The sequence below is a fragment of the Tamlana crocina genome (assembly GCF_012037625.1).
This window is the reverse complement of the sequence record NZ_JAAVJS010000022.1, coordinates 1-57,152: the sequence shown is the minus strand read 5'-3', so window position 1 is coordinate 57,152 and position 57,152 is coordinate 1. Positions and strand designations below refer to the sequence as shown.

56 protein-coding genes, 1 tRNA gene and 1 pseudogene are annotated in these 57,152 nt (G+C 39.1%); 23 read left to right on the top strand and 35 right to left on the bottom strand.

Going from position 1 to position 57,152, the window contains the following annotated elements; translation table 11 throughout:
- Positions 1-150: 150 nt before the first annotated feature.
- The 5 genes from HC176_RS13715 to HC176_RS13695 form a co-directional block, all read right to left on the bottom strand.
- Positions 151-603 carry a hypothetical protein gene (locus HC176_RS13715; RefSeq protein ID WP_167919228.1) on the bottom strand — a complete coding sequence of 151 codons (453 nt, stop codon included), beginning with the start codon at positions 601-603 and terminating at the stop codon, positions 151-153.
- A 374-nt stretch (positions 604-977) separates the two neighbouring features.
- Positions 978-1,568, bottom strand: coding sequence for a porin family protein (locus HC176_RS13710; RefSeq protein WP_167919226.1), 591 nt, complete (start codon positions 1,566-1,568; stop codon positions 978-980).
- A gap of 30 nt (positions 1,569-1,598) precedes the next feature.
- Positions 1,599-2,381 (bottom strand): zinc metalloprotease, encoded by a 783-nt coding sequence (locus HC176_RS13705; protein WP_167919224.1) that lies wholly within the window; start codon positions 2,379-2,381, stop codon positions 1,599-1,601.
- Between the two features lie 109 nt (positions 2,382-2,490).
- Complete coding sequence (locus tag HC176_RS13700) at positions 2,491-3,549, bottom strand: hypothetical protein (protein ID WP_167919222.1); 1,059 nt, start codon at positions 3,547-3,549, stop codon at positions 2,491-2,493.
- 178 nt (positions 3,550-3,727) lie between these two features.
- A complete protein-coding gene (locus HC176_RS13695; protein ID WP_167919220.1) occupies positions 3,728-4,777 on the bottom strand; it encodes a hypothetical protein in 1,050 nt (349 codons plus the stop codon).
- A gap of 219 nt (positions 4,778-4,996) precedes the next feature.
- On the opposite strand from HC176_RS13695, the gene HC176_RS13690 reads away from it, so the two are divergent.
- From HC176_RS13690 to HC176_RS13650, 9 genes are all read left to right on the top strand, one after another.
- The gene (locus tag HC176_RS13690; RefSeq protein ID WP_167919218.1) at positions 4,997-5,512 is read left to right on the top strand and encodes an RNA polymerase sigma factor; all 516 of its coding nucleotides are present in this window, start codon (positions 4,997-4,999) and stop codon (positions 5,510-5,512) included.
- A 55-nt stretch (positions 5,513-5,567) separates the two neighbouring features.
- Positions 5,568-6,482: a FecR family protein gene (locus HC176_RS13685; RefSeq protein WP_167919216.1), complete on the top strand. Its 915-nt coding sequence runs from the start codon at positions 5,568-5,570 to the stop codon at positions 6,480-6,482.
- A 171-nt stretch (positions 6,483-6,653) separates the two neighbouring features.
- The gene (locus HC176_RS13680; RefSeq protein WP_342448697.1) at positions 6,654-9,116 is read left to right on the top strand and encodes a TonB-dependent receptor; all 2,463 of its coding nucleotides are present in this window, start codon (positions 6,654-6,656) and stop codon (positions 9,114-9,116) included.
- A gap of 89 nt (positions 9,117-9,205) precedes the next feature.
- Entirely contained in the window at positions 9,206-10,228 is a 1,023-nt protein-coding gene (locus HC176_RS13675; RefSeq protein ID WP_167919212.1) for a DUF6588 family protein, read from the top strand.
- A 208-nt stretch (positions 10,229-10,436) separates the two neighbouring features.
- Complete coding sequence (mdh, locus tag HC176_RS13670; RefSeq protein WP_167919211.1) at positions 10,437-11,363, top strand: malate dehydrogenase; 927 nt, start codon at positions 10,437-10,439, stop codon at positions 11,361-11,363.
- 74 nt (positions 11,364-11,437) lie between these two features.
- Positions 11,438-12,052, top strand: a complete 615-nt coding sequence (locus HC176_RS13665; RefSeq protein WP_167919209.1) for a hypothetical protein — start codon at positions 11,438-11,440, stop codon at positions 12,050-12,052.
- A gap of 172 nt (positions 12,053-12,224) precedes the next feature.
- Entirely contained in the window at positions 12,225-15,224 is a 3,000-nt protein-coding gene (gene secDF, locus HC176_RS13660) for a protein translocase subunit SecDF (RefSeq protein WP_167919207.1), read from the top strand.
- A 217-nt stretch (positions 15,225-15,441) separates the two neighbouring features.
- The gene (locus HC176_RS13655; protein WP_167919205.1) at positions 15,442-17,820 is read left to right on the top strand and encodes a TonB-dependent receptor; all 2,379 of its coding nucleotides are present in this window, start codon (positions 15,442-15,444) and stop codon (positions 17,818-17,820) included.
- 92 nt (positions 17,821-17,912) lie between these two features.
- The gene (locus tag HC176_RS13650; RefSeq protein ID WP_167919203.1) at positions 17,913-18,512 is read left to right on the top strand and encodes an MCP four helix bundle domain-containing protein; all 600 of its coding nucleotides are present in this window, start codon (positions 17,913-17,915) and stop codon (positions 18,510-18,512) included.
- Positions 18,513-18,569: 57 nt separating this feature from the next.
- On the opposite strand, the gene HC176_RS13645 is transcribed toward HC176_RS13650, so the two are convergent.
- The 8 genes from HC176_RS13645 to HC176_RS13610 all read right to left on the bottom strand — a co-directional run bounded on the left by HC176_RS13645 (position 18,570) and on the right by HC176_RS13610 (position 26,189).
- Entirely contained in the window at positions 18,570-19,958 is a 1,389-nt protein-coding gene (locus tag HC176_RS13645) for a TrkH family potassium uptake protein (RefSeq protein ID WP_167919201.1), read from the bottom strand.
- Between the two features lie 89 nt (positions 19,959-20,047).
- Positions 20,048-20,725 (bottom strand): response regulator, encoded by a 678-nt coding sequence (locus tag HC176_RS13640; RefSeq protein ID WP_167919199.1) that lies wholly within the window; start codon positions 20,723-20,725, stop codon positions 20,048-20,050.
- Positions 20,718-21,794, bottom strand: a complete 1,077-nt coding sequence (locus tag HC176_RS13635) for a sensor histidine kinase (RefSeq protein ID WP_245234899.1) — start codon at positions 21,792-21,794, stop codon at positions 20,718-20,720. Before HC176_RS13635 ends, HC176_RS13640 begins: the two co-directional genes overlap by 8 nt.
- Positions 21,795-22,033: 239 nt before the next feature.
- Complete coding sequence (locus tag HC176_RS13630; RefSeq protein ID WP_167919197.1) at positions 22,034-22,510, bottom strand: DUF192 domain-containing protein; 477 nt, start codon at positions 22,508-22,510, stop codon at positions 22,034-22,036.
- 1 nt (position 22,511) lies between these two features.
- Positions 22,512-23,435 (bottom strand): prolipoprotein diacylglyceryl transferase, encoded by a 924-nt coding sequence (gene lgt, locus HC176_RS13625; RefSeq protein ID WP_167919195.1) that lies wholly within the window; start codon positions 23,433-23,435, stop codon positions 22,512-22,514.
- A gap of 55 nt (positions 23,436-23,490) precedes the next feature.
- The gene (locus tag HC176_RS20275; protein WP_167919193.1) at positions 23,491-24,648 is read right to left on the bottom strand and encodes a peptidylprolyl isomerase; all 1,158 of its coding nucleotides are present in this window, start codon (positions 24,646-24,648) and stop codon (positions 23,491-23,493) included.
- Positions 24,635-25,177 (bottom strand): gliding motility-associated peptidyl-prolyl isomerase GldI, encoded by a 543-nt coding sequence (gldI, locus tag HC176_RS13615; protein ID WP_167919191.1) that lies wholly within the window; start codon positions 25,175-25,177, stop codon positions 24,635-24,637. Before gldI ends, HC176_RS20275 begins: the two co-directional genes overlap by 14 nt.
- Positions 25,170-26,189: a DHH family phosphoesterase gene (locus HC176_RS13610; protein ID WP_167919189.1), complete on the bottom strand. Its 1,020-nt coding sequence runs from the start codon at positions 26,187-26,189 to the stop codon at positions 25,170-25,172. The genes gldI and HC176_RS13610 overlap by 8 nt, the downstream gene beginning before the upstream one ends.
- 89 nt (positions 26,190-26,278) lie before the next feature.
- On the opposite strand from HC176_RS13610, the gene HC176_RS13605 reads away from it, so the two are divergent.
- The 5 genes from HC176_RS13605 (at position 26,279) to HC176_RS13585 (ending at position 30,160) form a co-directional block, all read left to right on the top strand.
- Entirely contained in the window at positions 26,279-26,698 is a 420-nt protein-coding gene (locus HC176_RS13605; RefSeq protein WP_167919187.1) for a nucleoside-diphosphate kinase, read from the top strand.
- A 217-nt stretch (positions 26,699-26,915) separates the two neighbouring features.
- The gene (locus tag HC176_RS13600) at positions 26,916-28,361 is read left to right on the top strand and encodes a phage tail sheath family protein (protein ID WP_167919185.1); all 1,446 of its coding nucleotides are present in this window, start codon (positions 26,916-26,918) and stop codon (positions 28,359-28,361) included.
- A 72-nt stretch (positions 28,362-28,433) separates the two neighbouring features.
- Positions 28,434-28,886: a hypothetical protein gene (locus HC176_RS13595; RefSeq protein WP_167919183.1), complete on the top strand. Its 453-nt coding sequence runs from the start codon at positions 28,434-28,436 to the stop codon at positions 28,884-28,886.
- Positions 28,887-28,890: 4 nt separating this feature from the next.
- Complete coding sequence (locus HC176_RS13590) at positions 28,891-29,214, top strand: hypothetical protein (protein WP_167919181.1); 324 nt, start codon at positions 28,891-28,893, stop codon at positions 29,212-29,214.
- A 253-nt stretch (positions 29,215-29,467) separates the two neighbouring features.
- Positions 29,468-30,160, top strand: coding sequence for a response regulator transcription factor (locus HC176_RS13585; protein WP_209309718.1), 693 nt, complete (start codon positions 29,468-29,470; stop codon positions 30,158-30,160).
- Between the two features lie 67 nt (positions 30,161-30,227).
- Here the strand turns inward: HC176_RS13585 and HC176_RS13580 are convergent, their stop codons facing one another.
- The 5 genes from HC176_RS13580 to recF form a co-directional block, all read right to left on the bottom strand.
- The gene (locus HC176_RS13580) at positions 30,228-30,419 is read right to left on the bottom strand and encodes a cold-shock protein (protein ID WP_167919179.1); all 192 of its coding nucleotides are present in this window, start codon (positions 30,417-30,419) and stop codon (positions 30,228-30,230) included.
- 98 nt (positions 30,420-30,517) lie between these two features.
- Entirely contained in the window at positions 30,518-30,814 is a 297-nt protein-coding gene (locus HC176_RS13575) for a DciA family protein (RefSeq protein ID WP_167919177.1), read from the bottom strand.
- Between the two features lie 14 nt (positions 30,815-30,828).
- Positions 30,829-31,353, bottom strand: coding sequence for a 2'-5' RNA ligase family protein (locus HC176_RS13570; RefSeq protein WP_342448698.1), 525 nt, complete (start codon positions 31,351-31,353; stop codon positions 30,829-30,831).
- A 278-nt stretch (positions 31,354-31,631) separates the two neighbouring features.
- On the bottom strand, positions 31,632-31,979 hold the full coding sequence (locus tag HC176_RS13565; RefSeq protein ID WP_167919175.1) for a hypothetical protein: 348 nt from the start codon (positions 31,977-31,979) through the stop codon (positions 31,632-31,634).
- 143 nt (positions 31,980-32,122) lie between these two features.
- The gene (gene recF / locus HC176_RS13560; RefSeq protein ID WP_167919173.1) at positions 32,123-33,202 is read right to left on the bottom strand and encodes a DNA replication/repair protein RecF; all 1,080 of its coding nucleotides are present in this window, start codon (positions 33,200-33,202) and stop codon (positions 32,123-32,125) included.
- Between the two features lie 137 nt (positions 33,203-33,339).
- Between recF and HC176_RS13555 the strand changes: the two genes are divergently transcribed.
- The 7 genes from HC176_RS13555 (at position 33,340) to HC176_RS13525 (ending at position 39,952) form a co-directional block, all read left to right on the top strand.
- Positions 33,340-34,116, top strand: a complete 777-nt coding sequence (locus HC176_RS13555; RefSeq protein WP_167919171.1) for a tetratricopeptide repeat protein — start codon at positions 33,340-33,342, stop codon at positions 34,114-34,116.
- Between the two features lie 6 nt (positions 34,117-34,122).
- Positions 34,123-34,608 (top strand): 6,7-dimethyl-8-ribityllumazine synthase, encoded by a 486-nt coding sequence (gene ribH / locus HC176_RS13550; RefSeq protein WP_167919169.1) that lies wholly within the window; start codon positions 34,123-34,125, stop codon positions 34,606-34,608.
- Positions 34,609-35,056: 448 nt separating this feature from the next.
- Positions 35,057-35,341 (top strand): riboflavin synthase subunit beta, encoded by a 285-nt coding sequence (locus HC176_RS13545; RefSeq protein ID WP_167919167.1) that lies wholly within the window; start codon positions 35,057-35,059, stop codon positions 35,339-35,341.
- Positions 35,342-35,345: 4 nt separating this feature from the next.
- Positions 35,346-37,217, top strand: a complete 1,872-nt coding sequence (mutL, locus tag HC176_RS13540) for a DNA mismatch repair endonuclease MutL (RefSeq protein WP_167919165.1) — start codon at positions 35,346-35,348, stop codon at positions 37,215-37,217.
- Positions 37,218-37,268: 51 nt separating this feature from the next.
- Positions 37,269-38,018 carry a rhomboid family intramembrane serine protease gene (locus HC176_RS13535; RefSeq protein WP_167919163.1) on the top strand — a complete coding sequence of 250 codons (750 nt, stop codon included), beginning with the start codon at positions 37,269-37,271 and terminating at the stop codon, positions 38,016-38,018.
- Positions 38,018-38,869 carry a rhomboid family intramembrane serine protease gene (locus HC176_RS13530; protein ID WP_167919161.1) on the top strand — a complete coding sequence of 284 codons (852 nt, stop codon included), beginning with the start codon at positions 38,018-38,020 and terminating at the stop codon, positions 38,867-38,869. The genes HC176_RS13535 and HC176_RS13530 overlap by 1 nt, the downstream gene beginning before the upstream one ends.
- A 60-nt stretch (positions 38,870-38,929) precedes the next feature.
- Entirely contained in the window at positions 38,930-39,952 is a 1,023-nt protein-coding gene (locus HC176_RS13525) for an endonuclease/exonuclease/phosphatase family protein (RefSeq protein ID WP_167919159.1), read from the top strand.
- Between the two features lie 35 nt (positions 39,953-39,987).
- Here HC176_RS13525 and HC176_RS13520 read toward each other — a convergent pair whose 3' ends face one another.
- The 8 genes from HC176_RS13520 to HC176_RS13485 all read right to left on the bottom strand — a co-directional run bounded on the left by HC176_RS13520 (position 39,988) and on the right by HC176_RS13485 (position 46,057).
- Positions 39,988-40,296 (bottom strand): DUF6122 family protein, encoded by a 309-nt coding sequence (locus tag HC176_RS13520; protein WP_167919157.1) that lies wholly within the window; start codon positions 40,294-40,296, stop codon positions 39,988-39,990.
- Positions 40,296-40,919: a WbqC family protein gene (locus HC176_RS13515; protein ID WP_167919156.1), complete on the bottom strand. Its 624-nt coding sequence runs from the start codon at positions 40,917-40,919 to the stop codon at positions 40,296-40,298. The genes HC176_RS13520 and HC176_RS13515 overlap by 1 nt, the downstream gene beginning before the upstream one ends.
- Positions 40,920-41,047: 128 nt before the next feature.
- On the bottom strand, positions 41,048-42,622 hold the full coding sequence (gene lepB, locus HC176_RS13510; RefSeq protein WP_167919154.1) for a signal peptidase I: 1,575 nt from the start codon (positions 42,620-42,622) through the stop codon (positions 41,048-41,050).
- A 35-nt stretch (positions 42,623-42,657) separates the two neighbouring features.
- Positions 42,658-43,014, bottom strand: a complete 357-nt coding sequence (locus HC176_RS13505) for a four helix bundle protein (protein ID WP_167919152.1) — start codon at positions 43,012-43,014, stop codon at positions 42,658-42,660.
- Between the two features lie 20 nt (positions 43,015-43,034).
- Complete coding sequence (gene dapB, locus HC176_RS13500) at positions 43,035-43,736, bottom strand: 4-hydroxy-tetrahydrodipicolinate reductase (protein WP_167919150.1); 702 nt, start codon at positions 43,734-43,736, stop codon at positions 43,035-43,037.
- Positions 43,737-43,767: 31 nt separating this feature from the next.
- Entirely contained in the window at positions 43,768-44,385 is a 618-nt protein-coding gene (locus tag HC176_RS13495; RefSeq protein WP_167919230.1) for a DUF5683 domain-containing protein, read from the bottom strand.
- Entirely contained in the window at positions 44,375-45,289 is a 915-nt protein-coding gene (locus tag HC176_RS13490; protein WP_167919149.1) for a ParB/RepB/Spo0J family partition protein, read from the bottom strand. The genes HC176_RS13495 and HC176_RS13490 overlap by 11 nt, the downstream gene beginning before the upstream one ends.
- Positions 45,290-45,292: 3 nt before the next feature.
- Complete coding sequence (locus tag HC176_RS13485; protein ID WP_167919147.1) at positions 45,293-46,057, bottom strand: ParA family protein; 765 nt, start codon at positions 46,055-46,057, stop codon at positions 45,293-45,295.
- A 184-nt stretch (positions 46,058-46,241) separates the two neighbouring features.
- Between HC176_RS13485 and HC176_RS13480 the strand changes: the two genes are divergently transcribed.
- Positions 46,242-47,588, top strand: coding sequence for a T9SS type A sorting domain-containing protein (locus tag HC176_RS13480; protein ID WP_167919145.1), 1,347 nt, complete (start codon positions 46,242-46,244; stop codon positions 47,586-47,588).
- Positions 47,589-47,611: 23 nt separating this feature from the next.
- Here the strand turns inward: HC176_RS13480 and scpA are convergent, their stop codons facing one another.
- Genes scpA through HC176_RS13440 form a run of 8 tightly spaced genes read right to left on the bottom strand, consistent with a single transcriptional unit; the run spans position 47,612 to position 56,733 of the window.
- Complete coding sequence (scpA, locus tag HC176_RS13475) at positions 47,612-49,774, bottom strand: methylmalonyl-CoA mutase (protein ID WP_167919143.1); 2,163 nt, start codon at positions 49,772-49,774, stop codon at positions 47,612-47,614.
- 3 nt (positions 49,775-49,777) lie between these two features.
- The gene (locus tag HC176_RS13470) at positions 49,778-50,458 is read right to left on the bottom strand and encodes a hypothetical protein (protein WP_167919141.1); all 681 of its coding nucleotides are present in this window, start codon (positions 50,456-50,458) and stop codon (positions 49,778-49,780) included.
- A gap of 2 nt (positions 50,459-50,460) precedes the next feature.
- The gene (locus HC176_RS13465; RefSeq protein WP_167919139.1) at positions 50,461-51,831 is read right to left on the bottom strand and encodes a methylmalonyl-CoA mutase subunit beta; all 1,371 of its coding nucleotides are present in this window, start codon (positions 51,829-51,831) and stop codon (positions 50,461-50,463) included.
- Positions 51,824-52,147 carry an FtsB family cell division protein gene (locus tag HC176_RS13460; protein ID WP_167919138.1) on the bottom strand — a complete coding sequence of 108 codons (324 nt, stop codon included), beginning with the start codon at positions 52,145-52,147 and terminating at the stop codon, positions 51,824-51,826. Before HC176_RS13460 ends, HC176_RS13465 begins: the two co-directional genes overlap by 8 nt.
- Before the next feature lie 2 nt (positions 52,148-52,149).
- Positions 52,150-52,755 carry a uridine kinase gene (gene udk, locus HC176_RS13455; RefSeq protein WP_167919136.1) on the bottom strand — a complete coding sequence of 202 codons (606 nt, stop codon included), beginning with the start codon at positions 52,753-52,755 and terminating at the stop codon, positions 52,150-52,152.
- Between the two features lie 57 nt (positions 52,756-52,812).
- The gene (locus HC176_RS13450) at positions 52,813-53,229 is read right to left on the bottom strand and encodes a c-type cytochrome (RefSeq protein ID WP_167919134.1); all 417 of its coding nucleotides are present in this window, start codon (positions 53,227-53,229) and stop codon (positions 52,813-52,815) included.
- Positions 53,230-53,288: 59 nt separating this feature from the next.
- Positions 53,289-54,413 (bottom strand): PQQ-dependent sugar dehydrogenase, encoded by a 1,125-nt coding sequence (locus HC176_RS13445; RefSeq protein ID WP_167919133.1) that lies wholly within the window; start codon positions 54,411-54,413, stop codon positions 53,289-53,291.
- Between the two features lie 28 nt (positions 54,414-54,441).
- Positions 54,442-56,733 (bottom strand): TonB-dependent receptor domain-containing protein, encoded by a 2,292-nt coding sequence (locus HC176_RS13440; RefSeq protein ID WP_167919131.1) that lies wholly within the window; start codon positions 56,731-56,733, stop codon positions 54,442-54,444.
- Between the two features lie 156 nt (positions 56,734-56,889).
- On the opposite strand from HC176_RS13440, the gene HC176_RS13435 reads away from it, so the two are divergent.
- Positions 56,890-56,964: transfer RNA gene (locus HC176_RS13435), tRNA-Pro, on the top strand.
- An 84-nt stretch (positions 56,965-57,048) separates the two neighbouring features.
- Here HC176_RS13435 and HC176_RS20015 read toward each other — a convergent pair.
- Positions 57,049-57,152: pseudogene (locus HC176_RS20015) on the bottom strand (ISAon1 family transposase); the annotation flags it as partial.

Here is a 57,152-nt window from a genome sequence, read left to right as displayed (position 1 = left end):
TTTGACCCTGTAAGAAAGACTGAAAACTTTTTACGGGCTACATTTAAATCAAAATATCCAACCTCTTATAAAACCAATGTTTTTATAAAAAAGAAAATCGCCTAAATATTACTTTTTAGACGACCTCATTCCGTTTTAAAAAACCTACGTTTAAAACGCCCCTAATCGTATACTGGGTGTGCCTATGCTTACCCGGGTGTTTATACCACTTCTGTAATGGGGGCGGTGGTAGTATCTGTCGTGCCTGTAATAGTAAAACGAAGCATGGTTATAATAATGGTCGCTGTGGTGACAGTGGTGGTTGCAGTGCTCGTAATGCTCGGCGTAGGCATCCCGCTTTCCTTTTATATAGGCTTTATAAGCTTGTCTGTCTTTTTTCTTTAGGTTTTTCTCGTATGCCTTCTGTTCTTTCCAAAATTGCTCTTCTTCGGTTTTGGTTTCTGCGTTGAACTGTTGCTCGAATTTGGCGTCTTCCTCAGCACGTTTTTGATAATAGGTTTTTTTATCCATTTTAGTTTCGGTGACTGCGGCTTGCTCTTGCGCAAAACCTCCAAACGAAAATAAAAGGGCTAGAGTGAATAATGATGTTTTAAATATATTCATGACTTTTAGTTTATAATTATGTTGCCTTTATTGGCTTTCATAATTAAAACAACCAAAAGTTGTTTTACCCTACCTTAAAAATTGTTAAAAGACCTGAGTTCGATATCATAATTTATTTAGATGTTTTATTATTAGCAAGTTAATGTGGCGTGTCAGGTTGAGCAGAGTCGAAACCCAATTGAAATCCTAGTTTCTCAATACCTTTCGACTTTAGTTTATCTTGAGCGAAGCCGAAAGGCTCAAGGTGATAACGGTCAATTTTATTGGAACTATTGTAAACACTGAATTATTAAATCGAACTCAAGTTTGTTTTAAAAAAAAAGGCTGGCTTAAATATTTAAATCAACCTCGATATTTTTTGCTTTCGGTGTTTTTTAAAAATCGAATCCTAAGGAGAATTGCCAGACTCTATTTTGTGGGCTGCCTTCGTCGTAAATATCGCCCATACCTAAATGGTAACGAACACCCAAAGACACACCAGATTCGGTTTTAAAACCGGCACCGAAATTGAATCCCCAATCGAAATTGTTGGGTTCAAATTCTTGGGAGGTGTCAAATAGGTTAAAGTTGCTATCGAACTCTTCCTTGTGGGAAATCGCCAAGCCAATTTGCGGACCCGCTTCTAGATAGAAGGTGTTGGCAGGGTAGATTTTTAAAGATAGTGGCATGTTAATGTAATCTAGCTTCTGTGTGAAGGTGCCGCTGCCATCTTCTAATTCGTAACCTTGTTGTGAGTATAAAACCTCTATTTGCAACGCAACGGCTTCGGCAAGGAACGATTCACCATAGAAGCCCACGTGGAATCCGTGGCGTTGGCCGGTTTCGGTGTCGCCATCAAAACTTACGGCGGCCAAGTTGTAACCAAATTTTAATCCGGCGTTTCCTGTATTGCTGTTGCCGTCTTGTGCCATAGCACTAAATGAAATGGTTAAAATCGATAAAATTGATAAAAAATAGGTTTGCATAATTTATAATATTTAGGGTTTTTGTAAATTTTATTTTCCACCGTTAGCTTTTAAATCAGCTATGCATTCGGGACCTAATTGCGGTGCTGACCCAGAATTGACCATATTGCTTACGGCTGCACCAGATTCGGCTTCCCAATACATTAGGCAATCGCTGTTGTCGCAATGTTTGGGGTGCTCGTCGTCTTCATGGTCACTTTGTAAAGGCGCACCTAAGTTGGTAAGCCCTAAAATGTGCCCGAATTCATGGTTTATCACTGTGGTTTCTGAGGCGCTTCGGCTGGGTTCAACGGGGCTGTTGCTAAATTCCCTTAGGGTTTCTTCGTATATAACGAACGATGTATTCCAATAAGCAGATCCTAGCACCACATTGTTGCCGTCGTTTTTATCCGATTCACCGTCTACAAAAAGCGCCCAAACAGCAATGGTGTTTCCGTTGTTATATTTGGTGCGGTAGGTGTTTTCAATATCGGCAATATCATCAATACTCAGTTGGTCTATTCCCGGAGAAGGAATCTCTATTTTTTCAACCGAAATACCATTTGGTTTATGGGTTCTGGCTTCTAAAAAGGATACAAAATTGTTGATGGCCGCTTGTGTGGGCTCGAAACCTTTTACGTAGGCCAGTTGAATTTCCATACGGCTAAAGGTGTTGCTCGACAACAAGTCGTTTGAAGAGCTTCCCGTAGCTTGCTTATTGGCATTAACATTAATGGTGTCTTCTTGGTTTTCAGAATTTTGGTCTTTAGTGCAACCTTGAAGGAAACCAATTAAGGTTAGCAGTATAAGTGATATTTTTAAGGTTCGTAACATCTATTTTACAATTTTTTCAGCCTAAAATAGGATTTTAATTTTTAAAACAGCCGCTTTTATTAAAAGCGGCTGTTTTTACCATAACATACGTAGCAAATGCAAATCTAGTTTATATTTGGGCTAAAACTAAAGTTATGGCTGCATTTGTTGTACTTTGTAATTCTATTGAGTTTTCAGAATAACTGGTTACCTTCCAAGTGTGGTTTAACAATTCGAAACTGGCATTGCTTGAAAAGTTCAGTGTTAAGAATACTTCTGTTTCTGAAGCCACTTGGTAAGTACCTTCTACATCTTCTATAGTTGTGTTCACTGTGTTTTCGGCGGTACAGCTTAAATCGTTTGCAAAATCAATCGTGTAATCGGCGTAGGCGTTAGCGGTATCTACTCCTGCAGATACAAACGACTGTACTTTAAAAGCACCTTCAACTAAAATAGTTTCCAGGTTTTCGGCGTTTTCTTCGGCCTCTTCTTCCATGTCTTCATTGGCCACACATTCGTTGATTTTGGTTTGTAAATCCATATCGCTGGTAATTTCAACAACTGTGTTGCTTTCTCCGTTTAATGTAGCGGTAATCGGGTAGTTAACGGCAAATAATTGGTCGTTTCCAAAGTTGTTCATGTAGGTGTAAAGCTCTTGCTCAGACTCAATCACCACGCTTCCGGTTTGCTCGGCATTTAAACTGTAGGTTAAAATAGAGATAGGGAAATCAATTTCGAAGCAGTTAATAGCATCTTCGGCGTTTTCTTCAGCTTCCTCGCAAGCGTTCATTAAAGCGTCCAATTCAGCTTGGTTCGAAACTTGAACTTCGGTGTAGTTGCTCAACTTTACGGTTAATGGGAATTCAAAACTAATTACATCGTCGTCGTTAACAATTTCTCCCAAAATATTTAAAACCAAACTGTAATCTAGTTTGCTTAAAAGCGTGATTTCTGTACCGTTGATAGTTGCGGTGTATGGGAATAAAATTGAAGAACACGACATGCCATCAATAAAATCGTCAAAACTACCATCGTACATTGCAGAACGCTCTAAGTTGCTTGCCGTTGGCGAAGTTGCAGAGTTGGTGTTTGGGTTTTGCCCGTTTTCGCTGTCTATTTCATCTTGGCAAGACGTGAAACTGAATATTGAGGTTAATAAGATTGCGGTTAATAATTTAAAATTTTTCATGATAATCATTTTAGGTTTGTTTTCTCTTTCTGTAGTTAAGACAACTCATTTTCTGTTTACCCTACCCAAAAACTTATTTTTTTTCGAAATATAGTTATAAAGGTTGTTTTTGGGAAACAAAAAAACCGGCAGACCTTAATTGGCCTACCGGTTTTGAGGAATTGATAATAGCTAAGTGTTAAACTCGGTTAAGTACCAAAGTTATTGCCGCATTGGCAGAACTTTGAAGGGTAATGGAGTTTTGGGTGTAACTGGTTACTTCCCAAGAATGGTTAAGCAACTGCAGGGTAGCATTGCTGCTAAAGTTTATGTTTAAACTAACCTCGGTTTCTGCAGCAACTTCATAAATACCTTGAATATCGTTTGCTGTAGAGTCTGCCGTGTTTTGTGCCAAACAAGACATGTCGCCAGCAAAAGTAATGGTGTAGTCGGCAAAAGTATTGGCTTTATCTACGCTCGCTTCGATGAACGATTCTACTTTAAAAGCGCCTTCAACTAAAATGGACTCCACTTCTTCGGCATCCTCTTCGGCTTCTTCCATTTCATCTTCGGTAGCTAAGCACTCTGTAATTTTTGTGCTCAAATCCATGTCACTGCTAATCGTAACTTGTGTGTCGTTACTCATGGTTGCAGTAATAGGGTAGTTTACGGCAAAATAAGCATCCTCAAAGTCGTTCATGTAAGCATAAAGTTCTTGGTCAGACTCTAATACCACACTTCCGGTTTGCTCTAAGTTTAGGTTAAAAGTGAAAATGCTAATAGGATAATTGATATCTAAACAATTAATGGCATCTTCGGTTGCGTTTTCAGCTTGCTCGCATGCTGTCATTAAAGCATTGTACTCAATTTGATTAGAAATAGTAACTTCGGTGTGGTTACTCAATTTAACCGTTAATGGGAAATGCAATACTACGGTATCGTCGTCGTTATTGTATTCAGCCAAAATATCGGTTACAGTTTCGTAATCAGATTCGCTGGCAACGGTAACTTCGGTGCCGTTTACGGTCGCAGTAACAGGCAATAGGATAGATGAACACGAGGTGCCGTCTAAAAAATCATCAAAGTTACCTTTGTGCATTGACGAACGCTTTAGGTTACTGGCTGTTGGCGAAGTGGCCGAATTAGAGTTATCTGGATTTGGGTTAACATTGTCGTCGTTGTCTTGACAAGAGGTTAAAGTGAAACCAACTAAAAGTAAGGTTGCGGTAATAAATTTTAAAGTTTTCATAATTATTAATTTGGGTTAAATTTTCATTTTAATAGCACGCTTTGTGCTTTGTGACCTTAAGACAACCAAAAGTTTTTTTACCCTACCCTTTTTTAATTTTTTTTTTTAAAATGGTTTTTTTAAGGCTGAAAAAGAGCCGGTTGTTAAACTAAACCATAACTAAATAATTTTACTATACTTTTGTAATTACAATTGAACTTGATTAAGACCGATTAGACTATGACGAAAAGCGATGCCAAGCTTTGTGAAGAAGCCTACTTCAATGAGTTTTATTTAAAACACGTGCAGCACGCCAGTAATTTTGCTTATTATAAATGTGGCGATCAAGACAATGCCTTGGATTTGGTTCAGGATGCCTTTTCTAAAATTTGGGAGAATTGTGCTAAAATAGATTTCGCCAAGGCCAAAACCTATTTGTTCACTACGGTAAATAATTTGTTTTTAAATAAGGTAAAGCACAATAAAGTAGTTATGGAATACGCCAAAGCCTCGCCTTATATTGACGAAAATAACGAGAGTCCCGAGTATTTATTGGAGGAAGAGGAATTTAAAAAGAAATTGCAGGCTGCCATTTCATTGCTTTCTGATGCGCAGCGCGAGGTATTTTTAATGAACCGGATTGAAGGAAAAAAATACCGAGAAATAGCCGAATTGCTTGATGTTTCGCAAAAAGCCGTTGAAAAACGAATGAGTGGTGCACTTAAAATTTTACGTAAACACATTGAAAATATATAACTTAAGGTAGGGTAAAAGGACTTAAAGGTGTCTTGTTTGTACAAAGCATATAAAAATGAATAAGGAAAACGACATATTAAAATGGTTTAACGGCGAGATTTCTACCCAGGAAATCAAAAAGCGTTATCCAGAAGAAGACTTTTCGGCACTCGAAAAAGTGGGGTTTTATGCCAAGCAGTTCAGTGTGCCTAAAGTCGATGCCCAAAAAGCTTTGGAGCAATTTAAAAATCGAACGCACAAAAAAGCCGAGCCGAAGGTCATTCCGTTAAACTTTAAGTCGTTCTTAAAGGTGGCCGCCGTTTTGGTGGTGTTACTAACATCATCTTACTTTTTGTTCTTCAATAATACCAAATCGTTTGAAACCCAAATGGCACAAACCGAAGTACTCACCCTTCCAGATGAATCTGAAGTGATATTGAATGCTCAATCTAAATTGTCGTTCAATAAAAAACAATGGAAAAAGAATCGTACTTTGGATTTAGATGGTGAAGCGTTTTTTAAAGTGACCAAAGGCGAAACCTTTACCGTGCAAACTGAAGCTGGGAATATTCAAGTGTTGGGTACCCAATTCAACGTCAAAGAGCGCGAAAACTATTTTGAAGTGATGTGTTATGAGGGTTCTGTGAAAGTGACTTCAGATAAAAAGGAAACGATTTTAAAACCAGGAAAAACTTTTAGATTAGTAAACGGGAATGTTGTTGAGGTAGCCGATTTTAACGCCGAAACACCGTCTTGGATGGCCAAAGAATCCAGTTTTGATAATGTGCCGCTATGGCAAGTCATTGACGAATTGGAAATTCAGTACGACATCAGTATAGACGCCTCAAAAGTAGATGTTTCAAAAATCTTTTCGGGTACGTTTACGCATACCGATAAAAACATTGCATTGCAGTCTGTAACCATACCATTAAAATTAAGTTATAAAATAAATGGAAAGCAAGTAGAGTTGTATAACTATGCATCTGAATAATATTCAGGTTGAAACCGTCACTTCGAGTAATTTTCCTAAAGAAAATTGTATCGAGAAGTGTTTGTAATTAAGCATATCTTGGCACCATCTATGTTAAATAAAAAATGTCTCATTCTTTTTCTGCTTTTTATAAATTTTGCTTTTGGTTTTCAGCAGCAAAATAAGCTATCGTTGCTGGAGCTGTTTCCTGTTTTGGAGGCTAAGTTTGAAGTTAAATTTTCGTATTCAGAAACTGATGTAAAAGATGTTATTGTTGATGCTCCGCAAGAATCGGAGACCCTAAATCAAATTATAGACCGTTTAAACGCTGTTACCCATCTTAATTTTAAAATTCTCGACGCTCGCTACATTGCCGTAACAACTATCGACAAAAAGATAGCCGTTTGTGGACTGGTGATTTCGGGAGCTGATGGCCTGCCCTTAATGGGGGCGTCGGTGGTTGTTCAAAATGCCTCAAAAGGTACTATAACCAATATTGAAGGTGGATTTCGTTTGGATGACGTGGGGATAAATCAGCAAATCGTATTGTCTTATCTGGGGTACGAAACCATAGTTTTAAATGCAAAAGATTTACGGGAAGGCGATACCGCTTGTAAAACAATTGTGCTTAAAGAACAGAACGAAACGCTTAATCAGGTGGTGATTTCAAAATTTTTAACCACGGGTTTACAAAAGCGTTTGGATGGAAGCACCATTTTAAATACCGAAAAATTTGGGGTGTTGCCCGGACTTACAGAACCCGATGTGTTGCAGTCCATTCAAGCGCTTCCTGGAATTGAAAGTGTGAATGAAAGTATTGCCAATATCAATGTGCGGGGCGGTACCAACGACCAAAATTTAATACTTTGGGACGGTATAAAAATGTACCACTCAGGGCATTTCTTCGGACTCATTTCAGCCTACAACCCATATTTAACTAGTAAAGTGGAAGTGACCAAAAATGGAACATCTTCCGAGTTTAGCGATGGTGTTTCCAGTACCATTAATATGTTTACTAAAAATGAGATTGCTGAAACCATTTCGGGTGGTTTTGGGGCCAATTTAATTCATGCCGATGCGTATTTGGAAGTGCCCATTTCTAAAAAATTGGGATTGCATTTTTCTGGTCGTCGCTCGTTTACCGACGTGTTTAGTTCGCCCACTTACGATAATTATTTTAAGCGCAGTTTTCAGGATAGCGAACTCACCACCAATAGCGATAACATTAGTGAAAGTAACCGGTCGTCAGACTTTTTCTTTTACGATTACTCGGCAAAACTGCTGTTCGATTTAAACGATAACCATAAGTTTCGGGCGCATGTTATCAGCATTCATAATAATTTGGATTACAATGAAAGTTATGCCAATAATCAGGGTGAAACGGAGTCTAAAACCAGTAATTTGAAGCAGGATAATTTGGGTTTTGGTGGGAGTTGGAATGCCGTTTGGAATGATTCGTTTTCCACAGAGTTAACTTCATTTTACTCCAAATATAATGTCGATGCGATTGATTTTAGAATTGAAACCGACCAGCGACTCACACAAGCCAACGAAGTATTGGAAACCGGATTGAAGTTAAAAACGCTTCTGAAATTAAACAAATCGCTTAATTTATTGAATGGTTACCAGTTTAGTGAAATTGGTATTTTAAACGGAACGACCGTTAGCGCGCCATCTTATGAAAAAACTAAAAAAGACGTATTGCTTAACCACGCGCTGTTTAGTGAGCTGGAATTTAACAATAACCAAACCTATTTTAGATTAGGGCTACGCGGCAACTATTTTCAAAAATTCAGTAAATTCATTTTAGAGCCCCGATTGAATGTCCGCCAAAAACTAGGCAATCTATTCGCCTTAAAATTGCAGGGGGAATTTAAAAACCAGTCGGCCACACAGATTATCGATTTTCAGGATGACTTTTTGGGCGTTGAAAACCGGCGCTGGATTTTGGCCAACAACGGGTCCATTCCTATTTCAGAAAGTAAGCAAGGGTCGTTCGGTGTAGAGTTCAACCATAATAATTTAATGGTGGATGTTGAGGGCTTTTACAAATATGTCGATGGCATTACGGCATCAAACCAAGGGTTTTACAACAATTTTCAATATATCAATGCCTCGGGAAGCTATACGGCCAAAGGGGTTGAATTTTTAATTAATAAAACGGCTGATAGGTTCAGTACGTGGGTGAGTTATACCTATAGTGTTAACGATTACGAATTTAAAAATATTACGCCTTCGGTGTTTCCAAATAATGTCGATATCAGGCATTCAGTATCGATGGCGATTAATTATAATGTTTTCGAAGATTTCGAAGTGTCTACGGGTGGTATTTGGCGAACGGGCCAGCCCTATACCAAGCCTCTGGAAAGTAATGAAACCGTTCAGGACGGCAATAGTGTTATTGTTAATTACGACACGCCGAACGGTGAAAATCTCGACGACTTCATAAGATGGGATGCTTCTGTACGTTATCAATTTGAGATTACAAATGATATTGAAGGGACGGTTCGTGCGGGTGTTATTAATATTTTGAATAGAAAGAACAGCATCAATCGCTATTATGAGGTCGATCCCAATGATAGCGATTCGGCCATAATGGTCAATAATACTTCACTTGGATTAACACCAAACATCAGTTTAAGGGTTAAATTTTAACATAAAACATCGGTAAAAAACATATTTTTTCGATTAAATGTTGTTTTGTATCATTTTTTTCCTATATTCGTGAAACCAAATTTTAAAGAATGAAAAAGATTGCCTTATTAATGTTGTTTGGTTTTGTGGCTTTAACTTCAAAAGCTCAAGATATAGATGCTTTGTTTGCTTTTGGAGAGGAAAATGCAGAACGTTTTACAAATGATTATTTAAAACCTGGAACTAATGGTTTAATGCATAGTATGAATGCCAATTGGTTCAATACGGCAGATGCCAAACCGTTGGGTGGTTTTGAAATATCAATAATTGCAAATGCAGCAATGGTACAAGAGGAACATAAATCATTTTTGATGGATTTAGACCTGTATGAAACTGAAGATTTTACTGTTGAATTTGCCGATTCAAATGTTAGAGCTAGAAATGTGGCGAGTGTCTTGGGAGAAAATAATCCAGATATAGAGCTTATAATTACAGACAACGATAATCCTTTATTGAGTGAGCAAATAACCTTGCCTACAGGAATAGGAGACGCAAGTGCCAATTTATTGCCTACGGCTTTTATTCAAGGTGCTTTGGGGCTAAGTAAGGGAATCGAACTGAAAGCTAGGTTTGTTCCAAAGATTGATACAGATGAAGTGGCGTTGAGCATGTACGGTGTCGGTGTGCAATTTGAAATGACCAAGTGGTTGCCTGCCGATAAATATATGCCGGTGGCTATCTCTGGACTTGTAGCCTACACGCATTTAGATGGTTCTTATGATATAACTGAATCTTCTGGGGTTGATGGCGATAACCAACGCGTTGAAAGCAATACGAATACCATGTTGTTTCAGTTAATAGCTTCCACTAAGCTTCCCGTTATCAATTTTTATGGAGGTTTGGGCTATATCAAAGGAAAGTCAGAATCGGATGTTTTGGGAACCTATACGGTTACGGGAGGGCCATTTGTGAAAAGAACTTATGTAGACCCCTTTTCAGTTTCAAGTGAAGTGTCTTCGGTACGTGGCACCATAGGCACCAAATTGAAATTAGGGTTCTTTAGGCTCAATGCCGAATATCATTTATCGGAGTTTAATGCCTTTTCTGTAGGTGTAAACTTTGGATTTAGATAATTTAACATATATAAAAAATGAATTTATTTAGTTTTAGTTAGTTATATTTAATTTTTGTTTAAAAGTGCGGGATTTTGTCCCGCACTTTTTTATTAAAAAGGTTTTAATTCGTAATTTCGCATGGTTTGAATTGTGGGATGTTAGGTTTTTAAAATCAAAATTTCACAAATTGATAAATAATTAACAAGTAACTAAAAATAAACAAAAAATGAAAGTAACAGTAGTAGGTGCAGGAGCAGTTGGTGCCAGTTGTGCAGAGTATATTGCTATTAAAGATTTTGCATCGGAAGTGGTATTGTTAGACATCAAAGAAGGCTACGCCGAAGGTAAAGCGATGGACTTGATGCAATGTGCATCTTTAAACGGGTTTGATACCAAAATTACAGGTGTAACCAACGATTACAGCAAAACCGCAAACAGTGATATTTGTGTTATTACTTCTGGTATTCCACGTAAACCAGGAATGACTCGAGAAGAATTAATTGGTATTAACGCCGGTATTGTAAAATCTGTTGCTACAAGTTTACTTGAACATTCTCCAAACATGATCCTTATTGTGGTGAGTAACCCAATGGATACCATGACATATTTAGCACACAAATCGCTTGATATGCCTAAAAACCGAATCATTGGTATGGGTGGTGCGTTAGATTCTGCTCGTTTCAAGTATCGTTTGGCCGAAGCTTTAGGTGCGCCTATTAGCGATGTAGACGGTATGGTAATTGGTGGTCATAGCGACACCGGTATGGTGCCTCTAACCTCTCACGCTACTAGAAACAGTATTAAAGTTTCAGAATTTTTAAGCGAAGAGCGTTTAGAGCAAGTGGCTGCCGATACTAAAGTTGGTGGTGCTACATTGACGAAATTATTAGGAACTTCAGCTTGGTATGCTCCAGGTGCTGCAGTAAGCGGATTGGTTCAAGCTATTGCTTGCGACCAAAAGAAAATTTACCCATGTTCAACGTTCTTGGAAGGTGAATACGGATTGAATGACATCTGTATTGGTGTGCCAGTGGTTTTAGGTAAAAACGGTATTGAAGAAATTGTTGATATTCCACTAAGTGAAGCTGAAAAAGAACACATGAAATCTAGTGCCGAAGGGGTTAGAAAAACCAACGGATTGCTAGAGGTTTAGTATTCAGCACATTCAAAATATGATATTTTTTAAAGACTGTAGCAATACAGTCTTTATTTTTTTATATTTGGCGCATGATTGCAAGATGGTGCATTAGTATTTTTATTTTTTCGCTTACCTTATTTGGTGTGGTAAATCAGCAGCAAGCTGTATTGCCCAACCAAGAGGTGGTTTTGCAATTTAATGAGGGCGATTTGTCTTCAGATGAAGCCCAAGGCACCATTAATCTACTTAAACAGCAACTACAAAGCTTAGGGGCCAAAAACATTCAGGTTGATATCCTTGAAAATGGCAGCGTCAATATCGCTTACCACTGTACTTCAGATGTGGTAAGTATTAAAAATCGACTTTCTAAAGCACGCGGGTTAGCCCTCGATGTTAATCATAACACGCCTTCAAGTAGTCTTCCCATAAAAGGAGATAAGAATATTGATTACAATATCGATATTTTTGAAATCCATACCGATTACGGACAAAGTGGTGATTTAAACGGTAATTTGGTGCTTCAAATAGACACGAAAAGTGACCGATATTTAGAGCCTTGCAGTCTAATTTACAGTCCAGATGTTGTCGATAACCAAAATCTTGCTGTAAAACTAGCATTTGCGGTTTGTAAACATATCGAAATTGCCACAAAAGATATTCCGCATAAAATTCCCGAAGGTAGGGCAGGGCCTAGCTGTTCTTAAGGGATTTAAACATTCCTGTTACTCCGAAAATATTCATTTCAATAGCCGCCAAAATACGGGGCGTGGCTATAACTTTTATCAAAAAAATAAAATTTGTCGATGTTTGGGCTAAAACAATATATTTGCCCACCCTATTAGGGGATAAAATAAAATACATTAAATAACTCAAAAAATGCAAAATAAAGGATTAGTAAAATTATTTGCAGTTTTGTTTGGATTGGTCAGCCTTTACCAGCTGTCGTTCACCTTCAAAGCTAGCCAAGTTGAAAATGAGGCTGAAGAAATAGCCATCAACAAAATTCCAGAAACGGAAGACGATTACCGCGCCATGCGCAGCCAAGAAGAGGCCGATTATCTTCAATCGATTGCTACCGATACGGTTTATAATCTCGGTATCGCAAAATTCACTTACAATGAAGTGAAGCAAAAAGCCATGAACCTTGGCTTAGACTTAAAAGGTGGTATCAACGTGATTCTTCAGGTGTCTGTAAAAGACATCTTAAAAGGATTAGCAAACAATACCAACGACCCTGTGTTCAACAAAGCTTTGAAAGATGCTTCCGAGCTTCAAAAGAATAGCCAGAATACCTATTTACAGGATTTCTTCACGGCTTTCGATAAGATTAAAGGCGATACCAAATTGGCTTCACCAGATATTTTCTATACGAAAGAATTGGATGGGGAAATTGACGGCAGCATGAGCGACGATGAGGTGAAGAGCATCATCGAAACTAAAATCGACGAGTCTATTGTTTCTGCGTTCGAGGTATTGCGTAAGCGTATTGATGAGTTTGGTGTTACTTCACCGAACATCCAACGTCTAGGAACTTCAGGTCGTATCTTGGTAGAATTACCTGGTGTTAAGGATGTAGAAAGAGCCAAATCTTTACTACAAAGTACCGCCCAATTAGAGTTTTGGGATGCCTACAAAGGAGAAAAGTTTTACCAGTTTTTGGGTCAGGCCGATGCCGTGTTGAAAGATATTGTTGAGAATGAAACCAAAACAGCCGAAGTTGAAAGTCAAGATGAAGAAGACGCCCAAGACTCAGAAATTGATGATCTTTTAGGAGATAGCCAAACGGATTCAACAGCCGTTGATAACAATAACAATCCGTTAGGGAAATTAATTAGAGGCGTGGGGTACCAAGGTGGTCCAATCATCGCCAAATTTGAAATTAAGGACAAAGAAACCGTTCTTGATTATTTAAACCGTGATGAGGTAAGAGCTTTATTGCCAGCCGAAATGCGTTACACGAAATTTGTTTTCGGTAAGCCAGAAAAAAACAGCGAATTGGTTGATTTATACGGTTTAGTAGGTAACAGAGAAGATACTCCTCCATTGAGTGGAGCAGTAGTTACAGATGCTAGCAATGAATTTAGCCCCGTTGGAAACAAACCGGAAGTATCGATGCAAATGAACTCTAAAGGCGCTAAAATCTGGGAAGAAATGACCGGGAATGCGTATCAGCAAGGCAGCCAAATCGCTATTGTTTTAGATGATGTAGTGTACTCTGCTCCAGGGGTTACTTCTGGCCCAATTGCTGGTGGCCGCTCGTCTATATCGGGAGATTTTACATTAAATGAAGCTATCGATTTAGCCAACGTATTGCGTGCAGGTAAACTACCAGCTTCTGCAGATATTATCCAAAGTGAAGTTGTTGGTCCATCATTGGGTCAAGAGGCGATTGATAGCGGTACAACTTCATTCTTAATTGCATTGGCTTTAGTGTTGTTATGGATGATTTTCTACTACGGAAAAGCTGGTGCTTTTGCTGATGTGGCCATGCTATTGAACATCGTTTTAATTTTCGGTGTATTATCAGGTTTAGGAGCCGTGTTAACATTGCCAGGTATTGCGGGTATTGTATTGACTATTGGTATGTCGGTTGATGCGAACGTACTTATTTTCGAACGTATCCGAGAAGAGTTGGCGAAAGGCAAAGGGCAAATTGATTCTGTAAAAGACGGTTTCAGCAACGCCTTGTCTTCTATTTTAGATGCCAACATCACTACCGGTTTAACGGCATTGATTTTATTCGTGTTCGGTACAGGGCCAATTAAAGGTTTCGCAACTACCTTATTGATCGGTATTTTAACCTCGTTATTTACTGCTATTTTCATCACCAGATTATTGATTGATTGGCACGTAGATAGAGGAGGGAAATTAGATTTCGCTACTGGAATTACCAAAAACCTTTTCAGAAATATCAATATTGAATTCTTGAAAAAACGTAAAACGGCATACATCATTTCAGGTGTGCTTATTGTTTTAAGTTTAGGGTCGTTGTTTACTAACGGTTTAGATCAAGGTGTTGATTTTGTTGGAGGTAGAACCTACCAAGTGCGTTTTGCACAAGATATCAGTGCTGAAGAAATCACTAATTTACTGTCGCAACCCGATGTATTTGGTAGTGCCGATGCTAAAACCTTTGGTGATGCCAACCAGTTGAAAATCACCACAAAATACAAAGTAAACGAATCAGGTTCTGAAGTAGATGAAGAAATCAGAAGAAACCTTTACGATGCTTTAGTACCGCATTTAGAGGGCATCTCGTATGAGCAATTTATCGATTTAAACGACGAAAACAAACAAGTTGGTTTATTGGAGTCTTATAAAGTAACACCAACCATTGCCGATGATATTAAGCAAGCTTCTATTTGGGCTATTTTAGGATCGTTAATCGTGGTGTTCCTTTACATCTTATTCCGATTCAAAAAATGGCAATACTCATTGGGTGCGGTTGCTGCTGTATTCCACGATGTATTAATCGTATTGGGGGTATTCTCTATTACGTACAAGTTTATGCCATTCAACATGGAAATCAATCAGGCGTTTATTGCGGCTATACTAACGGTAATTGGTTATTCGTTAAACGATACCGTAGTAGTGTTCGATAGAATCCGTGAATTCTTTAACGAACATACCAACTGGCCGTTTAACCGTGTGGTAAATTCATCATTGAGCAGTACCTTAAGTAGAACCTTGAACACCTCGTTAACCACATTGGTGGTATTATTGGCCATCTTTATTTTTGGAGGTGATTCCATCCGCGGATTCATGTTCGCTTTAATTGTGGGTGTGGTTGTAGGTACCTATTCGTCGTTGTTTATCGCAACGCCGGTGATGTACGATACAGTAAGCAAATCTGAAGAAAAAAAGAAGAAAGACTAATAACTAACTAAAACGTTCTTCTTGATAAGCCTATCGATAATTGTCGATAGGCTTTTTTTATGTCGTTTTTGCGAAAGAAAGCCTGTACTGAGCGCAGACGAAGTAAGGCAAACTGTTGAATTATAGAAGCGATAAGTATGTTATTATCAATTAAAATTAACGTTTCCTTATAACTCCTAAACAAATAAAATTAAGATCTTTAGCTGAATTTTTTAACATGGTTTTAAAGAAAAATATCACCCCCGTTTTATTCGGCATCTTATTGATGTTCAGTTTTGTAAGTGTTGCCCAGACTACAAAGATAGAAGGTCGGGTTGTCGAGCAATCCAACAATCAGCCCTTGGCGTACGCCACGGTAATGTTGGCCGATAAAGACACCAACAAGCCCATTTCGGGGACAACTACAACCGAAGAAGGGACTTTTGTTTTGGAAACCGAAACCAATAATTATTACATCAAAGTAAGTTTTATTGGGTTTGTCACCAAGGATATTCGGGATTTTCAGGTGAAAAACAACAGCATAAATTTAGGTACGATTACCTTGGCCGAAGATGCCGCCCAACTCGATGAAGTTGTAGTGCAAGCCGAAGTATCACGAACCCAATTTAAGCTGGACAAACGGGTGTTCAATGTGGGTAAGGATATTTCCAGCACCGGAATGAGTGCCCTGGACGTACTCAATAACGTGCCATCGGTAAATGTGAATATTGAAGGCGCCATTAGCCTGCGCGGAAGCTCGGGGGTGCAAGTGCTCATAAATGGGAAACCTTCCATTTTAACGGAAGACGGTGGGGCACTGGGCAGCATCACCGCCGATATGATTGAAAGCATCGAAGTGATCACCAACCCATCGGCCAAATACGATGCCGAAGGTACTTCGGGTATTATCAATATCATCATAAAAAAGGAAGAACGCAAAGGCTTGAACGGCTCGGTGAGCCTTAACACGGGGGAGCCAGATAACCACAGTGTGGGCATCAGCTTAAACCGTCGGTCGGAAAAATTCAACCTCTTTACCCAGCTGGGGTTGGGGCGTAGGAGCTATCTGCGCGATAGCGAAAATATCAATAGAAATTTAGAAACCGTAACCACCTTGTTTAATACGGGTACCGACTACCGAAACGAAAAATTTTACAACATCACTTTGGGTACGGATTATTACCTCACGCCAAACGATGTGTTTACCCTTTCGGGGAATTTTGCCTACGAAGTCGAGGACCAACCATCCAATTATAATTTCCAACTTTTTGACGAGGCCGATGCTTTGGTGTCTGAATGGAACCGTTCGGAAGCGACTGATGCCACCAACCCAAAATGGCAATACGAGTTGGTGTATAAAAAAGATTTTACAGACCACGAAGACCACGATTTACTGCTGAGTGCCACCGGTAATTCATTTTCAAAAGACCAAAATTCGTTGTTTGATGATGTCACCGTATCTGGTGAAGATCGGGATGCCCAACAAAGAACACGAACCGATTTTGCCGAAGATAATTTCACATTCAAACTGGATTACATGAAACCCTTTTCGGAACAATGGAGCATCGAAACGGGAGCGCAATATGTCATGACCGATGTAAGCAATGATTACGAAGTGGAAGATTGGATTAATGGCGAGTTTGTCACCGATACGGGCCTAACTAATATTTTTAATTATGACCAAAAAGTGTTGGGGGCTTATTTTTCGGCAGCTTACGAAGGTGAAAAATGGGGGTTGAAAGGCGGGCTGCGTTTAGAGCAAACCGACCTAAAAACCCTTTTGGAAACCACCAACGATGCCAACGACCAAAATTATACGAATCTATTCCCTAGTGTGCATACCTCGTATAAGTTTTCAGAAGCAGTATCGTTACAGGCTGGCTATTCCAAACGTGTGTACAGGCCAAGAATGTGGGATCTAAATCCGTTTTTTAATATCCGAAATAGTTTTAGTATCCGCCAAGGAAATCCGGAGTTGCAACCCGAATTTACCGATTCGTACGAAGTCACCACTATTTTGGATATCGGTAAAACTTCATTGAATTTTGGAGTGTACCATCGCTTTACTACCGATATGATTGAACGCATTACGTTCCTCTCAGAAGACAACGTTAGCACCACGCGCCCAGAAAATATTGGCACCAACAGCACAGTGGGTATCGAGTTCAATACCAAATACACGCCTATAAATTGGCTGACGTTTAATGTCGATTTCAATTATAACAGCTTTGATCGAGAAGGGACGTTCGAGTCGGAGGTGTTCGATTTTAAAGGTGACCAATGGACCTCAAAACTGATGGCTAAATTTAAGTTGCCAGCCAATATCGATTTTGAAGCTACCGGAAATTACGAATCCGAATACAAAACCCTTCAAGGCGAAAACGATGATATTGCCTTTTTAGACCTCGGCCTTCGGAAAAAAATACTCAACGGAAAAGGCGTTTTTAGTTTAGGTGTTCGCGATGCGTTTGCTTCTCGCTATTTTAAGAGTTTTACGGCGCAGGGAAACTCTACCAATTATACCGAAAGCACACGGGGCCGCTTTGTTACCTTGGGCTTTAGTTACGGTTTCGGGAAAGGGGAAGCCATGGAATATAGCGGCGGCAGACGACGTTAAAAGCCCCGTTTGTCATTCCCGTTTTGGAGTTTGGGATATTTGATTTCAAGTGTTTATCTTTACAACAATTTGTTTTTTTATAACCGATTATTATGACATTTTACAACAAGATTAAGTGGGTATTGGGTATTTTAATTGTTTTCGTTTTAATTGTGGCCACCAATTTAATTGACCGAAACAATTTTGTTCGCGTAAAAGAATCGGTGGAAACCATTTACGAAGACCGATTAATCGCCAAAGACTTAATTTTTGAAATGTCGCAGGCCGTTCAAGAAAAAGAACTGGCTTTAGTGCAGCCCGATACCGTGTTTTTTAAAAGCAGAAACGCGAAAGTTAACCAAACCATACAAGGGTTAATCGGTACTTTTGAAACCACTAAACTCACCAAGGAGGAAAGTGCTGTTTTTGATACCTTAAAGAATAATTTTAAGAAATTAAAAGACGAAGAAGCCGCTTTTGCAACCATAGGTTTTGCCGATAAAAAGCGAGTGGCCAAGCGCGTAGCGGAAATAAACGGCAACTTACAAAGCCTGTCCGATATCCAAATAACCGAGGGCAAGCGGCAAATGTCTATCACCAAAAGGGCTCTTGACACCGTAGAACTGTTTACTCAAATTGAAATTTATATTCTGGTTTTTCTGGCGATTATCATCCAAATTATTGTGATGTATAAACCGAAAGGGGATGTTTAGAAAGTATATGTTTTTACCTGTCAAGCAACATCAAAACTTATGAATGTCTCAATCATTTTAAATTGCTAAATCTGTTTCGTTTTCCACGATTTCAAGTTTGTTTTTTCTTGCCAAAATAGCCAATCCAAAAGTCAATAGACCAAGCCTGCCAACAAACATTACAAAAATAATTATTGTTTTCCCTAAAGTACTTAGGTCTCCTGTAATGCCCGTACTTAAGCCAACTGTGCTAATGGCTGAAGTGGTTTCGAATAAGATTTGGTTTAGAGGAAAATCTTCAGTCATTGCCAATAGCACAGTAGAAAGAAAAATTACAAATGCATATAGTATAAAGATAGAAGTTGCTACGTAAAGTCTTTCCTGAGGGATAGTTCTTCCAAAAAAGGTTACGCGCCCGTTATTTCTAATTCTACTCCACATGATAGCGAGCAAGGCCGTGAGCGTGGTAGATTTCATGCCACCACCTGTACCCGAAGGCGAAGCTCCTATGTACATCAAAGAAATGACGATGAGCAAAACACCCAATGAAAAACTTCCTATTGGTACGGTATTGAAACCAACTGTAGTAAGTGCAGTCATTGATTGGAAGAAGGAGGCCATTAATTTCTGTTCTCCCAATTGGTTTACGGAAGGTTCAAAAAAATAAATTGCCAAAGTACCTAAGGCAAGTAAAATAGTAATTACCCCAAAGATGATTTTAGTAGTGAATGTTATTTTGTTAGTTTTTTTTGTAATTCTATTCCAAAGATCTGTAACCACAATAAAACCCAACGAGCCGCTTATGGCCAAAACGGAAATGATTGAATTGATTGAAGTATTGCTGGCGAACTGTTCAAAACTATCATTGTAAAGGCCAAAGCCTGCGGTACAGAAAGCCGATACGCTATGAAAAATGCTGCTCCAAACGGCAAAGTTAGGTTCTACACCTGCTCTTGTAAAGGCTATGTAGAAGCACAAGGCTCCAATGGTTTCTATTATAATTGTAAAGACGATTACCGATTTAAGAAAATCTTTCAGTTCAAAGCCTCGAGGCATGGTAAACTCTGCATTCAAAACCCTTTGGTGCCAATGTGTTAAAGGGCTTTTCCTTGAGAGTAAAATAAACGAAGTAAAAGTCATGTACCCAACACCACCTATTTGAAAAAGCAACATGATTACCAGTTGTCCAAACCATGTATAGGTGTCGAATATACTAACTGTTACAAGTCCTGTGGTTGATATGGCTGATGTAGCGATAAATAAACTGTCTAATCCGCCAACGGCTTGTTTCTGGAAATATGGCACGCACAACAAGGCCCAACCCATTATGGTATAGGTTAAAAATCCATAAAGTAGATTTTGTTGAGGAGATAATGTTAATTGAAACTTTCTATATCGCCTTACCAGACGATACCATATACCTAATTTGTTTTCATTGTTGCCAATTGTGTCGTTTTCTTGTTTCATCGTGTAATCTTTTGGTGTTACAAAGTTCCGATGAAAGTGATAAGTGTAAAATCAAGATTTTATAATTTTATATAAAGATTTTATAAAGATTATTGAAAACGGTACCCAACACCACTTTCGGTAATGATATGCTTTGGGTTGTTGGGGTTTTCTTCAATTTTTTTCCTAAGAGAACCAACAAAAACGCGCAAGTATTGTGTTTCATTTTGGTAGCTGAAGCCCCATATTTCTTTTAAGAGAAATTGGTGTGTAAGGACTTTACCTTCATTCTTTGCAAATAAAGCAAGTAAATTATACTCAGTCGATGTTAATTTAAGTACTATTCCGCTTCGTTTTACAATTCGAGCCACCAAGTCAATCTCAATAGTTCCAATGGAAATAGTGGTTTTGTTCTCAATATTTTCATGGTTTCTTATTGCTGAACGGATTCGGGCCAACAATTCGCCAGTTCTGAACGGTTTGGTTAAATAGTCTGTTGCGCCATTATCTAGCGCCTTTACAATATCCTCTTCGTTATCTTGTACAGAAAGAATGATTATAGGGTTGTTGTACCATTCCCGTAATTCGTTTAAAACCTCGTGGCCACTTTTGTCTGGCAGGCCAATATCAAGCAATATCAAATCTGGAGGATGGCTTGCAGATACTATCACCCCTTCTCTAGCTGAACTTGCTTGTGATACTATATAGTCATTGCTCTCTAGGTTTATTTGAAGTAATTTTCGTATTTGTGGCTCGTCGTCAATAATTAATATTTCTGCTTTATTCATCTTTAATGTTTTCATTGTATAAAAACTCGCAAGGTAATTCAATGGTGAATTGTGCGCCGCCATTGGGTGTGTTCTTCAGTTGCACATTGCCATCCATGGCATCTGTAAAACCCTTAACTATTGAGAGTCCCAGCCCTGTACCTCCTGTAACAGAACTTTTTAAACGGTAAAATTTATCAAAAACATGGTCGATTTCAGACTCCGGAAAACCATTTCCATTGTCAGAAACCTCAATCGTGCAATGTGTTTTTTTATGATTTAATAGAATAGATATAATGGATTTTTCTGGTGTGTACTGAATGGCATTATGAATTAAATTGTGAAGAATTTGAGTGATTAGGCCACTATCTATTTTGACTAACGGCATGTTTTCTTTAGCTTCGAATGAAATAATGTGTTGTTGGTCATCTTTTTCGATATTCCTGATACAGGAAAAAACGAGCTCATTTAAGTCGCACCAATCGTTTTTGGGCTGAATAAAACCTGCCTCAAGTCGGCTCATATTTAGAAGGTTTTCTACTTGTTGGTTTAACCTAAGGCTTGCAGTTTCAATTTCAGAGTACAATTCATTTTTATTAAATTCGGAAAGTTTGGTTTGGTTATCTTTTATGGTGTCGATAGATCCGATTATTGTAGAAATAGGGGTTCTTAACTCGTGAGATAGCGAATTCAATAAAGTGTTGTATAACTTTATGGATTTTTCTTTTTCCAGTTCATCACGTTCCTTACGTTCCGTTTCCCTTATTTTGTTGGTTAAAACACCATTTATCAACGCAATAACGAAATACATTAAAAACATTAGCCCGTCCTCGGCTGTGCCAATATAAAATGTAAATGTTGGCGGAATAAAGAAGAAATTCCAAATCAAGGCGCTTAAAAAAGAAGATAACAGAACAGGAAAAATATCAAAGAGAATGGCGTTTACCGAAACAGCCAAAAGTAAGATGAGTGAAACAGCACTGTAACCAATTAAGTCGATTGAAGCGAAGCATACAATAGAAGTCATCATAATAAGCAAGAGGCTTATCAAATACTGTTTTTTGCTACTATACTTTTTTGTTTTGAACAAGTTTTATTCTTTTTAGTAAAGATAAATATTGAAATATAAAGATTATGTAAAATTTAGTTTCTAAAAGTGATGTGAAAATTGGTTCTCTTGCTTTTACGGCAACAAAGTTATGCTCATTGCAAAAATGAATACACCATTGGAAAAACTTTTCAAAGGCAGAAAACTTTATAAGTAAAAGTGGTTAATTTATAAATAGAGCTCTGCTAGAATAAGCTTAGCGAAGTTGAGAGGGTTTGGTATTAAAACCCTAAACTATCGCCAAGGTGTAAATTCCAAGTATCGGCCAGTCCGGCATTCACTTCCAAAACATATTGTGCGGGTTGGTTGGAGGGCAACGACGATTCATCAAAAGGCTTCGCGTTTTTCTGGAAATTCACAATTTTTTTGTCGGCCGAAACATAAATCAAGTCCAACGGCATTTGGGTGTTTTTCATGTAGAAAAAGCGAGGTTGTTCATTGTCAAAAACAAACAGCATCCCTTGGCTATTTTTCATGCTGCTGCGGTACATGAGTCCCGTTTCGCGGTCGAACTCGGTATCGGCAATTTCAATATCCAAAGTCACCGTGGTAGAATCGGTAGCTTTATAAATGGTAAGTTCGCCTTCTTTCTTAAAACTGACTTCGGTTTGCTTGATGCTTTTCTTTTCGTTTTTACACGCCGAAAACATCAATAAACAACCAACCGAAATGACAAATAAAGCACGTTTTAAAAGCATGTTATTGTACTTTAGTTTTGGGTTTGTAAACAAACATAAAGTACAATCCGATTAATATAAACGGAATACTTAGCCATTGCCCAGTGTTTAAGCCAAACCAATTAATGTATTCTTCGCCTTGCGGTTCTTTGGTAAACTCCACAAAAAAGCGAATAGTCCATAGCAGGATTAAAAACAGACCGAACAAAAAACCGGTGCGGTTCTTTTTTTCGGTTTTCGAGTAGAAATACCACAAAATTAAAAACACGAAAATATAGCAAAACGATTCGTAAAGCTGAGCAGGGTGACGGTACGGTACTTGCTCCAAAAGTTCGGGGTTGGCAGCAATAGCATCATAGGCTTTTTGGACGTTTTTGGTGCCCGCAATGCGCATGGCTTCGTATTTATTGTAATAATCCTGGATGAAGCGTACGCCCAATGGGAAATCGCCCGATTCTTTACCGATGATTTCAGAATTGATAAAATTTCCGATACGGATAAAAATAGCACCCGAGGCTACCGAAATGACTACGCGGTCTAAAATCCAAAGCAACGATTTGTACTTGTATTTTCTGCGGTACAGGTACATGCCAATGATGATGCCGATGGCCGCACCGTGGCTGGCAAGTCCTTGAAATCCGGTAAACTCAAAACCACCCTTAAATTTGAATGGTAAAAAGATGCTGAAAAAATCTTCTGAAATTAATTCCGATTGATAAAACAGCACATGGCCCAAACGTGCTCCGAGCATGGTGGCCAAAACGGTGTAAATAAAAAGCGGGTCTAAATAATCCAGCGACACTTTTTCTTTGGTGAAAATGCGTTTCATGATGTACCACCCTAAAATAAAGGCCACCACCCACATAAGGCTGTAAAAATGGAGTTTGAAATTTCCGGCAATATCAATACCTGTTATGGGATTCCAATCGAATTTTAAGAGTTGCATACGTGTTGTTTTTCGCCGTAAATATAACGGATAGAATAGGGTTTAGTGTTAAAATTTATTTAAGAAGTTCTATTATTTCCACTTCAAAAATAAGATTAGATTTTTCGGGGATACCGCGGGTTCCTGATTCGCCATAGGCCAAATGGTACGGAATAAATAAGGTGGCTTTATCGCCAACGTTGAGTTGTTGTAAGCCTTCCTTAAACCCGGGAATCATTCCCGCATTTGGGCCAATGTTGGCGGTAATGGGTTGGTAGCGGTCCATAGCTTTGCGTTTGGGGTTTACAGCATCGAGAGCTTCTGCCGTTTCGAGCTTGCTGGTTTCCAAAAGCTTTCCGTTTTCAAAATAAACGGCGTAGTGCACCAAAACTTCAGCATCTTCGGGGAGCTTTTCGCCTGTTCCTTTTTCGGAAATATAGTATTGCAGCCCGGAATCCATGGTTGTGGCTTCGGACTGCTGTGCGTTAAATTTTTCTTTGGAAGTCTTAATGATGGCTTCGGCCTTGGCCGCTTTTTCTTTTTCCAAACGCTCGGCTTCTACAAAATGGTTTTTGAATATTTCGGGGGCATCAAATTTTTTGGCCATTTTCCCTTTTCGGATAATTTTTATGTGCTGGATGGTGTCGTTTTGCTCAATGGAGTCGACCACTTCCAGCCCGAGTACCACTTCTCCAAAAACGGTGTGGCAGCTTACACGGCGGTCTTCACAGTTTTTCAGGAAGCCTTCTTCGTCGTACGCATCCAACCAAGGGGTGGCTTTGTGGGTGATGTAAAATTGACTGCCATTGGTGCCAAAGCCCGAATTGGCCATGGCCAAAACACCTTTTTTGTCGTGTTTTAAATCGGGGTGGAACTCATCGTTAAAACGGTAACCCGGATTACCAGAACCGTCGCCGCTGGGGTCACCGCCCTGAATCATAAAATCGGGGATAACACGGTGGAATATCAGTCCGTCGTAAAAATTCTTCTTTTTAAGGGAGTCGGCAACCAAGGTGTTCGAGCCTTCGGCCAACGAAACAAAGTTAGCCACGGTTGTGGGGGTTTTTTCCTGTTCCAACTTGGCCACCATAATGCCTTTGTTGGTAATGAATTCGGCATACATGCCATCTTCCAATTCAGGATACGGAGCTTTGCAGCCGGTAAATTGAATCAATAAAGTAAACAATAAAGCTTTGCCAAAAAAATGGGGTTGTGCCATGTTAATTCGTTTCATTAGGGGTGATGGAGTTTACGGTAACTTCACAAATTAAAGGGGTGTTGCTGCCAATGCGGTTTTCGTCGCCGTAGTAACCATAAGCCTTTTGCGACGGAAATAAAAACGTAACGGTTTCACCGGTTTTCATCAGTTTTAAACCCTCGCGAAGCCCTGTGAACAATTGTTCTTTATCCATGGCGTAGGTTTGTGTTTTTAAATCTTCAGATGAATAAATCACGGAACCGTTAAGCGATTTCACATCATAATTGAAGTTAACGATATCGCCAAAATCGGGTGTTTTTAAAGTGTCGTTTTCAACTTTATTGTTGTAGTAGTACCAAAAACCGCTTTCGGAAGCGAGGTAATCCAATTGTTTTTGTTTCAAGAGTTTTTCTATGGAGGCTTGTTCTTTGGCGTTCAGCTTTTTGTTCCGTTCCACCGAAACATCAATGAACGAGCCTGTTTTTACCGAAATGGGTCGGCGGGCTTCTGGGGTTTTACAGCCAATAAGCAATAAAACAAAAGCGATTTTTATTAGTTTACTCATCGTTTAGGGCTTTATTATAACTAGGCAATATACTAATAAATTTTTCAACGGTTTCGTTTAAAGATAGTTCGCTTCTGCCGCCTGCTGCATTGATGTGTCCGCCACCGTTAAAATGGGCTCTCGACATGTCGTTTACTGAGAAATTTCCTTTAGAGCGCAACGATATTTTAACGATACCTTCCTGTTTGTCCTCAATAAAAATGGCGGCTAAAACAACACCATCCAAAGACAGCCCGTAATTAACCACGCCTTCGGTATCGCCTTTTTTGTAATTGAACTGGTTGAGTTCGTCTTGCGAAAGTGTGATGTAGGCCGTTCGCGATTCGGGGATGACTTTTAAATTGCTGAGTGCCCGCCCCAATAATTGAAGCTTTTCGTAGCTATTGCTGTCGTATATGCTGTTGTGTATTTTGGCATTATTGGCGCCTTTGTCCATAAGTTCAGCAATCACACGATGCGTGGTGCTGGTGGTCGACGCAAATCGGAACGATCCCGTATCGGTCATAATGCCTGTGTATAAACAAGTGGCGATATCTTTACCGATTTTGTTGGCATCGCCAAGTTTGTCAATAAAATTATAGACCATTTCGCAGGTGGAACTCATGCTCACATCACTATAGGTGAATTGGGCGTAATCGTCGGGCGATTGATGGTGGTCAATCATAATTTTTATGGCTTGGCTGTTCGCTAAAACCGGTTCCATATCGCCTGTTCTGTGGAAAGCGTTAAAATCTAAAGTGAAAATCACATCGGCATCGTTGATTAGGGCATCACAAAATCGCGATTGCGAATCGTACTTCAGTATCGCATCACCGCCTGGAATCCATTTTAAAAACGAAGGAAATTCGTTGGGTACCACAACATGTACTTTGTGGTCGCCTTTTAAAAGGTAATGGCACAGCCCTAGAGACGAACCAATAGCATCGCCATCGGGGTTTTTATGGGGAACGATTACAATCTTTTTTTTGGTGCTCAATAACGCTTTAACGCCTGTAATATCATGTTTTTCCATAGGAGGCGAAGATACGATAATTTTAAAATTACATTGCTTGCATTTCTTTAGAAATACATTACTTTTGCAGCACAAATAAAAACACAGAAATGGCAACAAATAGAACATTTACCATGCTTAAGCCCGATGCGGTTGAAAAAGGACACATTGGTGCGATATTAGAAAAAATTTCGGCTTCTGGATTTAAAATAGTAGCGATGAAATTAACCCAAATGACCAAAGCTGATGCTGAGGAATTCTACGGCATCCACAAGGAACGTCCGTTTTTTGGTGAGTTGGTGGAATATATGACGCGTGGACCTATTGTAGCTGCCATTTTGGAGAAAGAGAATGCCGTTGAAGATTTTAGAACCTTAATTGGCGCCACAAACCCAGCCGATGCGGCCGAAGGAACCATTAGGAAAATGTATGCCGAATCTATCAGTGAAAATGCTGTACATGGTAGCGATAGCGATGAGAACGCAGCTATTGAAGGTGCATTTCACTTTTCAGGACGCGAAACGTTCTAACAAACTACAAATCATATAGTATTGAAATCCCGCCATTGGCGGGATTTTTTTGCTCTTCTCCATACTACACCCTCAAATCCCCAAAAATGGGGATTGATAAATAATCAGTTAATAACTACTTTGTAATACCAAGCCTCTTTTTAAGGCACAGGCGCTCGTGCTTTGAAGCGAAAGTTTATCTAAGCAGCAATTTCTTAAAACCGTATTGGTAAATACTATGGCTAAATTTTACAAATCACCGGGTGTTTATATCCAAAATGTTGGCCGATTTCCGTCGTCTATCGCTCAGGTAGAAACCGCCATTCCGGGATTTATTGGCAGAACCCAATGGCTTAACGGTGTTGAGGCATTCCAACCTCAAAAAATCACGTCAATTTTAGATTATGAGCAGTACTTCGGAACCTCGGTGCCGCAGGATTTCAATATAAAAGTTAGGGTAGAAAAACAAAGTGGTAATATTTCAAATGTCGACGTGGCTATGGTTGGAGGAGCGCCAGTTCATGCCGATTTAGTGCCTAAAAATCCCATGTACTATGCCATGCGGTTGTTTTTTGACAATGGAGGAGTTTTTTGTTATGTGGTGTCAACCGGAACCCAAACAGAGGAAGGGCAGGTTAATAGATCGGATATAAAAAAAGCTGTTGAAATTTTAGAGCACCTCGATGAAGTAACTTTGATTGCAAGCCCCGATGCTTCGAGGTTAAGTGCGTCAGATTATAAATCCTATTTTTCAGACCCCGTGCTTAAGCAGTGTTTGAAGTTGCACGATCGTTTTGGGGTTTTCGATGTGGTTGGGGCGCATAGTAAAGCTTCTGCCCAAACCGATATACTTTCTTTTCGAACCCAAACCAGTAATATTACTGAAGAATTGAAATTAGGTGCGGCCTACTTCCCGTATTTACAAACAGGAATACGGATTTTAACGGAGGATGCGAAAATTTCGGTAGAGGAACACAAGGAAATTAACGATGGAGGCACAGCCGTTGATAGTGTACTGCAGGGCAAGCGTTTGAACAATGCTGTTTTTGATGACCATAAACCCGTTTACAAGGCTATAAAAAATTTCTTAGATACTTTTTGTGCAGTAATGCCGCCGTCACCAGCTATTGTGGGGGTTTATGCTAAAGTTGATGGCATGCATGGCGTTTGGAAAGCCCCCGCAAACGTAAGTTTGAGCAGTGTTGTAGCTCCTGTGTTTTCAATCGATAACCAAATGACCGAAGGTTTAAACGTTGATCTGCTAAGCGGAAAATCAATCAACGCCATTCGTCAGTTCCCAGGTAAGGGGATTCTAGTATGGGGTGCCCGTACCTTAGCCGGAAATGATAATGAGTGGCGCTATATTTCGGTGCGACGATTTTTTAATATGGTAGAAGAATCGGTGAAAAAAGGCACTCGGCAATTTGTGTTTGAACCTAATGACGCCAATACGTGGACTAAAATTAAAGCCTTAATCGAAAACTTTTTAGTTGAGCAATGGCGTGCCGGAGCGTTGGCGGGCTCGAAACCCAGTCATGCTTTTTTTGTTAAGGTAGGTTTGGGCGAAACGATGACAGCCAGTGATATGTTAAACAATAAAATGATTATTGAAATTGGAATGGCGGTAGTACGGCCGGCCGAATTTATCATAATGAGATTTACACACAAGATGCATAAAAACTAAAATGATTCACAACGATATTTAGCTTGGTAATCAGAGCGGTATGTTTCAAAATAACTAACAAAAACAACAATTATGAAAAAACTTAAAACAATGCTGTTATCGGTATTGGTGTCTGTAACGGTGTTTAGTTGTACGAGTCTTTACGACCATTTTACCTACACCGAAACGATTCAAACCAAATTGGAGGCCTTGAGCTTAATGGATAAAAGTACGCGTCCGTTTAGCGATTCTGAAGATCAAGTAATCGACCTAAAAAACGAAATGCAGCGTATGGTTATTTATGAGCGAGGAAAACAGAAAAATCAAATTACGCTAAAAATGTGGGAACTCATTAGCAGCGACGAGCATTTAATGGGAAGTTACCTTAAACTTTGGGAAACAAAAGGGCAGCTAAATGAAGCTTTTAAGGATGAGGCCAAACCACAAATTGAAAAGGCGTTCGACTTAATGATTCACTACGAAGAGCAAAAAGACAAAAAAAGTGAGAATGCCCTAGCCCAATTTATCAATCAATTTATACAGTAACATCATGGATTTTGAAAAATTACTAAAAGAGCTTAAAGAAGAAATAGTGGCCGAAGCTATCGATAAATTTGGAGACGAAGGCAAACTTATTGTAGACGATATGAAGGCTTACCTTAAAAGTTCTGAAGAAAAATTAAAAAAGTGGAGTGGTTTGTTTTTGGCCGGTGCCATTGATAAAGACGAATTGGAATGGCTGTTAAAAAGTCAAAAAGACCTATTGGTCATGCAGGCCTTGGTAAAGGCGGGAGTAAACAAAATAAAAGCCGGGCACTTTAAAAATAGAGTGATTTCCATCGTTCTTAACAAATTAGTTTCGTTGGTTATTTAGTGAATGTTTAGTTAGTTGAAAAACATCAAATGTGTGAACAGCATGTTCGGCTGCATTTGGTGTTTTTTTATTTTGGTTTGTTTAAGTTTTTGAAAATGAATATATTTAATGTTGTGTAAGGTCAAAAAAAGATAATAGCAAAGCGGTTTTTCCAGAATACACAAATTAACAGAACTGCCTCCCGTGGTCTGTTTTATCAAATAGCGCTCCCTGAAACTCTAAAATAAGTTGAATCGATAATCCAATTGTGGTTATGGGAGTACAAATTAATCCATTCGAAATTTCAGCCTCTAAAAATGATGAGGTTTTTACACGCCAATTTTTAAAATTAACCCAATTCTGTAATGGCGCTGATAATTTGCAAGTGGCTATCTATTCACAAAAAAAAGGCGTATTTATTTTTGCTACCCCAACACTACAACATCTTTTGGGAGCAGCGGTTTCCAGTATGCTCAATCACAACTGGAACTTTTGGTTCGGTTGTGTTAGAAAGGATGAAAGAAGCGGAGTTAAAAATAAAATAAAATCATTTTTATCGGCACCATTTTTTAATACTACTTTTTCACTAAAATACCATTTTATAAAACGAACGGGGGCGAGTGTTTTCCTGAAGCACGACATGGTGCTGCACAGTATTGGAGACGACACTTGGATGGTGAATTATTTTTATGATTTATCGGCCAAAGAAGAATTTGAGGCCTGTTTAAAGCAGTTGGAACACAACAAAGATACTGTAAAGCGCGGCAGTGCTGGCCTAATTTCGCCTCGAGAAAAGGAAGTGCTTAAATTGGTGGCCGATGGTTTTTCATCAAAACAAATTGCCGACCGACTTTTTATAAGTAGCCATACCGCAATTACACACCGTAAAAACCTCATTGAAAAATTCAATGTAAAAAATACCGCCCAGCTTATAAAAAGGGCTTACCAAAATATCGAGCTTTGGTAAATTGGGGCAAAAAAAAAAGCCTGTTTTAAAAAAACAGGCTTTAAATGTAATTGTTACTAGTATATCGTTAGACTACTTTTACGTTTACGGCGTTTAATCCTTTTCTACCTTCTTGTAGATCGAATTCCACTAGATCACCTTCACGAATTTCATCGATTAGTCCTGAAATGTGAACGAAATGTTCTTTGTTGTTGTCCTCCTCAACGATGAATCCATATCCTTTAGAATCGTTGAAGAATTTTACGGTACCTTTACTCATTGTGTTTGTATTATAAAAATTAAAGCACCAAAGGTAATGTAAATAATGATTGCTTGGTTGATTTTGGGCAATTATTTCAATTAAATTTTAAAGAGTAATTATCTTAAAACCAGTTTTTTAATAATTTCCTTGCCCAACTCCTCATTCAGCATGGTAATGATTTTCTGTTTACCATAGCTTAATTCTTCCCGTAACACGCTCGAACTCAGTTGTACGTATAGGGTTTCACGTTCCAATTGTATCGAAGTGGTATAATTATTAACGCCATTGCCCATAAGTTTGGTCCAGGCATCAGCCACATTTACCTTGTCCAAGCCTTTTTCAAGTTTATTGGTTTGGATAAATTCCTTTAATGCGTCGCTAATTTTTAAGTGTTCGTTATTGCGTTTGGCCATGGCCGGTTAGGGTTTTATAAATTGAAACGGTACAGTGTTTTTACGTGCTGTTCTTTTTGGTACCAATCGTTAAATACCAATTCGAGTTGGTCGACTTTGAACGTGCCAAAATTACAATTTTTGAAAGCTTCAACCGTGCTTAAAAACGCTGTTTTGTTAACAATTTTGTTGCTGAAACGCACAATGGTGGCGTGGGCTGTTTGTATGGCGTAGCGCTGGTCGAGGCTATGCTGTAAATCGGAATTTTTAAAATGAAATCTTAAATGATCGCGTATCTCGGTTAACGATTCGTTCGCCATAAATCCTTGCACCATAATACACAATGGCGATGCCGTTAAGCCTTTAAATTGAATTTTAATTTCTGAAGTTTTGGCAATACTTTTTTTGATGATGTCGACATATTTTGAAAGATCGATACGGCTCAAATCAAAACCATCGTAACAGGAAATAATGGACATCACCGTAATATGAATATCAGAATCGGGATAATAGTATTGATTGGGAGCAATGGTACGCAACTCGTTTAAAAACCTTTGGATGCTATGTTTTACTTCCTGCGGCGGACGAATTAAAAGCGTAATGCCAAAGCGGTTGTCGTTTGGCGAATGGATGAGTTTGTCAATGCTGTAATCATCGTTTTAATTTTTTCAATCGAGCTAATAATGGGGTTGGTAGTGTTCGTTGAGGTTCATTTTTTAAAACATTTCAAAAAAAAAATAAAAATCATTCGGTTGTATTTTGAAAGAAAATATAAAAGCAAGAGTTTCTTGACAATTATTGATTGAAGCAACGTTTTCCGTTGTTACAGCACGTCTTTTCAATCAGCAAACCATTCAGTTATTTCTGAAAAAAGAATAGCAATGGCAAGTCCCTGAGCAAAAGCAGATATAACTATTGGTTTCCAAAAAATGTTTTTCCGATTTTTAAATAAATAAATTAGAGCCAGCAATAACCATAATAAGGCTGTAATTACCCATAAATTTCCAAAAAACGAGATTAACATCTCGTAATTTTCATAAAATTCGAGTGTTTTAGGATCGGGTTGGTTGTATTTTGGAAGCTTTCCGAGAACTATTCCAGCATGAAAATAAAATGTGAGAAGTGTTATTGAAAATCCAATTGCAGGTATAGTCACTAAATAAATTATACGTTTTAAATATTTCATTGATTTGAATTTTTCTAATGAGCTATAACTTTTAGAATGTACATCGTTTCAAAACAGAAAGGAGATTAATACAAGAAAACGAAAAAAAATGAAATTTATTACAAATAAACAATGAGTTTATTCGTGAATTCGTGGCAAAAAAATTACAACTTAAAAATCTCATAACTTTGATGTACTTGTTTTACGGCGTTTTCTGTACGGTCTGCGTGGGTATCGCTAATGAATAACTGTCCGAAATTTTCATCGTCCACCAATTTTATAATCTGTGCCACACGGTTTTCGTCCAGTTTGTCAAAAATATCATCCAACAGTAAAATGGGGTTAACGCCGCTTTGCGCTTTTATAAAATCGAATTGGGCCAATTTTAAAGCAATCAAAAACGATTTTTGCTGCCCTTGGCTACCAAATTTTTTAATGGGATGGCCTTCAATGTTAAAGTTCAAGTCGTCTTTATGTATGCCCACACTGGTGTACTGCAAAGCCTTGTCTTTGTTGATGGATTGCATTAAAAGCGCGTTTAAGTCGCCTTCAAACAACGGACTATGGTATTCCAAATCTACCATTTCGTTGCCGTTGCTAATGGCTTGATAGCGCGATTTAAAAATGGGGATAAACTCCTTTAAAAACCCGTCGCGCTTTTCAAAAATAATGGTGCCATACTCAGTAAGTTGATCGTTGTAAACCTCTAAAGTGTCCTTGTTAAACGTGTGGTTCAGGGCGAAGTATTTCAAAAGGGCATTGCGTTGCGCCAGTACTTTATTGTAATTTATCAGTTGGTTTAGGTAATTGTTGTCGCTTTGTGAAATCACGCTGTCAATAAACTTTCGGCGGGTGCTGCTGCCTTCAATAATTAAATCGCGGTCGGCCGGCGAAATAATCACCAGCGGCAAAAAACCGATGTGCTCACTGAACTTGTCGTAAGCCTTTCCGTTGCGCTTAATCACTTTTTTTTGTCCGCGTTTTAGGCTAATGGCCACCTTTTCAATTTTATCTTCCTTTTCGTAATCACCATTGATTACAAAAAAATCTTCATCGTGTTTAATATTTTGCAACGCAATAGGGTTGAAGTAGCTTTTTCCGAAGGACAAATGGTAAATGGCATCGAGCACATTGGTTTTTCCGATGCCGTTATTACCCACAATACAGTTTATTTTGTCGTTGAAAACAAACGATTTACTATCGAAGTTTTTATAGTTTAAAAGGGAAAGTGATTTTAAAATCATAGAAAAAACAACTTATAGGGCACTTGGGCGGTTAAAGCCCAAAAAGAACTGCAAATTATTGAAAAATATCAAATAAATAGGCTTTTAATTATGAAGAAAAATTATATTTTTGCGCCACATTAATCTATACTGAATAAATGGCAACTTACAAGAAGAAAGGTTACAAACCAAAAACAAAAGTAGAGAAAGAAGAGAACATTGAGGAAGGATCAACAACTGCTGAAGTTTTTAACACGCTTGATGAAACTGCATCGAAGACCGAGGATTTTGTAGCCAAAAACCAAAAATATATTTTTATCATTATTGGCGTAGTGGCCTTAGTGGTTTTGGGCTCTTTAGGGTATAAAGAATTTATTGCAAAACCTAAGCAGGCCAATGCGATGAACGATATGTTCCAAGCGCAAAAGTATTTTGATCAAGCGGTTTCTGGTGCTGCTACAGCAAAAGATTCGTTGTACAACCTAGCTTTGAACGGTGGTGAAGGTAAATTCGGTATGCTCGATATTATCGAGGAATACAGCGGAACCGCATCAGCAAACTTAGCGACTTATTATGCAGGTACGGCTTATTTACGTTTGAAGGATTATAAAAATGCAGTGGAGTATTTAAGTGATTTTAAGAGCGACGACGAAATTTTAGCGCCATTGGCTAAAGGGAATATTGGTGATGCTTTTGTGCAACTAAACCAACCAGAAGATGCTTTAGGTTATTACGAGCAAGCTGCCGAAATGCGCGACAACGAATACACAACGCCAATGTATCTTTATAAAGCAGGAACCATTGCTTTAGATTTAGGTCAGGCCGATAAAGCGTTGAAATATTTCGAAAGAATAAAAGGCGATTATTCAAATTCTACCGAAGCTTCAAAAGTAGAAGTGTTTATAGGAAAAGCCCAAGTGTTGGCAAACAAATAACATTTTATGGCTACGGCAAATAAAAATTTATCAGAATACGATAAAAACACAATCCCAAATGCGAAAGGTTTTCGGTTTGGGATTGTTGTTTCAGAATGGAACGATACCATTACCGAAGGCCTATTTGAAGGTGCTTACCAGGCATTGGTGGAGAATGGTGTAGACGATGAGGATATTATCCGTTGGGATGTGCCGGGCAGTTTCGAGCTTATCTACGGCAGCAAAAAAATGCAGGAGCAGTTTGTTGATGCCGTTATTGCCATTGGTAGCGTAATTCAAGGGGAAACCAAACATTTCGATTTTGTGTGCGAAGGGGTTACCCAAGGCATTAAAGATTTGAATGTGCTAAACGATGTGCCCGTTATTTTCTGTGTGCTTACCGATAACAACATTCAGCAATCTATAGAGCGTTCTGGTGGTAAACATGGCAATAAGGGCACCGAAGCCGCTATTGCCGCTATTAAAATGGCCGAACTACGAAAGAATAGTTAGTTGCGGTCTCAGTCGCAGTATTCAGTAGGCAGTTCTCAGTAAACAACCAAGTCCAAGTACACCCTTTGCGTCTTCGCTGCTGTGCGTGCGATGAACAGCTTTGGCCTTCCTACTCCAATTGTTAACATTTTTTAGCAGTCCAATCCCGGTTTTCTGCCCATTTTTAAGTAATTTTGAAAGATAAGCCGTGCTCAATTTTGTTCAAACAACGCAAACATAAAACCTTTAATTATCAGCCTCGTTTTTCAAAAGAAAACGGAACAAATTCCGACGCTAAAAACGATTCTGATACTAGAGATTTTGCCTCGAAATGGCGAAGGGCAAGCAATACAAAAACCAAGGTTAGGGGCGCCATGTCCATTAAAATCCTAATTTTAGTTTTGGTACTATTATTGATTTGTATGTATTTATTGGAGAAAAAATACATGTAATACAAAAACTAAGCATCATGGGACTTTTAAAACTTCGGAAAAACAAAAAATTCAGCTACACGCCACGCTATTACGACGATAAAGGCGAGGGTAGCCCGTATGAAATAAAACATAAATTTGATGAATATCGAAAAACGGTTGGTGCCAACAAAGGGATTAAAGCAAAATTCAACGATGCTTGGGAGGATTACAAAAACCCCGACAGGCAAGCTAACAGGCGCATTTTAATTATTGTTGCGATTTTGATTTTGGTTTTTTTGTTCATCATCGATTTCGATTTATCTATTTTCTTACCCAAATAAATTTATGGCAGACATCATACAGCTTTTACCCGACCATGTTGCAAACCAAATTGCCGCTGGAGAAGTTGTACAACGCCCGGCCTCAGTAGTGAAAGAACTTTTAGAAAATGCTATTGACGCTGGTGCAGACACGATAAAACTTATTATAAAAGACGCCGGGAAAACGCTCGTGCAAGTGATTGATAACGGCAAGGGCATGAGCCCAACCGATGCACGATTGAGTTTTTCGCGACACGCTACCTCAAAAATCAGGAATGCCGAAGATTTGTTTCAGTTGCACACCAAAGGGTTTCGTGGTGAAGCTTTGGCCAGTATAGCCGCCATTGCGCACGTAGAACTGAAAACCAAACAACCCGATGATGAAGTGGGAACTTGCCTTGTTATTGAGGGAAGTGATGTGGCTTCGCAAGAGGTGGTGGTAACGCCAACGGGAACTTCGGTTTCGGTGAAAAACCTGTTTTTTAATATTCCGGCGCGACGTAATTTTTTAAAATCGGATGCTGTAGAGTTGCGGCATGTTACCGACGAATTCCACCGTGTAGCCTTGGCACACCCCAGTATTTCGTTTGCCATGTACAACAATGGCAGCGAATCCTTTAATTTGCCCGTTAGTAATTATCGCCAACGTATCGTTAATATCTTCGGAAATAAAACCAACGAAAAGCTGGTCCCCGTTGATGAGGATACCGAAGTCCTTAAAATTTCGGGTTTTGTGGGCAAGCCCGAATTTGCCAAAAAAACACGTGGCGAGCAGTATTTTTTCGTCAATAATCGATTTATAAAAAGTGCTTATTTAAACCACGCCATTGCTTCGGCTTTTGAAGGTTTATTAAAAAGCGGTACCCATGCCAGCTACTTTTTAAATCTGGATGTCGATCCGCAAACCATCGATATAAATATCCACCCTACAAAAACTGAAATTAAGTTTGATGATGAGCATACGCTTTATGCGTTATTGCGTTCGGCCGTTAAGCACAGTTTGGGTCAGTTTAATATCGCGCCGGTGATCGATTTTGAGCACGACCCCAGTTTGGATACACCGTACAACTATAAAAATAATCAGGCAAAAGCACCAAAAATAGAGGTTGATAGTAATTTTAACCCGTTTAAAACCGAGACTAAATTTTCGGGTAGCTCGACGAGGCAAACGGCATCATTCAAGCCAACGCCCAATGATTGGGATAGTTTGTATGTAGGAATGGAATCTAAGGGGAACGACTCCGAAGAGCATTCTGAAACCGATTTTAGCGAATTGCAATTTGAAAGTGAAGAAGAAACAACATCGATGTTTGGGAGCGACCAACCCGTTGAAACAGGTTCGTCCACTTATCAATTGCACAACAAATATATAGTCAGTACCATAAAATCGGGCATGTTGCTGATAGACCAACAGCGTGCACACCAACGTATATTGTACGAAGAGTTTTTAAAAAACATCACCATTAAGGAGGCCACCAGTCAGCAATTGCTGTTTCCGTTGCAGTTGCACTTTTCATCTCAGGATATCGAGGTGGTTAGGCAACTAAAAAGTGATTTGGAACACACCGGGTTTGTGTTTTCAAAAGTCGATGATGGCGAAGTAGAAATAACCGGGGTTCCCGTTGGCGTGCCCGAAAGTGAGGTGTCTATTGTGTTGGAACAGCTTATTAGCGATGTGGAGAACGAAGTGCCCGACAGCCATTTTTCGGCTACCGACCTCATGGCAAAATCTATGGCGAAGAGTTTGGCCATAAAAACGGGGCAGACTTTAAAGAGCGACGAACAGGAATATTTGGTAAATAAACTTTTTGCCTGTAAAGAACCCAATATGTCGCCCGCTAACCGAACAGCGTTTATTACTATGAGCGTTGACGAGTTGGATAAAAAATTTATGTGATAATACCTTTGGAAAGCATAACTTTTCAAAAGGAAAAGAATATTTTAAATTATGATGCAAGTTTCAGAAACCGTTAAACATTTAATCATCATTAACGTGATTATGTTTGTGGGAACTCTGGCCATTGGTAACGGTACTTTGTTTTACGAATGGTTCGCTTTATATTTTCCGAAAAATGATGCCTTTCAGCCTTGGCAAATTTTAACCCACATGTTTATGCACGGTGGGTTTATGCATATTTTCTTTAATATGTTTGCTCTTTGGATGTTTGGTACGCCTGTGGAGCAGGTGTTGGGCTCTAGACGTTTTTTATTTTTATACATCTCGGCCGGCTTGGGGGCGGTTTTGTTGCAACTGGGATACTATTATTTTGAGTACATACCCAATTATAGTGCACTATTGGAAACAGGGCTGTCTCCAGAAAACATCAAACAAATGCTTACCACTAATAAAGTAATGGCAGGGACGTCAACTACTCAGGTAGAAATGCTGAAAGATATTTTTCCTGCTTTCAACGCTTCTATGGTAGGGGCATCGGGTTGTATTATGGGCGTTATGGCTGCTTTTGGAATGATGAACCCAGAGGCTAGATTAATGTTGATATTTTTACCGGTTCCCATTAAAGCGAAGTATTTCATCCCCGGAATTATTATTTTAGATTTGATTTCAGGGCTTACTGGTCAGTCATTTTTCAGTCCCAGTAATACGGCGTACATGGCACACGTTGGTGGTGCGTTAACCGGGTTTTTCATTATGTGGTATTGGAAAAAGAATCAGTTTAACCAAAACCGTTGGTATTGATGAATAGTTTTTTGCAAAACATAAAATACAAGTTTTCCAACCTGAATGTGTTGGAAAAAATTATTGCCATAAACGTGGTAATATTTGTGTTGGGCTTATTACTGAAAAGCGTCATGCACTGGTTTAAATTGCCAAGTGATTTTGGTGATGCTCTACTGCAGCCATGGAGTATTGTGACATATGCGTTTTTACATTTTGATATTTGGCACTTGCTTTTCAACATGTTGTGGTTGTATTTCTTAGGGCAGATGTTTCTTAATTTATTCAGCCCTAAAATGGCACTGAATGTTTATTTTTTAGGAGCTATTTGTGGCGGATTGCTCTTTATGTTGGGTTATACGTTGTTGCCTAGTTTTTTTGGAAGTTACTCTACTTTGGTGGGGGCATCGGCGGCTGTTAGGGCACTGCTTATTTTTCTTTGTGCTTATATGCCCAATCAAGAGATTCGCTTTTTTACCTTCAATTTAAAACTGTGGTACATCGGCGCGGCTATTGTTGTGCTCGATTTGCTAGGGTTGTTCGGAGCCAATTCTGGAGGAAATCTGGCGCATTTAGGTGGTGCACTTTTGGGCTACTTTTATGCCAAACAACTATTGAAAGGCCAAGATATCGGCAAGGGTTTTGAGCGTATTATGGATACCGTGTCTAGCTGGTTTAAGCCTTCAAAGAAAGTGCCGCTAAAAACCGTTCATAAAAACAAAAGTAAAGTGGGCGGATATACTAAATCGGATTTTAATGAGTTTAACAACCAAAAGAAAATCGATGTTATTCTTGATAAAATAAGTAAAAGTGGATACGACAGTTTAACTGCCGAGGAAAAGGAATTTTTGTTTAGGGCGGGGAAGAAGTAACGGATGCTTTACAATAAACTATCAAATTTAGGTGGATTGCAAATAGGTGGTTAGCAAAATATGGGCAAACTCAGTTTCTTAAATAAAATCATTTATTGGGTAAATGTGCTGGTCGCTTTGCTCTTGCTATTCTCTTTTGTTTTACCGTTTTTACCTCCAAAAACCTTCGCCATTTTAGCGGTGGTCAATTTAGGGGTGTCGTTGTTGATTATTCTCAACGTACTGTTTTTTTTGTATTGGTTGGTTAAAATTAAAAAGCAGTTTTTGCTATCGCTCACGGTACTCGTTATTGGTTATTTTTCCTTTGGTTCGCTGTACAAATTTTCGGCTTCCAAAAAGATTGAACACCCCAACAACTTTAGGGTGATGAACTATAATGTGAGGTTGTTTAACCTTTACGAGTGGATTCCCGAAAAAGGAGTGGAGACCAAAATAACCGATTTCATTAAAAAAGAAGCGCCCGATGTGCTGTGTTTACAGGAATACCATCCGCATAAAAATATCGATTTATCGTTCTTCAATCATAAATTTGAAAAACTTTCCGGAAATAAGGCCAAGTACGGACAAGCCATTTTTTCGAAATTCCCCATTGTCAATTCGGGTTCCATTGAATTTCCCAATACAGCAAACAATGCCATTTTTGCCGATGTGGTTAATGGTAAAGATACCATAAGGGTGTACAATATCCATTTGGAGTCGTTGCGCATCAATACGAATGCCGAAAGTCTGCAAAAAGAAGATTCCGAACGATTGTTAAACCGCGTGAGCACCTCGTTTAAGATGCAACAATCGCAAGCCGAATTGTTTTTGGAGCATAAAGCACAGTGCCCTTATAAAATGGTGATTTGCGGCGATTTTAATAACACGGCGTTTTCGTATGTGTATCGACAGATTAAAGGCGATTTAAACGATGCGTTTAAGGAAGCTGGAAATGGTTTTGGACGTACCTATGACTTTAAGTTTTTCCCGGTTCGGATTGATTTTATTTTAACCGATGAAGCTTTCGCCGTAAATGGTTTTAAAACCTACGATCAGCATTTCTCCGATCATTACCCCATTCGTACGACTTTAAGTTTGGAATAATTTATTTTGCGCCTTAGAGACTTTACGAGAGGAAATTACATAAACGAGCAATCCACTACATCTGCGATTATATGAATAACCAAGCCTAACCCAATAAGTCGCGTTTTCTTCGGAAATAGTAAAGCCAAATAAACTATCATAGCATAATATGTATGCAACGGATGAAAGTTGATGCTGCATCGATTGGGGTCGAAAATAGGGATTGCCAAAAGATGGTCTAAATCAATAAGAATTCCTGAAACCATGATTAAAAAAGCCATCTTCCATTGGGGTTTGTACCAAATGAGAGCCACGACTAAAGGCAATAAAAAATGACAACCGTAATGGGCAAAACTTTGAAGCATTACTTCAGATTTAGATTCTGGGATTCTAAATAATTTAAGGCATTCGGTCCTTCGTTGAATAGTAAATCCAGAATGCTTAGGTTTTGAATAAAACCGTGTTTGTCGCCAAAAACTTGGGTGTAATGCTCAAAGTTTTTGGGTATTTCTTTTTTGGCGTTCACCAAAATTCGGGCATCGGTTTTATCGGTAACTTCCTTTTCAAAAGTATCGGTTTTTTCAATATTTACATCCAACTGCAAACAATCGCAAATGGTTTCAAAACATTTTAAATTGAAGTCTAAAATAAACTCGGCTTTTTCGGTAAATAAAGGTTGGAGTTCGTCTTCGTAAAACTCAAAAAACGGCGATGTACGGTAGGCCGAAAGAAGAGATTTCCAATGTTGGCTTTGCCAGTTTTCAGCGTTAAAAATCTTGACGTCTTTGTATTTCTGACGGTTTTTTTGGGAATGCACCACAGGAATATTTAGCGCCAATTTCCCGTTGGCACCGTAAATATAGGCGCGGTTGCGGTAGGTCTGCTTTACGAAATTATCTTCCATTTCAAAAGTCACCTCACGTGCCTTTGCCATAGCGACAAAATGGGCTATGTTTGGAAAATATGTAGGGTGAAGAAGAATATTCATAAATTTATCTATAGCGTTTCAACAATAGAAAACCTTTGCGCCTTAGCGCCTTTGCGAGAATATTTTTATCCTCTCGCAGAGGTGCGAAAGACGCAAAGTATAGTTTTTTAATATGTACGGAAAGCCGATTAACTATTTGCCTTTTTATGTTTTCTCCACTTGCTAAATCCAATCCATCCCGCTAATAAAATTAAAAACGGAATGAGATAAGAAGTGGCTTTGCCTTCGCCGCTAACGGTAGTAAAGAAACGCTCCCAACGCGGACTAGCACCATCCCAACTCATCCAAATGAACACGGGTTTTCCAACTACGTGATTAAACGGGACAAAGCCCCAAGCCCTGGCATCGATAGAGTTGTGGCGGTTGTCGCCCATCATCCAATAGTAATTTTGTTTAAAAGTGTATTGGTCGGTTACTTTGCCATTAATCAAAATTTGGTTGCCTTTTACTTGTAGCGTATTGCCTTCGTATTCGGTAATCGCCCGTTTGTAAAGCGGTAAATTGTTGAGGTTGATATTTATGGTTTTACCTTCCTCTGGAATGTACAGTGGGCCAAACTGGTCTACATTCCAATTATAATCGGGGTGGTGCGGAAAAATATTCGGGTCGCGAACGCCTTTTTCTTTTATGTTTGGCGTGATGCTCACCACATTAGGATGGTTTTTGAATTTTGCCAATGCTTCATCAGAAATAGCTGAAAAGTAATAAGTGTTTTGATTGTTTATAATTCCAAAGCCATCTGTAATATCATAACGTTCCTTAATAAATTTAGGGTTGAATTGGTTTGTCTTAGGTTGAACGAAATAGCTAAACTGCAAATGTGCCCGGTCTGGTAATTCATTTTGTTTTCCGTTGATGTAAACATAACCATCGCGGATTTCCAAAGTGTCGCCAGCAACCCCCACACAACGCTTCACCAAATTGGTTTTTTTGTCGATAGGTTTGTAGTAATTACGGTCGGGATGAAAATCGTTCATATCCAAAAGCGTATCGGCGGGTTGGTTGAAAACCACAATGTCGTTACGCTCAATATCTTCAAATCCTGGTAGCCTCAAATAGGGCAGTTGTAGTTTGTTTTTCCATGAATTGCTGCCTTTGTGGTCGTCGAATAAATAAGATTTTGTTCCCAGTTTCGGAATGGTATCATGTACCATAGGTGCAGCAATGGTAGTCATGGGCACTCGGGCACCGTAATGAAACTTGCTCACAAAAAGGAAGTCGCCCACCAACAATGATTTTTCCAAAGAGGACGACGGAATGGTAAACGGCTGAATAAAATACGTATGCACAATCGTCGCCGCCACAATGGCAAAAAGGATGGAGCTGGTCCACTCGCCAGAACCCGATTTGGGTTGTAGGCTACGGTCTTTTACGTGGGTAACATCGGCCGCATAATTCAAATAATAATTGTAAAAGCCTAATGTAATAACCGCTAAAAAGGTGTCTAAATAGGTGTTTTTTCCAAAACTTCTGGCAGTCTCCACCCAAATAACCGGAAACATAATCAGGTTAACAATGGGCAAAAACAATAGAAAAATCCACCACCAAGGGCGGTTAATAATTTTCATTAAAACTACCGCATTGTAAACGGGAACAAAAGCTTCCCAGGCTTGTCGGCCGGCTTTAATATATAATTTCCAAGTGCCTAAACCATGAATCACTTGAATGATTAAAATGAAAATAAACCACTGAGACCACGTCATAATTTTATTATTGATAATTGTTCAATGACAATTGATTAATTTTTTGAATTCAAATTTGCAGTTTTTCTGGATGAAATGAAAATTCTTGTTAATTGATTTGCTTCATTTAACAAAGATTTACAGTTTTCTCTTGATATTATTTGTTCATCAACGAGAAACTCAATCCAAAAGTAACTTTCATCTACTTCTTCTATTACAATGCTTATTTTGGAGATAAAGCTTCTTTTTGATTGAGCAAGACAAGTAGCTCTATAGTTTGCCGCAACAGAAGTGCTGCATCTTATCAACTGACCTTTAATGTGATTGCCAAGGAAAGTGTTTGGTAACGATATGGCTAATTTAACACAATCGTGGGCGAACTTTTTTGTTCTCGATTTTAGGTCATTCGTCATTATTAATTTATCATTAATAATTATAGGCCAAGCACATCGTTCATGGTGAAAACACCCGTTTTGTCGGCTAACCATTCGGCTGCGATAACCGCGCCTAAGGCAAAACCTTGTCTGGTATGCGCTACATGCTCGATGGTGATGCTATCTACCTCGCTATCGTATTTTACGGTGTGCGTGCCCGGTACTTCGGCTATACGTTTGGCTGTTATGGGGATGATTGCTTCGCCGTTTTCATCCAATTTCCATTCGTTAAAATTAGCATTGTTTGAAATGATATCCTCAGCTAAAGAAATCGCCGTTCCGCTAGGAGCGTCCAGTTTTTGAGTGTGATGAATTTCCTCCATTGAAACGTTGTACTGTTTCAAGGCGCTCATCATTTTGGCCAACGTTTTGTTCATCTCAAAAAAGATGTTTACACCCAAACTGTAGTTTGAGGCATAGATAAATGCTCCGTTTTTTTCTTTGCAAAGTGCTACGGCATCGTTGTATTTGTCCAACCAGCCGGTAGTGCCAGAAACCACAGGAACACCATTTTTCAAGCAGTTTGAAATATTGTTGAAAGCCACTGTGGGAATACTAAAATCGATGGCTACATCGGCTTGGGTAATATCGTAATCATGGTCATCTTTATCAACGGTTAAAACCACTTCGTGCCCACGGTTTAGGGCAATTTGCTCAATGGTTTTTCCCATTTTTCCGTATCCTAGTAATGCTATTTTCATATTCTGTAGTCTGTTTTAAACTCCTTTCGAGTTAAAATTTAAAGTTTAAAGTGAGCCCCAAATTACTGGTGGCGTCTATTTCGTTAAATCGGTAATGCGGTGCCAAAGATAAGTTTTCATCGACATTATATTGCATTAAATGCGCATCAACATTAGCATCGATTATATTTAGGGCATAGAGCCCGAGAGTAACCAGTAAAGAAATTTCCTTGTTTCTTCGGTAAAATTTTTGGGCATCTTCGAGCCTATCGGTGCTGATTCTGGGGGAGGTGAGCTTATTGCCTTGTCCGTCAAAATAAAATTCGTCGGTTTCAAAACCCGCCAATCGGCTTTTATAGGCATCGCGGTAGCGGTTGTATTCTTTGTTGTTGTTAATGTAAAAATACACACCCGTACCAATAGCACCGTAAACAATGGGGATTTTCCAATATTTTTTGTTGTATGCTTGTCCCAAACCAGGTAAAATCGCCGATAAAAATGCGGCTTTTGCAGGAGCTAGGGGATTGATGACTACGCCTGGTTTCGAAATAGAATCGACAGCAACTAGGGGCTCGGGCAAAGCTTCCTGTTCAGGAAGCGTATCTTGTGCCAGTAGTGAAAGGCTCCATAAAAAAGCAAATGTTCCTGCCCACAGGAATTTATTTGGAATCACCTTGAACGAGTTTTTTTATACGGTTAAAATCTTCTTCTGAATGGAACGGAATGGTTATTTTGCCTTTACCGTTCTTAGAGACTTTAACGTCAATTTTATGCCCGAAGTATTCAGAAAATGCCGCTATGCCTTTTTTAACAAATTTTGGCATTTCTTCCTTTTCTGCTTTTTTGGCAGGGATTTCAATTTCTTCTGAATTGTTGTAAGTTCGAATTAAATTTTCGGTTTCGCGCACCGAAAGTTTGTTCGAAAGTATTTTTTCGTAAATATCCAATTGAACGCCTTGGTCTTCAACAGCGATTAAGGCACGGCCGTGGCCCATGGAAATAAAGCCGTCACGCATTCCAGTTTGGATGATGGGGTCCAATTTCAACAAACGCAAATAATTGGTGATGGTAGAGCGTTTTTTGCCCACGCGTTCACTCATTTGCTCTTGCGTTAGGTTGATTTCGTCAATTAATCTTTGATATGACAAAGCGATTTCAATAGGGTCTAAATCTTGGCGTTGGATGTTTTCCACCAAAGCCATTTCCAACGATTCCTGATCGTTCGCAATTCTAACATAAGCCGGAATGGTTTCCAGACCCAATAATTTTGAAGCTCTAAAACGGCGTTCTCCAGAAACCAATTGGTATTTGTTCATGCCCACTTTTCTAACGGTGATGGGCTGGATAATACCGAGCTCCTTTACCGATGAAGCTAATTCGCGAAGCGATTCCTCGCTAAAATTGGTTCGTGGCTGGAAGGGGTTTACTTCAATAAAATCTAAATCCAACTCAACTATATTGCCAATAACTTTGTCGGCGTTAGTGTCTTGCGCCGATTGTATTTCGTTATTCGGGTCTTTTAATAGCGCCGACAAACCTCTACCCAAAGCCTGTTTCTTAGTTGCCTTAGCCATAATTTAGGAGTTTTTATTGATGATTTCTTTTGCCAAACTTAAATAATTATCGGCTCCTTTACTGCTTGCGTCGTAATTGATAATACTTTCGCCATAGCTAGGCGCCTCACTTAAGCGTACATTTCGTTGAATGATGGTTTGGAACACCATATCGTTAAAATGTTTCTGAACTTCTTCAACCACTTGGTTAGATAGGCGTAAGCGCGAATCGTACATGGTTAATAGTAAGCCTTCAATATCCAATTCAGAGTTGTGTATTTTTTGAACGCTTTTTATCGTATTTAATAATTTGCCTAAACCTTCCAAAGCAAAATATTCGCATTGAATGGGGATGATTACAGAGTTGGAAGCCGTAAGTGCATTTAGGGTCAACAATCCCAATGATGGCGCACAGTCAATTAAAATGTAATCGTAGTCGTCCTTTATGGGTTGCAGTGCCTTTTTAAGCATGTATTCCCGTTGGTCTTTATCAACGAGTTCAATTTCAATAGCAACCAAATCGATGTGGGCCGGAATAATGTCCAAATTAGGCGTTTCCGTTGTAATAATGGCCTCCTTGGCAATGTTGGAATGCTCTAAAAGTTGGTACGTTCCTATTTCAACAGTCTCTACATCTACACCTATTCCTGAGGTTGCATTTGCCTGAGGATCGGCATCAATAAGTAATACTTTTTTTTCGAGAACACCGAGTGAGGCCGCCAAATTTACCGAAGTAGTGGTTTTGCCTACTCCTCCTTTTTGATTAGCAATTGCAATGATTTTACCCATTCATTATTTAGGTTTGATGAAGAGCAAAAATACGATTATTTATTAGGAATAAAAATGGAAAATGTTAATAGAAAGAAGTTTGGTTTTTTATCGGCGTTTTTTGAAAAATACGATGTTTTACGTATTCCTTTGTTTTAGGGTGTAATATAGATTTGCTTTTTATTAATATTTAAAATAAACCGCCATGAAATTGAAAATCACCCTGATTATTCTTGTTTTAGCCGCAAATTTAAATGCTCAAAAATGGACTTCCACATTGCCCGATAATCCAGAAGAAATATTTAAAAGTGCTATTGTTTACGGCTATCTAAATGAAACGATTTTTGCATCAGGAAATGATGGCGTACAGTACTATAATAATTTCATATTTTCAACAGATAAAGGCAACACGTGGAGTTCTCCTTCGCCTATATTCACTAACACATCTAACAAAGAACAAGTTGTTCAGTTTTTGGGAGTAAAAGATAGAATGTACGCTGCTGTAAATTCAAACTTAGGTTATAAATACTATTATTCAACCGACAACGGCAGTACATGGGTTTTGGATAGCGATGGTTTGCCGGGTAAATATACGGCTTCAACCGATCCGGAGTATAAAGATGCCTTTGTGTTGGCTAAATTAAGTGAAGACTATATTGTAGCTTACAATACGAGCGCTTCTAATTTTGCCTATTATAAAAAAATTGGTGATGGGGTTTGGAAAACCTTGAAGACTTACCAGAATGACTACTATAATATTCACACCGCTTTTACCTCTATCGGAAATACGTGGTATGCACTAAATCAGGGTTATGTAAACAACCAAAATGAAAAAATAACGAAATCAACCGATTTTGGAGAAACGTGGCAACCCATTTCAAAATCAGGTCTGCCGAATAATTTTGAAGGCGGTTTTTTAGTGTCGAATAATCGAGATAAATTGTTTTATGGCGCGGGGAGCACCGATGCCAATACAACCGATGTTTATGTTTCTGAAGATGAAGGCGCTACTTGGGTGAAAACCAATGCGGGCGAATTGGGAAATGTTGAAGGCGAAACAAATTTAATATCAAATATTTATGCGACAAATAATGATGTTATCGTTACTTATTATTTCCCCGGTTTTGAGGACTCGCCAAGGTATTTGTATTCTAATACAGAGAATGTGCTTTTTAAGCATGGTGATGTCTCAGGTATAGTTGGGGGCGGCCCTTTTATGGGGAAAAGCTTTTTTGATATTGATGGGCAGTTTTACGCTATGTTCAGGTATATTTTATACACGACAAATACCGGCACATTAAAAGTAGCAAAAAGGGATTTTACGCAACAAATAAAGATACATCCAAACCCAACAACCGATATTATTAATATAAATTCGGAAGCAATTTCTTTCGATTGGAAACTTTACAACCTTACGGGAGGAGTGGTTTTGTTCGGTAACCATAACAATGGAAGTTTGAATGGTTCCAAGATTAATATCGGAAATATTGGTAAAGGAGTATATCTATTCGTAACCAGTGAAGGGTATAGCGAAAAAATAGTGGTAAAATAAGGAGCGGTTTTAATTGAATATTCTTAATCCATTAAAATTTCCAAAACTTGCACGGCGGCATCACTTATTTTTGTGCCTGGACCAAATACAGCAACTACTCCGGTATCAAATAAAAATTGGTAGTCGCGCTTTGGAATCACCCCGCCAACAATAACTAAAATATCCTCTCGTCCGTAAGTTTTTAATTCTTTAATCACTTGCGGAACGAGAGTTTTGTGTCCAGCTGCTTGCGACGAAATTCCCAAAATATGCACATCGTTTTCAACGGCTTGTTTGGCGACTTCCTTTGGGGTTTGGAACAACGGAGCAATATCGACATCAAAGCCCACATCGGCATACCCAGTGGCGACTACTTTTGCCCCGCGGTCGTGGCCGTCCTGTCCCATTTTGGCAATCATGATACGGGGGCGCCGGCCTTCTTGTTCGGCAAAGGCATCGGCCATTTGCTGTGCCTTTTTAAAACTGTTGTCGTCTTTTATCTCTTTGCTGTACACGCCTGAAAATGATTTTATTTGTGCTTGGTGCCTACCAAATACGGTTTCCAAAGCCATACTGATTTCTCCAAGTGTAGCCCGCTCTCTAGCGGCTTCCACCGCTAAAGCTAATAGATTGGAGTTTCCACGAAAGTGGGCATCTTTAGTTTTGCGTTCTCCCGAATTTATGGAAAATTTAGCGGCTTCAGTCAAATTCAATAAGGCTTCTTTAACTTTTTTCGGGTTTCGCGTGGATTTAATTTGGTTTAGTTGTTCGATTTGTTGGGAGCGAACGGTTTGGTTGTCCACTTCCAAAATTGAGATAGGGGCTTCGCTGTCTGGTTCGTATTGGTTTACGCCAACAATAATATCTTTGCCAGAATCGATTCTGGCCTGTTTTCGGGCGGCGGCTTCTTCAATGCGCAATTTGGGAATTCCGGCTTCAATGGCTTTGGTCATACCGCCAAGTTCCTCAATTTCTTTAATCAGCTTCCAAGCCTTTTCGGCAATATCATGCGTTAGTTTTTCAACGTAATAACTGCCGGCCCAAGGATCAACGGTTTTGGTGACTTGGGTTTCCTTTTGTAAAAAAAGTTGAGTGTTTCGCGCAATTCGAGCTGAGAAATCGGTGGGCAGCGCAATGGCTTCATCCAGCGCATTGGTGTGCAAACTTTGTGTACCTCCAAAAACAGCGGCTGCAGCTTCTATGGTGGTCCGGGCCACGTTATTGAAAGGGTCTTGCTCGGTTAAACTCCAACCAGATGTTTGGCAATGGGTACGCAACGACAGCGATTTTTCATTTTTAGGATGGAATGGTTTTACCAATTTAGCCCAAAGCATGCGTGCGGCCCGCATTTTGGCAATTTCCATAAAATGATTCATGCCAACGCCCCAAAAAAAGGACAGTCGCGGCGCAAAATCATCGATGTTTAATCCAGCTTTTAGTCCTGTTTTTATGTATTCCAAGCCATCAGCCAAGGTGTAGGCCAATTCGATATCGCAGGTGGCGCCTGCTTCTTGCATGTGGTAGCCTGAAATGCTGATGCTATTGAATTTGGGCATGTGCTTGCTGGTGTACTCGAAAATATCGGAGATGATTTTCATTGAGGGCGATGGCGGATAAATGTAAGTGTTCCGAACCATAAACTCCTTCAGGATATCGTTTTGGATGGTACCAGTTAAATCTGCAGGCTTAACACCTTGTTCTTCCGCAGCCACAATATAAAAAGCCATTATTGGCAAAACAGCGCCATTCATGGTCATGGAAACGCTCATTTTATCTAACGGAATTTGGTTAAAGAGTATTTTCATGTCTTCAACCGTATCGATGGCTACACCGGCTTTACCCACATCTCCAATTACCCGTTCGTGGTCGCTGTCGTATCCACGATGGGTGGCCAAATCGAAGGCTACGGATAGCCCTTTTTGTCCGCTTTCTAAGTTTCGACGGTAAAAAGCGTTGCTTTCTTCAGCCGTTGAAAACCCAGCATATTGCCTTATAGTCCACGGTCGGCCAGCATACATAGTGCTGTATGGCCCCCGAAGGAACGGCGGAATGCCCGCTGCAAAGTTTAAATGCTCTAACCCCTCAACGTCTTTTTTTGAATATACCGATTTTATCTCAATCCCTTCAGCGGTTTGAACGGTTGAGGTTTCCGGTTTTCGGCTTCCGGATTCTGACTTTAATTTGATATGTTGAAGGTTCTTTCGCAAATTCTAATTGTGGTTATGCCCAGCATGTGGGTCTACAGGTGCGGATGTTGGTATTTTGTTGAAATCGACTTTTTCTTCTGCAGCAGATTGACTGAAGTTGACGTTTGAAAAATCGAAATCGAACATTTTGGCGTAAAATAAATCGAGCGCAATGTAAAGCGCCAAATATTTATCGCTCATGGCCGAGCTGTACTTCGAAGTGAGTGGTGTTCCAAAAAGCTTTGGAGACATGGTATTGGTAGATAGAAGCGCATTCATCGTGGTTTTTAAGGCTTCATTTTTTATATGGCTAGCAATGCAGGCCATGGTTTTTCCGTTGTAGTTTAAATGGCTTTTGGTGTTGTTGGCATCCCAAAGGTCGTTTTCGTTTTTTAATGCTTGGAATACTTTATAGGTATGCTCTGAAACAATTTTGTCAAACTTTAATTTTGAGTATACAGACGACCGAATGGTTTGCGAATAGGCACGAACCAACGAGGCGTTGGGGTTGCTCTGCTTCTGGTAATTTAAAATGTCGTTTTCGAAGGCGTATACCGCTTCGTTTAATAGTTTTGAATTAACGCCGTCGCAGTTAATCACAGCGGGCTTGTCAGAATACTTGTAGTCGTTAAAGGTTTGTTCTTTTTTACAACTGTTTAACGTAATGATAGATAAAATAGTGATTAAAGTAATTTTTAAGTTCATTTTTATTGTTCTTTTTTTAATCGATTTTGTTCTACAGATTCGGCTAAACGTTTTTCTATAATGGGTTCAATCAATGTTTTTCTGGGCTTGGTTTTTACAAAAGGATAAAGCTCTAATTCGCTTTTCATCCTGTCATCAGGGTTTTGCTGTTTGTTCGTGCCCACTAAAATGACTTCTTTATTATTGAATTGTTCTTGTTCTTTAGTGGCACTTTGTTTTATTTTCTTTTGTATGGTACCATTTTTTAATTGTTTTAAAAACCCGCCTTGGCTTTCAATATCCTTAAAAAGAACCAATGCTTTTTCGGCTAATTGGTCGGTAATCGTTTCAATGTAATAACTCCCATCTGCCGGGTTGTCTACCACATTAAAATAGCTTTCGTGTCTTAAAATAAGCAGTTGATTTCTGGCAATGCGCTCGCTAAATATATTGGTTTTTTTAAACATTGAATCGAAAGGCACATTGCATATAGTGTTGGCACCGCCCAAAATGGCACTCATGCATTCGGTGGTGGTGCGCAGCATATTATTGTGGTTGTCGTAAAGTGTTTTGTTGCGTTTGCTTGGCACAGCAAAAATGCGGCAATTGGGGTTGGCGTTATATTCTACGGCCAAGGTTTGCCAAAGTTTGCGCAAGGCACGGAGTTTGGCAATTTCAAAAAAGTAATTTGTGCCTATGGAAATATTGAATTTTATCTCAATCTCTTTCCAAAATTCATTTTCAGAAAAATCCTTTTGATGGAGTTGGTTTAAATATTCGTTGGCATGCGCCAAACCATAGGCCAGTTGCTGCACTATATTGGCGCCAGCGTTTTGATAAAGCGACATATCTACTGAAAACGATTGTGTGTTTTTAACAATGCTTTCGAATTGCTTAAAATCGTGATTTAGCGATTTATACCAGTTTCCGGTTTTGGCCAAATGCCTAATAACATCGGTTTCGATGTGAATGTTTTTTGAAAACTGCAATGTTTTTTTAACAAATTCTTCTGATAGAAAAAGAGGCTTGAAATGAACGGATACCGTAGTTACATCAATGTTATTTAGAAGTTCTTCAACTGAAATGTCTATTGAAGGAAGTACAAATTGAATACTATCGGCACCCCGTTGGATGGCGTTAATAGCCGCGGTATTCGATTTTTCAACGTGGGCAACGAAAATAGATTGGCATATGTTCCAATTCGAAGCTTTTGTATCTGTTATTTTGGGAAGCGCCTCAAAATCATCGGCATGGTAAAATGGCTTAACATCAATACCCTCATTCGATTTCCAAATGAGCTGGTTGTAATCGGCTCCTTGTAAATCGAACTGTATTTTTTGTTTCCATTGTTTGGCAGAAACGTCGTTAAATTCGCTGAATAGCGATTTAGTCATCGTTTTCGGTTTTTAAGCTATCTTCGTATTCAATAATAAATATTTCTTCGTTCTCGCGTTTCATGTAATATTCTTCACGAGCGAACTTTTCCATGCCTTCTTCGGTACTCAATTTTTTTAAGTCGGCTTTGTCTTTCTCAATTTCCTTTCTATAATATTCCTTTTCGTCTTCCAAATCTTCAATCTCGCTGTTCAGTTCGTGGTGAATCAACCAAGAATTGGCGTCGAAAAAAAGCATCCAAACCACAAATACTACCGAAATAAGCAGGAATATATTTTTAAAAGGTTTTAGGTATTTGTTGTTTTTTAGTTTCATGTTTACAGTTTTTGGGTGATAATGGTTCTCACAATATCAATGGCAACCGTGTTGTATTTGTTGTTGGGGATTATGATGTCTGCAAACTCCTTCATGGGCTCGATAAACTGATTGTGCATGGGCTTTAGGGTGGTTTGGTAACGGTTTAAAACTTCTTCTAAATCGCGACCACGTTCCGAAATGTCACGTTTCAGCCTTCGGATCAATCGTTCGTCGGTATCGGCGTGCACAAAAACTTTAATGTCGAACATGTCTCTTAATTCGGGGTTCGACAATACCAAAATACCCTCAACGATCATCACTTTTCGCGGATGCGTTAAAATGGTGTCGCCCGTTCGGTTGTGTTTTACAAAGGAATACACCGGTTGGTGGATGGCTTTGCCGTTTTTTAGTTCCTGTAAATGCGTCGTCAACAACTCAAAATCGATTGAGCGTGGGTGGTCGAAATTAATTTTAACACGCTCGGCGAAACTTAAATGCGAGGTGTCTTTGTAGTAGGAATCTTGGGAAAGAATGCCTACTTCGCCTTCTGGCAATTCATTTAAAATTTGATTGACCACGGTCGTTTTTCCGCAGCCTGTACCGCCTGCGATTCCGATTATGAGCATGATTTATAGCTTTATGCAAAGTTAGTTAAACGAAAAATCTTTAGCGTGTTTGCCGCTCTATTTTTTCACTTTTGAGACTTCTTCTTCAGTAACCATCTTCTCGTTTTTGTTGCCCCAACTGTTGGTGATATAATTCATGACATCGGCTACCTCGTCATTTTCCAATCCCATAGGTGCCATAAAGCCATTATATTTTTGTCCGTTTACCACAATTTCGCCTTTTTGGCCGTACTTAATGGCTTTAATACTGGCGGTTCTGTTATTCATGAGGTAGTTGGATTTTGCCAGAGGCGGATATGTTTTTCTAATGCCCTCGCCGGTTGGTAGATGGCACGAAACACAAAAATCTTTATAAATTTCTGCGCCGCGTTCTATGCTTTCCTCTAACGGCGAAGTTTGGGTGTATTGATTGGTGTTCGGTAGTAAAAATAGGTTAGTTAGTACGGTTGCAAGGGACATAATAATGATTTTCATACGATTGAAATGTTTTTAAACAATGTTACGATTAAATAAAATGTTGTTTGTTGAGAACCTTAGTTTTTTTGAACGATTTTTAAAATACCCTTTCCTTCAACGGCTATATAAATAAAACCATCGGGTGCTTGGATAACGTTTCGCAGTCGGCCAATGCCTTCAAACAACTTTTCGCGTTTCGTTACTTTATTGTCTTCAATCACCAAACGCTCCAAGTATTCAAATTTTAAGGCGCCCACCAAAACGTTGCCTTTCCAATCGGGATATTTATCTGAGGATACAATGGCCATTCCACTCGGTGCGATAGAAGGCACCCAGTAAAACAGAGGTTGTTCCATGCCTTCTTTTTTTGTGATATCGGTAAACTTGGTGCCGCTGTAATTAATGCCATAAGAAATGACGGGCCAACCGTAATTCTTGCCTTTTTCAATGATGTTGATTTCGTCACCGCCTTTTGGGCCGTGCTCGTTTACCCAAATGTTTCCGGTAAACGGGTTTTTAACCATGCCTTGGGGGTTACGGTGGCCATAGCTGAAAATTGCTGTTTTTGCTTCAGAATCGTTTACAAACGGATTGTCTTCGGGAATGCTGCCATCGTCGTGCAGACGGTAAATTTTTCCGCCATCGCGAGTGATGTCTTGCGGATTTTCATCTCGACTGCCGCGGTCTCCCACTGAAAAGTAAAGGTAGCCTTCATCGTCAAAAGCAATGCGCGAACCCCAATGTTGACCTTTTTTGGTGTTGGGAGTGGCTTTATAAAGCAATTGTTTTTCAACTAATGCATTGTCGCTTAATTTAGCTCGCATCAAAGCAGTGTTTCCGCCGTCGCCTTCACCTTCCTTAGAGCTGTAGGTGATGTAAATCCACCCATTATCCTCGTAATTGGGATGGGCTTTTATATCCAGTAATCCGCCTTGCCCTCGAACGTACACCTCGGGTGCGTTTTCAATATTGGTTTTAATGCCATCTTTAAAATGAATGATTTCACCCGTTTTTTCTGTGATGAGCATGCTGCCGTCTGGAAGAAAGGTAATGCCCCAAGGAATGTACAAATCTGGTACTATAAGCTCGGTGGTGTAATTTAAATTTTGTGGTTCCTGTGCTTTTACTTCAGATTCCTGTTGTTGTGCGCATGCAGAAACAGTTATAAATACAAGTGCTATAAGAGAATGGATGTGTTTCATTTTTCCAGTTGTGTTTTTTCAATTGACTTTAAAATAAGTAATTTAAATGAATTCCGGAATAAAAATTAATAGGATTTCCCGGATAATAATATCTAGGGGCATTGCCTCCAAAACTCGATGCGTTAATTAATATTTGTGAGGCGTAGGCTGTATCAAAGATATTGTTTAGACCAAAGAACAAGTTTAATTTTAGCTTTTTATTAAGATTTGTTTTTAAACCTGTTTTAAATCGGGCGAGGCTGTAGCCATTCGAATAGAGGCTATTGCTGTCGGTAATGGGGATTTCTCCAATATGCTGAAAATGAATGTTTCCGTAAAACCCATTTTCAGAGGTTAACCTTAGCCCCAAATTAAATACGTGAGATGGTACGCCCGTTAAGTCGTTTCCAGAATAATTGTTGTCACCATCAATGAATTCCTTAAACTTAAATCGATTCCAAGTGACATTCGAAAAGACTTGTAGTGCGCTTATTTTGGTTTGTTTGATGGTGTAATTGATGTTAGTTTCTAGCCCGTTGTGTCTTGTTTTTCCGGCGTTTATACCAATAAATTGGTCTTCTGCGGTTCGTCTTGAAACCAAAAGATTTTTTATGTGCATGCTGAATACCGATATGTTGTAACTTAGTTTTTGGTTTAAGGCTGAACCTCGTGCCCCGATTTCAAAATTCCATCCGGTTTCGGGCTTGATATTGGGGTTGATTTGTCCGTTTGGCAGTAAAGTCTCGTTTAATGTGATTGGCGAAAACCCGTGACTAATGTTGCCGAACAGATTAATATTTTTTGAAGTTTGGTGGTTAATTCCGAATTTAGGAGAAAGAATGGTTTTAAATTTGAATGCACCCGATTGGTCGGGATTGTTTTCTGATATTGGGAAATAGTCTGTTAAGTTGTATTCGGTTTGATTAAGGTTTGCTCCGGCTGACAAAGTGGTTTTTTTAGAGACTTCAATTTGTGTTTCAAAAAAGAGATTGTAATAAAGCCTGTTTTCTTCAAAATGCGACAGATTGTTGCCTTCCACGCTACCAGTACCATCTGGAAAATCTCGGTATCGGTTTTCGAAGGTTTTGTAATTATAACGGTCTTTAAACCATTCGCCGCCAATGGTGTATTCAATATGTTTATTAAAAATTTTAGTGCGACTTTCCAACCGGGTTCTCAGTCCGTAGGCTAAAGTTTCATCTTTTAAAATGTTAAAAGGTCTGGGTTCGTAAGCATCCCTAAATGAAAGAAATACGCTGGAATGTAATTGCGTGTTCTGGTTGAAAAGGTGCTGCCAAGACAAACCAAAAACACCTCTTTTGGAATCTTCCAAACCTTTGGCGGCATGCCAGTTTTGGTCGGCCATTTTCGGGTTGTTCAAAAAGTTACTTTCGTTAATCGAACTGGGAATAAACGCTTTTAAATCTACATAACTTCCCAGAAAACTCAAGTTGTTATTGGGGTTTATAGCGTGATTGGAATTTAAGGTGAACGTTTGCCTATTGTAATGGTTATTTTCCCTAAAGCCATCGCTTTCAGTTTGACTATGTACCAGATTAAAACTATTGTTCTTGAGTCCCAAACCAATTTTGTTGGTGTTTTTTGCTAGATTGAATGACCCTACGATTAATTCGGAGTTAGCTTCTGAGTGGTTTTGTGAAAGTTTTTCGGGATTAATAATGATGGTGCCTCCCAAACCAGCGCCATAAATTGAGGAAGTAGGGCCTTTTACGATTTGCATGTTAGAAATTGAAGCTAGTTCAAAATCCTCAATATTGGTTTCGCCGCTGCCATTGGTAAGAGGGATATCCTTAAAGTAAGCCCTTATTTTTGCAGTTCCGAATAAATTCCTGGAGCCAATGCCGCGGATGGTGATTCTGTTGGTGTTAAGCGCTCCACTTTGCATAAAAACACCAGGAATCAAATTAAAAGCTTGATTGAAATTGACGTTTTGGGTTTGGTCTATGGTTTCTTTTGAAATAATGTTAATGGTATTAGTAGCTTCAGTTTGATTTGTGTTGGCTATGATGGTAACCTCATTAAGTTGAGAGGGGTTAGGGGATAGAAGGATAACGATGTGTTCAACCTCATTGATAGACACTGTTTTTGTTAAAGCCCCTTCTTTCTTAAAAACATAAACCCCTTTTGATTTTATAGGGAAGTAACCCTTATTATCTGAAAATAGGGTGTCGGTAGTTGTTGTATTCAGAATAAGAACATCTGGTATTGGAGTTTTGGTTTCGTCATTCTTTATGATGCCTCTGGATTGGGTTTGCCCGAAAGCGACCCAAGAAGTGAAAACAAAAATTAAAAATGTTATGTGGTGCTTGATGTTGTGCATATTTTGGTTCTTGCTAAACTAAAATCAGTAATAAATATTTTATTAAAAATGATTTGCAAAATAAATAAAAGCAGTATATTTGCAGCCCGCTACGGAAAAATTATTTGATATGTAGCTTCTCGAATTACTCGAGATAAACTACGGAGTTCATTTATTCGGGGTGTAGCGTAGCCCGGTTATCGCGCCGCGTTTGGGACGCGGAGGTCGCAGGTTCGAATCCTGCCACCCCGACAAAAATTAATACCAATAGAAACTAAAACCTTGTAAATGCTTTGATTTACAAGGTTTTATGGGATCAAGTACAAAAGTTGGGGACTAAGCATAAACTTGAGTTAATCTGAACAGGAAGAACTCTTTATTTCTTACACCTCTAAGTTGCATTCTAAACGCTTTAATTTTGGCATTAAAGGATTCCGCTG

Coding starts and splice junctions, on each gene's coding strand:
- HC176_RS13715 (WP_167919228.1), bottom strand. CDS start 603: ATGAATATATTTAAAACATCATTATTCACTCTAGCCCTTTTATTTTCG.
- HC176_RS13710 (WP_167919226.1), bottom strand. CDS start 1,568: ATGCAAACCTATTTTTTATCAATTTTATCGATTTTAACCATTTCATTT.
- HC176_RS13705 (WP_167919224.1), bottom strand. CDS start 2,381: ATGTTACGAACCTTAAAAATATCACTTATACTGCTAACCTTAATTGGT.
- HC176_RS13700 (WP_167919222.1), bottom strand. CDS start 3,549: ATGAAAAATTTTAAATTATTAACCGCAATCTTATTAACCTCAATATTC.
- HC176_RS13695 (WP_167919220.1), bottom strand. CDS start 4,777: ATGAAAACTTTAAAATTTATTACCGCAACCTTACTTTTAGTTGGTTTC.
- HC176_RS13690 (WP_167919218.1), top strand. CDS start 4,997: ATGACGAAAAGCGATGCCAAGCTTTGTGAAGAAGCCTACTTCAATGAG.
- HC176_RS13685 (WP_167919216.1), top strand. CDS start 5,568: ATGAATAAGGAAAACGACATATTAAAATGGTTTAACGGCGAGATTTCT.
- HC176_RS13675 (WP_167919212.1), top strand. CDS start 9,206: ATGAAAAAGATTGCCTTATTAATGTTGTTTGGTTTTGTGGCTTTAACT.
- mdh (WP_167919211.1), top strand. CDS start 10,437: ATGAAAGTAACAGTAGTAGGTGCAGGAGCAGTTGGTGCCAGTTGTGCA.
- HC176_RS13665 (WP_167919209.1), top strand. CDS start 11,438: ATGATTGCAAGATGGTGCATTAGTATTTTTATTTTTTCGCTTACCTTA.
- secDF (WP_167919207.1), top strand. CDS start 12,225: ATGCAAAATAAAGGATTAGTAAAATTATTTGCAGTTTTGTTTGGATTG.
- HC176_RS13655 (WP_167919205.1), top strand. CDS start 15,442: ATGGTTTTAAAGAAAAATATCACCCCCGTTTTATTCGGCATCTTATTG.
- HC176_RS13650 (WP_167919203.1), top strand. CDS start 17,913: ATGACATTTTACAACAAGATTAAGTGGGTATTGGGTATTTTAATTGTT.
- HC176_RS13645 (WP_167919201.1), bottom strand. CDS start 19,958: ATGAAACAAGAAAACGACACAATTGGCAACAATGAAAACAAATTAGGT.
- HC176_RS13640 (WP_167919199.1), bottom strand. CDS start 20,725: ATGAATAAAGCAGAAATATTAATTATTGACGACGAGCCACAAATACGA.
- HC176_RS13630 (WP_167919197.1), bottom strand. CDS start 22,510: ATGCTTTTAAAACGTGCTTTATTTGTCATTTCGGTTGGTTGTTTATTG.
- lgt (WP_167919195.1), bottom strand. CDS start 23,435: ATGCAACTCTTAAAATTCGATTGGAATCCCATAACAGGTATTGATATT.
- HC176_RS20275 (WP_167919193.1), bottom strand. CDS start 24,648: ATGAAACGAATTAACATGGCACAACCCCATTTTTTTGGCAAAGCTTTA.
- gldI (WP_167919191.1), bottom strand. CDS start 25,177: ATGAGTAAACTAATAAAAATCGCTTTTGTTTTATTGCTTATTGGCTGT.
- HC176_RS13610 (WP_167919189.1), bottom strand. CDS start 26,189: ATGGAAAAACATGATATTACAGGCGTTAAAGCGTTATTGAGCACCAAA.
- HC176_RS13605 (WP_167919187.1), top strand. CDS start 26,279: ATGGCAACAAATAGAACATTTACCATGCTTAAGCCCGATGCGGTTGAA.
- HC176_RS13600 (WP_167919185.1), top strand. CDS start 26,916: ATGGCTAAATTTTACAAATCACCGGGTGTTTATATCCAAAATGTTGGC.
- HC176_RS13595 (WP_167919183.1), top strand. CDS start 28,434: ATGAAAAAACTTAAAACAATGCTGTTATCGGTATTGGTGTCTGTAACG.
- HC176_RS13590 (WP_167919181.1), top strand. CDS start 28,891: ATGGATTTTGAAAAATTACTAAAAGAGCTTAAAGAAGAAATAGTGGCC.
- HC176_RS13585 (WP_209309718.1), top strand. CDS start 29,468: ATGGGAGTACAAATTAATCCATTCGAAATTTCAGCCTCTAAAAATGAT.
- HC176_RS13580 (WP_167919179.1), bottom strand. CDS start 30,419: ATGAGTAAAGGTACCGTAAAATTCTTCAACGATTCTAAAGGATATGGA.
- HC176_RS13575 (WP_167919177.1), bottom strand. CDS start 30,814: ATGGCCAAACGCAATAACGAACACTTAAAAATTAGCGACGCATTAAAG.
- HC176_RS13565 (WP_167919175.1), bottom strand. CDS start 31,979: ATGAAATATTTAAAACGTATAATTTATTTAGTGACTATACCTGCAATT.
- recF (WP_167919173.1), bottom strand. CDS start 33,202: ATGATTTTAAAATCACTTTCCCTTTTAAACTATAAAAACTTCGATAGT.
- HC176_RS13555 (WP_167919171.1), top strand. CDS start 33,340: ATGGCAACTTACAAGAAGAAAGGTTACAAACCAAAAACAAAAGTAGAG.
- ribH (WP_167919169.1), top strand. CDS start 34,123: ATGGCTACGGCAAATAAAAATTTATCAGAATACGATAAAAACACAATC.
- HC176_RS13545 (WP_167919167.1), top strand. CDS start 35,057: ATGGGACTTTTAAAACTTCGGAAAAACAAAAAATTCAGCTACACGCCA.
- mutL (WP_167919165.1), top strand. CDS start 35,346: ATGGCAGACATCATACAGCTTTTACCCGACCATGTTGCAAACCAAATT.
- HC176_RS13535 (WP_167919163.1), top strand. CDS start 37,269: ATGATGCAAGTTTCAGAAACCGTTAAACATTTAATCATCATTAACGTG.
- HC176_RS13530 (WP_167919161.1), top strand. CDS start 38,018: ATGAATAGTTTTTTGCAAAACATAAAATACAAGTTTTCCAACCTGAAT.
- HC176_RS13525 (WP_167919159.1), top strand. CDS start 38,930: ATGGGCAAACTCAGTTTCTTAAATAAAATCATTTATTGGGTAAATGTG.
- HC176_RS13520 (WP_167919157.1), bottom strand. CDS start 40,296: ATGCTTCAAAGTTTTGCCCATTACGGTTGTCATTTTTTATTGCCTTTA.
- HC176_RS13515 (WP_167919156.1), bottom strand. CDS start 40,919: ATGAATATTCTTCTTCACCCTACATATTTTCCAAACATAGCCCATTTT.
- lepB (WP_167919154.1), bottom strand. CDS start 42,622: ATGACGTGGTCTCAGTGGTTTATTTTCATTTTAATCATTCAAGTGATT.
- HC176_RS13505 (WP_167919152.1), bottom strand. CDS start 43,014: ATGACGAATGACCTAAAATCGAGAACAAAAAAGTTCGCCCACGATTGT.
- dapB (WP_167919150.1), bottom strand. CDS start 43,736: ATGAAAATAGCATTACTAGGATACGGAAAAATGGGAAAAACCATTGAG.
- HC176_RS13490 (WP_167919149.1), bottom strand. CDS start 45,289: ATGGCTAAGGCAACTAAGAAACAGGCTTTGGGTAGAGGTTTGTCGGCG.
- HC176_RS13485 (WP_167919147.1), bottom strand. CDS start 46,057: ATGGGTAAAATCATTGCAATTGCTAATCAAAAAGGAGGAGTAGGCAAA.
- HC176_RS13480 (WP_167919145.1), top strand. CDS start 46,242: ATGAAATTGAAAATCACCCTGATTATTCTTGTTTTAGCCGCAAATTTA.
- HC176_RS13470 (WP_167919141.1), bottom strand. CDS start 50,458: ATGAACTTAAAAATTACTTTAATCACTATTTTATCTATCATTACGTTA.
- HC176_RS13465 (WP_167919139.1), bottom strand. CDS start 51,831: ATGACTAAATCGCTATTCAGCGAATTTAACGACGTTTCTGCCAAACAA.
- HC176_RS13460 (WP_167919138.1), bottom strand. CDS start 52,147: ATGAAACTAAAAAACAACAAATACCTAAAACCTTTTAAAAATATATTC.
- udk (WP_167919136.1), bottom strand. CDS start 52,755: ATGCTCATAATCGGAATCGCAGGCGGTACAGGCTGCGGAAAAACGACC.
- HC176_RS13450 (WP_167919134.1), bottom strand. CDS start 53,229: ATGAAAATCATTATTATGTCCCTTGCAACCGTACTAACTAACCTATTT.
- HC176_RS13445 (WP_167919133.1), bottom strand. CDS start 54,413: ATGAAACACATCCATTCTCTTATAGCACTTGTATTTATAACTGTTTCT.
- HC176_RS13440 (WP_167919131.1), bottom strand. CDS start 56,733: ATGCACAACATCAAGCACCACATAACATTTTTAATTTTTGTTTTCACT.